Raw genomic sequence first — 57671 nt, forward strand, 5'->3', positions numbered from 1 at the left:
CTGCGAACATGCGCCGCGATCGCTGAACACCTAGAACGAACAAAATTAATACAGCAAAGATCAACACGCCCTAATAACAAAGCCCCGGACGTTTTATACGTGTCGGGGCTTTTTTATGAGTAGGATTGATTAACCCAGCAATGCCTTGGCTCTGGCAACCACGTTGTCTACTGTGAAGCCAAAGTGTTTCAGTAGCGCTCCGCCCGGGGCTGATTCGCCAAAGGTTTGCATGCCAACTACGTCGCCGTCTAATCCCACATACTTATACCAGAAGTCGGTATGTGCCGCTTCGATGGCCAGTCTGGCAACACCTGAAGGCAGTACGCTTTGCTTATACGCTTTAGATTGCGCGTCGAATTGCTCTGTACTTGGCATAGACACTACGCGTACACCCACACCCTGCTCGCCCAGAGCGGTTGCCGCATCAACGGCTAACTGAACTTCGGAACCCGTCGCAATCAACACGACATCGGCTTGGCCCACACAATCTTTCAGTACATAGCCGCCTTTTGCCACATCAGCCAATTGACTCTCACTGCGTGCCTGCGTCTTGGTACCCTGACGCGTAAAGACTAAAGCGCTTGGGCCATCTTTCTTAAGCAGTGCCTGACGCCAGGCTTCAGCCGACTCAACTGTGTCACACGGACGCCAGGTAGTCAGATTTGGCGTTAAACGTAAGTTAGCCAGTTGCTCGATAGGCTGGTGCGTTGGGCCATCTTCGCCCTGACCAATAGAGTCGTGGGTGTATACAAAAATGGATTTTGCTTTCATTAACGCTGCCATACGCACCGCGTTGCGCGCGTATTCCATGAACATCAGGAAGGTCGCGCCAAAGGGGATAAACCCGCCGTGTAAGGCAATGCCGTTCATGATGGCACTCATGCCGAATTCACGAACGCCGTAAAATACATAGTTACCAGCTGCATCGTCCTGAAGACCTTTCGCCTGTGGCCAAAGTGTCAGGTTAGACCCCGCCAAATCCGCAGAGCCACCCATGATTTCCGGTAGCTGATTGGCAAAAAAACCAATCGCATTTTGCGATGCTTTGCGAGTGGCCATGTCCTGCATATCGGCCTGACACTTTCGCACAAATGCATCGGCTTTTTCGTTGAAATCTGCTGGCAACGCCTGGTCGATTACCCGACGCTTGAAAGACTTAGCCAGTTCAGGGTACGCCGCCGCGTATTCTTTAAACAGCTTATTCCACTGCGCTTCGGCCTGACTGCCTTTTTCGTTTGCATCCCACTGAGCGTAAACGTCTTGTGGTACTTCGAATGGCGCATAGGGCCAATCCAGTTGCTTACGCACTTCTGCCACTTCAGCATCCCCCAGTGGAGAGCCATGGCAATCGTGACTACCCGATTTATTGGGCGAGCCAAAACCAATCACGGTTTTACAGCAAATCAGGGTGGGTTTATCGGTAACCGACTGAGCCACTTCAATGGCGGCTTTCAGCGCCACTTCGTCATGTCCGTCAATATCTTTAATCACATGCCAGCCATAAGCCTCAAAGCGCGCCGGGGTATTATCGGTAAACCAACCTTCAACGTGCCCGTCGATAGAAATACCGTTGTCGTCCCAAAACGCCACCAACTTGCCCAAGCCCAGCGTTCCCGCCAGCGAGCATGCCTCGTGAGAAATCCCTTCCATTAAGCAGCCATCGCCCAGGAAGCAATAGGTATAATGATCGACCAACGGAAAGCCTTCGCGGTTAAACTGCCCCGCCAGCGTTTTCTCGGCTATCGCCATGCCCACTGCATTCGCAATACCCGCGCCCAGAGGCCCTGTTGTGGTTTCTACGCCTTCGGTATAACCATATTCAGGGTGGCCCGGCGTTTTCGAATGCAACTGACGAAACTGTTTTAATTCATCTATTGGCAAGTTGTACCCACTCAAATGCAACAGTGCATATTGCAACATGGAGGCATGGCCGTTCGACAGTACAAAACGATCGCGGTTTGCCCACTTTGGATTGGCGGGATTGTGCTGATAAAACTGTTGCCACAACACAGTGGCAATATCGGCCATGCCCATGGGCGCGCCAGGGTGGCCTGATTGTGCTTTTTGAATTGCATCTACTGCCAGCATGCGGATGGCATTGGCAGAGCGTTGAAATGTAGACATACGTCACTCACCTTTAATTACTATTATAGTACAAATGATAATGTAAACTGTGTGTTAAACACAACCGCTATATGAAAAAAGCTGTAAAAAGCAGGCTATATCCCAGGAAATGTACTTTTCATACTTTTCCAGCTCTAGGTAATTCGTTATGTTAGTCAAAACGTTAGCCAACACGTCGTGCAAATTTCAGGAGTGACCTAACATGGCCGAAAGAAGACAGAGTATCAATGCAGTTGGCCTTCTGGTACGTGATTACGATGAAGCCATTGCGTTTTTCACTGAAAAGCTAAACTTTGACTTACTGGCCAATGAAGCCCACGACAGCGGTATTCGGTGGGTACTATTGCATCCGCCGGGTCTGTCCAATACCGGCATCATGCTGAACCTGGCGCACAGCCAACTGGATGAAATGGTGGTGGGAAAACAAGCTGGCGATCAGGTGTTGTTCGTCATGCAAACCGATGATTTCTGGCGGGACTATAAAAGCATGCAAAGCAAGGGCGTTACCTTTATCGAAACCCCGCGCGATGAAGCATACGGCACGGTAGCCATATTCGAAGACTTATATGGTAACAAATGGGATCTATTGCAGGTTAAAGACGAGGAGTAACCCTTTGACAATACCACCGCTTTCCAGCGTAAACGCGCTTTAAGTGCAGTAGAGATTGTTTAAATCAATCAATATCGTATATGCTTCAACTGCCTGCCCTGCTCCAGGGCAATTACAATAAGAGGATGTTGAGCATGGAAGTATTACTCGATTTTTTAGTAACTCCCCAGTTATTTTTACTGGTATTGGTGGTGATTGTACTCAAAATCTCCATCAAATTTGTACCGCAAAACCGCGCCTTCGTCATTGAGCGATTCGGTAAGTACCAATCCACCAAAGAAGCAGGTTTAAACTTTATTTTTCCCTTTATCGACCGCGTTGCCGCCGACCGTTCGTTAAAAGAACAGGCCGTAGACGTGCCTGAACAAAGTGCTATTACCAAAGACAACATTTCACTGCATGTAGATGGCGTGCTGTACTTTCGCGTACTCGACCCGTACAAGGCCACTTATGGCGTAGATGACTACGTGTTTGCCGTTACCCAACTGGCCCAAACCACCATGCGTTCCGAGCTGGGTAAAATGGAACTGGATAAAACCTTTGAAGAACGCGACCAGTTAAATACCAACATTGTTGCTTCTATTAACGAGGCCAGTGGTCCGTGGGGAATTCAGGTACTGCGTTACGAAATCAAAGACATTGTGCCACCCAATTCTGTAATGGAAGCAATGGAAGCCCAGATGAAAGCAGAGCGTGTTAAACGCGCGCAAATTCTGGAATCAGAAGGCGATCGCCAGGCAGCCATTAACCGCGCAGAAGGTGCCAAACAATCAGTGGTTCTGGCCGCTGAGGCAGATAAAGCCGAGCAGGTATTAAAAGCCGAGGGTGAGGCTCAAGCCATCCTTGCGGTTGCGGAAGCCCAGGCCGAAGCCTTGCGCAAAGTGGGTGCGGCTGCCGATACCGAAGAAGGTCAAAAAGCCATACAACTGGATTTGGCAACCAAAGCCATTGAGGCCAAACAAGCGATTGCCCGTGAATCGTCAATTGTACTGCTGCCTGATGGGTCTACCGATGCTGCCAGTATGGTTACACAAGCCATGGCAATCATTAACAAAATGAACAAAGGGTAACGGATATGGATTGGTTATCAGACAATTTGGCCTCTACGCTGGCAGTGATTGGTCTGTTACTGTTGGCCATTGAGATTGCCGTTCTGGGTTTTGCTACTTTTGTGCTGTTATTTGTTGGGATTGCAGCGCTGATCACATCCGGACTATTTTACCTGGATATTGTGCCTGCTACGTATCTGAATGCGTTTATCAGCGTAGGGATCCTTACTGCGGTGTCGGCCGCATTGTTGTATCGCCCGTTACTGCAAATGCAACAGCAGGTAGAGAAAAAGCCCGTCACCAGTGATCTCAATGGCGTTCGTTTTGTCTTAGCGGAAGCCATTGGCCCTTCAGCGGTTACTACCCACGCCTATTCCGGCATTCACTGGACGGTGAAGAGTCAGCTTCCCATTCCAGCAGGAACAGAAGTGGAAGTAGTGAATGTGGAAGTGGGCGTGTTGCATGTTGTGCCTGCGCTAAAAGCATAATAAAGCACACAAAGCGTCCAGGTTTTTTCTGGGCGCTCTGTTACAACACAATGTTGGGTTAACTTAGGCATCGGATTTTGCCCCCAACATTTCATGTAATTGCTCCATGACTCTGGCTTGGCTGGCATGTTGCTGAATAGCCATACGATTCTGCTGAATTTGTTCTTCGGTCAATGGAGTGAACGCCTTAGCTGCGGTCGCTTCAGACATGAGTTCCACATGTACACCCCAATCTCTTAACGTCCGCAAAGCAGGTGTATCGTTGGTAATTAACTTAGCACCATTCATCAGCATCATAAGAATATTACCGAAACCTTGTGGGCGCAGAGTATTGATTAACATAAAGCCACAATCCGATAGTAGCGCAATATATTGGTCGAAACTCATGTAATCAACTACAGGAACAAAGTTTTCGCCCAGTCGGGCTTGTGCATATTCACATATCATGTCTCTATAGCTGTCTTGCCCGTAACTCAATGGTGTAATGACTTTGCGGTCGTCCAAATCTTTGCCGACCAGCCAATCAATGGCTTCCATATGATTATTGGTAGCTGTAGCTGAATTGCCAAACAGAATATGTTTACCCGGAGCTGGCTTTGCCGCCATGTATCCCAAATCAAACAGTGAACCGACTGCTCCAAACCGATATCGCGTTCTTTTTCCCAACAGACCAGCTTGTTGATACACCACATGATTATGGTGAAGTAATGATACAAACTCATCGACCCGCCTAAGATAGCGATATCCGGCGTAATAAATTTTAAGATCATCCAAAACTTGCTTCATCTTATTGCTTAGCGAATCTTTGGGCTGAACCCAGGCTTTGGTTTTTTCCAAATAGGTAAACCGTGCTTTCAGCTTTGGCCAGGTTTGGTAACCTTCATAACCCCATCCATACCAGATCACTCGCATTTTTGCGGGAATATGCTTCAACCAACGCCAGCAAACAGGGGGGAGCGGATTAAAAATAATACCCTGCCAATCGCTTCGGGACGTCAACACTCTGGTGAATTCGGCCTCATTGTTAATTGGTAAGCACTTACCGAGATCAGTTCCGGCTTTTGGAAATAACAAACAGAATTGATGTCGATCGGGCGCTGCCTTTTCAAACATATCAATTAAACCCGGAGTAAACTTATCATCTGAAATAATATGTAACCACATTGCCGTATGTTTTCCAGCGCTATAGCGAAACGCTATTGAGTAAATTCTGTCCTGATGTATATCTGGCAAGCTGTTGAATGAAAAAATGCTCTAAATGCGATGCTCGCTCGGCGCTGTGTGCTGCATTGTGAGGTGTAACTAATAAGTTCGGTGTTGTCCACAACACCGAATTCTTATTGCGATAATCCTGTGGTGTTACATCCAGCGCCGCTGCCCCTAATTGTTTATTTAGTAGCGCATTGCACAATGCGTCCGTATCCAGAGTTTCTTCCCGCCCAACATTTATCACTATCGCGTGCGACGGCAAGTTTGCAAGTACCTCAGCGTTAACGCAATGGGTTGTCGTAATGTCTGCTGGCAATGCCATTATGAGCACGTCAGTTTGTGGTAACGCCGCATACCAATTTTTACCTGTGTAAACCTGCTCAAAGCCCTGAGGCTTATTACCTGAGCGATTCACGCCCGATACAGAAATTTGGTCTTTATTCAGAATGTCGGCCAGCTCCGTACCTATGGAGCCTGTACCAAGCACCAAAACCCGCTTGGGTTCGGGTAAAATCTGGATATTGGTGTTGTAATCCTGGTTTAGCTGGTTTAGAAAGGTATGGTGCAAACCGCGAATCAGACTCCACATCAGCGTATAGGTATGGCGGGCTATAGTTTTACTACCCAAGGTTGAGCGGGTTAAGGTTACACCCTTAGCTTTCAGGTCATCCAGTGGCAGCCTGTCCATACCCGCAGCAGTAGATTGTACCCAGTGCAGGTGCTTTGAAAATGGCATAACCTGCCGTAAATAGCGATGGCCAAATATGATTTCAGCACTTTTGGCCGCTTCAATTGCATGCTCTTCTGATGTTGCAACAACTACAGAATCTAACCCCAGATAATGTTCAGCTGTTTCGATATGTTGTATTGAAGGCTGATGAGTGCTGTACATCATTAACAATTTACAAGGCATTTTTTATCGCCTGTGCCGTTTGAATAAAGATATCCCGATCATTCTGAATTTCAGTTATGGAGCGAGCCAGACATGTGTCCCAATACTCTCTAACCTTATTGCATTCTTGTCTCGGGTCAAGCGTTTGAATATCCCTGTAAAATGAACGCCGCAAGAAACTAAAGCTGCAACCCAGTCGAGCCATTTCCTTTACCAACAATTTGAACGGAAGCGGATAACCATATTCCAGTAACGTTATCCCTCCAAATCCCAATTCTCTCCCTGGAAGTTGCTCGTATATCCAATCCACGGTGCCATCTATCAAAGGATCCCATATATAATTTCCAGAGCGGGAAATCATTAAGTCGTTCAGTCCAATAAACGCAGTTTTCCAAGGCAATTCTTTAAGACTGGCAATATCATCAAGTAACGATTGCGTTTCTATCATGATACAGGGCTCGGCCTTATCCCCTACAATAGAGATAAATTCCTCAACTTCTTTTGCAGAATGAGCAATGGGCAGTAAGACTTGTGTTGCGCCACCACTAACTGCTAACTCAACCTCGGAATGAGTCCCTTCGTAAAAGCCGTTGACACGCACCATTAAAGGCTTTTGAGAATATTTTCTCACAGCGTTGAGCACTTCGATGTTCAAGTTGTTGATCTGTGTGTCGTAACCACTTTGTCTGCTTTCTTTTCCTCTGGTTTCCCAGTCCAGCATGATCCCGTCTATTCCCGCTTTTTCAGCCAGCATAATTTGTGCTTCGCTGTCACAAAATAAATACATCCCTATTTGCTTTTTGTTCATCATTTTTTCCGTACGGCCTGGATCAGATAACGCGTTAGCATTACTACTTAAGTTGCATAATGCGAGAATAGCAGCACAGAATCAATAATTGAACAGTAATGAGAACTATTGCTTTTTGACGGCATGATTATTTTATTAACTTGCTTGCAAAATCCAAAAAGGATCAAACATAGCGTCTAACTATGCCGTTAATTTAGTTAAACGCTGACTTAGGTTTTTCGAACCTGTTGAGGAGAACAGAGGCATTGAGTTACGCCCACTGTTTGATAAGCGCGCGGGCCTCAAGTTCGTTAAAGTCACTATCGACTTTCAGGAACAACAGGCCCTGTTGTGCGTCATATAAGCATTCAATAACGCCGGAATGACGCTCAAGTAATTGCAGCTGAGCTGCTGCAACCTGCACACCATTGTCGAGAGTAAGGGTAACCCGCTTAAACTTGTCGGTAGTGCGCAGCCCCATCATAATAAAGGCCCATAAAATCGCCACCACGATGCCACTGATGTATGCCCCTTGGGCACCAAACTTCGTAGCAATTGAACCTGACACCACGCCACCCAGGAAGGCACCGAAGAACTGGAAGCTAGCATAAATCCCCATTGCGGTGCCCTTCTGGCCGGCAGGTGCAATACTGGAGACCAGCGCAGGGAGGTTTGCTTCAAGGTAATTAAAGCCGGTAAAAAACACTACCATAGCGGTAACCACAAACCACCAATTCAACATACCGCTGCCCAGCATGGCAAAAGCAACCAGCAGCATGGCAATGGCCGACATCAGCATACGCCTTGGCGCTTTGCCCCGGCTGCTGCGCATCATGCCACCGAGCAACACAACAGATACCAGCAGTACAGGTAAATACAAAGTCCAGTGACTGTCCAGTTGCATACCTAACGCCACCAGCGACAGTGGGATCTGCACAAATAACAGGGTAATCATCATGTGCAGAAGCATCACGCTTACGTTTAAGCGCCATAACTGCGAAGAGACAAACATAGCCCACACCTGGTCACCGCGTGGCAGGGTTTCAGCGCTAACACGCTGCGGGCTGTCTGGCACCGCCCACTTCACCATGGGCAAGCATGCTAACGCCAGCACACCGGTTACCCAGAAGATACCGGCAATGCCCCAACTATCGGCAATAATGGGGCCGATCAGCACTGCAAGATAAAACGAAAATCCAATGGCAATGCCGATAATCGCCATCACCTTGGCGCGTTGTTGTTCGCGCGCAACGTCTGTAGCCAGCGCCATAATTGCACCGGCAATGGCACCCGCGCCTTGTAGTACACGACCTGCAATCATCCAGGCCATTGTATCAGCCAGTGCCGCAACCAGACTTCCCAGAGCAAACACCGACAGACCAAGCAAAATCACCGGCTTACGCCCCCAGCGATCAGACAACATACCCATAGGGATTTGCAGCGCTGCCTGGGTGAGCCCGTACCCCCCAATGGCAATGCCTACCATCATAGGTGAATAATCAGGAAACTGCGCTGCGGCAACGGCCAGTACTGGCATTACCATAAACAACCCTAACATACGCAATACGTAAACTAGCGCCAGTGTGCAAGCGGCCCGGACTTCTAAAGCATTCAAGGCAGTGGATTCTCTGTTGCTTGGTTAAAATGGGCGCGCAGTGTAGCACATTTTACCACTGTGTACCTACCACCTGCCCTTTGTGTACACCTACTGATCTGATTTCGGCAAAGTGGCATATTCAAGAGGTCGCCGGTTATGGCATACTGTTTCTTTTGTCTCGCAATCAGGTTCGAATGGATAACATAGAAGTTCGCGGTGCCCGCACCCACAATCTGAAAAATATCGATATCACTATTCCCCGTGACAAACTGGTGGTGATCACCGGCTTGTCAGGCTCCGGGAAATCATCTCTGGCGTTCGATACCTTATACGCTGAAGGCCAGCGACGTTATGTTGAGTCGTTGTCAGCTTACGCGCGTCAGTTTTTGTCGATGATGGAAAAACCCGATGTTGATCACATCGAGGGGTTGTCTCCGGCGATATCCATTGAGCAAAAATCCACCTCGCACAACCCGCGCTCAACCGTGGGTACGATTACCGAGATCTACGATTATTTGCGTTTAATGTTTGCCCGGGTAGGCACGCCGCGCTGTCCGGAGCACGATGTAGCACTGGATGCCCAAACCATTTCTCAAATGGTCGACCGCGTACTGGAATTACCGGAAGGCACCAAGCTGATGCTGCTAGCACCAGTAGTGCAAAACCGAAAGGGCGAACACGTTAAAACCCTTCAGTCGCTGGCGGCACAAGGTTACATTAGGGCACGTATCGACGGTGAAGTGTGTGATTTGTCGGATCCACCCGAATTAGATTTGCACAAAAAACACACCATCGAGGTGGTTATCGACCGCTTTAAAGTGCGCGACGACTTGCAACTGCGTCTTGCTGAAAGCTTTGAAACGGCGTTGGCGCTGTCGGCAGGAAATGCCAAAGTAGCGTACATGGACGAACCGGATACGCCGGAAATCATCTTTTCAGCTAACTTTGCCTGTCCGCATTGTGGCTACAGCATTAGTGAACTTGAACCGCGTTTATTCTCTTTCAACAATCCGGCCGGTGCCTGTGGCACCTGTGATGGTCTGGGTACACGCCAGTTTTTCGACCCGTTCAAAGTGGTTACCAATGACGAAATCAGTTTATCTGGCGGCGCCATTCGTGGCTGGGATAAGCGCAGCTACTATTATTTTCAAATGCTGCAGGCGGTAGCTGATCATTACGGCTTTAGTCTTACGGTACCACTTAACGAATTATCCGATGAACACAGAAACATTGTGCTGTTCGGCTCTAAGGGCAAGTCGATCAATTTCCGCTATATCAACGATCGCGGCGATATTATGGAGCGCAAGCATCCATTTGAGGGGATTATCCCGAATATGGAACGCCGTTACCGTGAAACCGAATCCAATACCGTTCGCGAAGAACTCTCCAAGTTCCTGAGCCAGCAACCTTGTAACAGTTGCGGCGGCACGCGCCTGCGCACAGAAGCTCGCCACGTATTCATTGAAGGCACCAACTTACCTGCTATTGCAGATATGTCGATTGCCGGTGCTTACGACTTTTTTGAGCATCTGAATTTGTCGGGTCAACGTGCACAGATAGCTGACAAGATATTAAAAGAAATTCTCGACCGCTTGCGCTTCCTGGTAAACGTGGGTCTGAACTACCTGTCACTGTCGCGCAGTGCTGATACGCTTTCCGGTGGCGAAGCGCAGCGAATTCGTCTCGCCAGTCAGATTGGAGCGGGCCTTGTTGGGGTGATGTATGTTCTCGACGAACCCTCAATTGGATTACACCAGCGTGACAACGAACGCTTGCTGAAAACCCTCACCCACCTGCGCGACCTGGGTAATACCGTATTGGTGGTAGAGCACGACGAAGACGCCATTAAAGAAGCCGATTATATTATTGATATTGGCCCTGGCGCGGGTGTGCATGGCGGTCAAATCATTGCCCAGGGCACACTGGATGACATTCTGAATAACGAAAACTCGCTAACCGGAAAATACTTGTCTGGCCGCGAGAAAATTGAAGTACCTGCCGAGCGCAACAAAGCGAAAGACGGCCAATGGCTGGAATTAACCGGCGCAACGGGCAACAACCTGAAAGACGTGACATTGCGTATCCCGATAGGCGTGATGACCTGTATAACGGGTGTTTCAGGCTCGGGTAAATCTACCCTGATCAACGATACCTTCTATCGCATAGCACACCGTGAACTTAACAACGCCACTACCAGTGAGCCAGCACCGTATAAGTCAATTACCGGCCTGGATAAACTCGACAAAGTGGTCGATATCGATCAAAGCCCAATTGGACGCACACCGCGCTCAAACCCGGCAACTTACGCTGGCATATTCACACCCATTCGCGAAATGTTCGCCGGCACGCAGGAAGCCCGTTCACGCGGCTACAAGCCTGGCCGCTTTAGCTTCAACGTAAAAGGCGGTCGCTGTGAAGCCTGTCAGGGCGATGGGGTAATAAAAGTTGAGATGCACTTCCTGCCCGACGTATACGTGCCGTGCGATGTCTGTAAAGGCAAGCGCTACAACCGCGAAACGCTGGAAATTAAATACAAGGATAAAAATATTCATCAGGTACTGGAAATGACCGTTGAAGATGCCCGCGAGTTCTTCGACCCGATTCCAGCTATTGCCCGCAAATTGCAAACCCTGATGGATGTTGGTTTGTCTTACATTCGCTTAGGTCAGGCTGCTACCACGTTATCGGGCGGTGAAGCTCAGCGTGTAAAACTGGCCAAAGAACTGTCTAAACGCGATACCGGCCAAACCCTGTATATTCTGGATGAGCCGACTACGGGTTTGCACTTCCACGATATTAAACAGCTGTTGGGTATGCTGCACCGCCTGCGCGATCACGGCAACACTGTGGTAGTCATTGAGCACAACCTGGACGTCATTAAAACGGCCGACTATCTGGTAGATTTAGGACCGGAAGGTGGCTCAGGCGGCGGACAGATCATTGCCGAAGGCACGCCGGAAGACATTGCTGAAAGCCCGGTTTCACATACTGGCCGTTTCTTAAAACCGCTTCTTAAGCAGGTGTAATATGTTTGAAATGACAACCAATGTGCGTTTCAGCGAAACTGACGGCGCAGGACATGTAGGGAATACCGTAATGGTGGTGTGGTTTGAAGAAGGCCGTACCCCCTTGTTCAAAATGTTTACCCCCTCGCTTGAGCTGGAGAGCTGGCCACTGATACTGGCCAGTTATCAGGTAAATTTTCACGCGCAAATTTTCTATGGCGAACCCGTTACCATTAAAACCTGGGTTAAACGCATTGGAAACAGCTCTTTCGAGGCTTATCAGGAAGCCTGGCAGGGTGGTAAGCGCTGTAACTCTGGCACTACCACCATGGTGCACTACAATTACGAGACACAGAAAACCGCAGCAATCCCCGACAATATCAAAGCCGCATTAAGCGAGCACCTGCTGCCAGAAGGCCACGAGTAAGTAACATGACCACATTCATTGAAGTGATTGATAATGCGTTACCCGCCCAGTTGTGCAGCGACATTATTAATACCTTCGATGCCAGCGGGCAATTAGCACCGGGGCGCACCGGTGGAGGTGTAGACACCGACAAGAAGCGCTCAATGGATGTGTCTTTTTCACATAACCCGGAATTCCAGTCCTATCACCAGCAGGTATTTCAGGTATGTGGTAATGCCATTTTTAATTACCTGAAAAAGTACTACTTCGCCATAGTAGGGCCGCTTGGACTAACACTTCCTGATCCCAATACTGGCCAACCGGTAAAACTCACATCAGAGAACTTTGAAACCCTGGGATTACCACAATTGCCGATGTTAATTCAGCACTTGTTCCGATTGGGCGATATCAACGCCCAGCGCTATGAAAAAGGCCATGGCGGCTATCCTTACTGGCATTCAGAGGTGTTTCCACAGGCACCACACAACGAAGCCCTGCACCGCATTCTGCTATTTATGTTTTACCTGAATGACGTAGAAGAAGGCGGCAGTACCGATTTTTATTATCAAAATGTATCTATTCAGCCAAAAGCTGGCCGCATGGTGATCGCCCCAGCCTATTTTACTCACACTCACCGAGGCCAAATCCCGGTTTCAGACAACAAATATATCCTCACCTCTTGGGTGCTGTTTAATCGCGCTGAACAGTTGTATGGTTAGCGCTGAGAACCCTGCTGTTACTCTACAATCTCAGTCTTACCATCAACAGCACACCGGTATTTATATGTAGAGTTCCAGCCCATCGCTGGGCCGTTAGCCTGTTACCTCATCCACACAGAAACATCAGTTGATGTGATTGCGCTCGGTAATCAAATCAAAACATGATTTGAATAAACAAGCTAATCCCTGCACAGAAACAATGCCATCGTCCAAGACAACAATGCACCGGCTAGCGGTGCATTGACGTACAGGAATAACCAGAGCTGAATTACAGGTTGTAACCGCGCTCGTCGTGACTGGAAATATCCAGGCCCTGATGTTCTGTTTCGGTATCCACGCGCAACCCTTTGGTTAACACCGCTACCACTTTCAGCAGGATCCATGACACCACCGCGGTGTAAGCAAATACGCTTACAATGCCAATGATTTGCACAGTTACCTGATCACCAATACTGGTGTTGTCGCCACCAAAGCCATAGCCGCTGAACAGGCCTAGCTCTGGTGAACAGAATACACCGGCAAGCAGTGTACCTAAAATACCGCCCACACCATGCACCGGGAATACGTCCAGCGAATCATCGATTTTCCACTTTTGCTTAATCAATACAGTACAGTAGAAGCAAATTACGCCAGCCGTTAAACCGATCACCAGACCCGCTGCCGGACTAACAAATCCCGATGCCGGCGTAATAGTGCCCAACCCCGCAACCATACCGGTTACAATACCCAGTACAGACGGCTTACCATATTTCACCCATTCCAGTGTCATCCACGCCAGCGAACCCGCCGCTGCGCTGATGTGTGTAACCAGCATAGCCATTGACGCGTCACCGTTAGCTGCTACAGCACTCCCGCCGTTGAAGCCAAACCAACCTACCCACAGCATACCTGCACCACCAACCGTCATGGTTAGATTATGTGGAATCATGGACGAGCTGCCATAACCGTTTCGGTTACCAATAACCAGTGCGGCCACCAGCGCACCCACACCTGCCGTAATGTGCACAACCGTACCGCCAGCGAAATCCAGTAGGCCCATTTGTGCTAACCAACCGCCGCCCCACACCCAGTGACACACGGGTAAATACACCAGCACAAGCCACACAAGCGCAAAAATCAGTACGGAAGAAAACTTCATACGCTCAGCAAAGCCCCCTACCATCAGCGCAGGCGTGATAACGGCAAACGTAAGCTGGAACATAAAGAACAATGGTTCTGGAATAGTACCCGACAAACTGTCTTTAGTGACGCCGTCCAGAAACACTTTAGAGAAATCACCAATAAAGCTGTTGCCTTCAGTGAAGGCCAGGCTATATCCCGCAATTAACCAAATGAGTGATGCGCCGCATGCAATGGCAAAACACTGCATGAGCACAGACAACACGTTTTTGCTGCGTACCAGACCACCGTAGAAAAACGATAATCCTGGCAGGGTCATAAATAACACCAGTGCGGTAGAAGTAAGGATCCAGGCAGTGTCACCACTGTCGGCGGATTCCTGCGCGAATGCCGAGCACGGCAAAAGTAAAGCAACAGCTAAAAGCCAGTTACGCATATTGTTGTCCTGAATTGTAATAATGAGTTTTGGATTTATCTGCCTCTATTCAAGGCTTATTTTATTTCTGTGGGACGTTGTTGCCGAAAACTGTTCAGTGATTCGACAAATCCGGCCCGAGCCGCGCGATGTTAGAATTATTTTTTACGAAGCGTATTTTTAGCAAAAATATACCTGACACGCGTATTATTAAAAAGTCTAAATTTATGCATATTTATTCATGATTATGCTTTTTTGATTGAATACAGGCCTGACTGGCCGATATTTCCTGCCTCGCAGCGCCGTTCACAATTTTCGCAAACACACTAACAAATTAAGTAAATGGGAAATACTGGTGGCTTTTTAATCTGTGCTATTACATTGTGCCGACCCGAAAGGCGAAGGCTGGTCAATTTATGCTATCTGGGCAGACAGCATCGACGGTTGTATCGATCCTGGCCATATAGTAGGTGAAGACGGTAAACGCTATCTCTTTGTGAATGGCATCCGCAAAGTCAGATTAACCGACGATGGACTGGCTACCGTCGGTAAGCTGGAAATGGCATAAACACAGCAGGTGGCACTGAGATTATTTAGCTGCCACCAGCTTTTCTAGTAAGGCTTCAATGCGTTTTACGCTAGCGGTTAATTCCTCCAACCCGGTATCACCTGACTCGTCTTTTGTCTGGCTGGATATTGGTTTGGCGGTCATATTGTCTTTTTGCGTTAATATGGCCTCCCGGAATTCGGCAGCATCGACAATGCCAATTAGCGATACCAGCGCTCCAGGCCCTGACTGACCAGCGGTTTCGAAGCTCAGGCGCTGCAAATTGAAAGCACGCATGAGTGGCCCCTGACTCATAGCTACGTCGGTTATTTTTTCCAGTGGGATGGATTTCTCCACCTTAAACAATATACCGCGTTTGACTACCAGCTTGCGCTCGGTAAGCGTAGCCGACATTGCGCTGAGCATTTTACCGCTCACCAGCAAAAAAATGGGGATAGAAAGAATCAGTAAAGGGATACCTATTAAGGTAAGCACTGACACCAGTAACCAGCTCATCAGCCAGTACTGTTTTACCGCTGGATTAAATGAGGCGCTTAACAGCACGTTTTCCGACATCAGTCTCTCCCTGAACCTGTGGGTGTGAATGCCTGTTATCGCACGAGCCGGTGCAATATGCAACGCACAGACCCGCCTGATTAATATGCCGTTACAGTTTTGCCTTGCATGCTGTAGCCCGCCGCCGCGATATCACCTTCCCAGCGCACGGTATTGAATACACCCTCTACCCACACCGCGTCATACAGGTTTTCTACCGGCACACCTTCGTCCATTTTGACATACACGATTTGATTCGACGCAGGGGGTGGAACGTGAATACAAGCGCCAAAAAACGGTACCAGTAAAAATTCGGTAGTCAATTCGGCGGTGCCTTCCAGCGGTACAATAAATCCCGGTAATTTCACCCGCTTATTATTATATACCTCTACCACTGGCGCATTCGGCTGTACCTGCGCCATTTTATTGTTGTGATCAGTTTTTCCCGGAGCCAGTTCATTAAAGCCCGCTGGCACTAAATCTTCCCAGTACAATTCGATGGGCTCAGCCGCCGTCGCAGTACCCATGGCAAATAACAACAATAAGCCTGTATAAATCAATTTAAAAGACAACAACTTAACCATGAAAACCCCAACAATAAAAAAGGCCCGTTTTCACGAGCCTTCAAACAGATGAGCACAAAATGCTTAACGGCTTATTCGCCTGCTTCGTAACGCTTAACGCTGTTTACAATTTCAGCTTTAGCGGCGGCGGCGTCTGCCCAACCGTCAACTTTCACCCATTTGCCAGCTTCAAGATCTTTGTAGTGCTCGAAGAAGTGCTCGATTTGCTTTAATAATAGCGGTTGAACGTCAGACGTTTCAAACACTTCACGGTACAAAGTAGACAGTTTGTCGATTGGTACAGCCAGTACTTTGGCATCTTTACCTGATTCGTCGGTCATGTTCAGTACGCCGATTGGACGACACTTGATTACTGAGCCAGCCAGCAGAGGGAATGGCGTAATTACCAGCACGTCTACCGGGTCACCATCTTCAGACAGCGTGTTTGGCACATAACCATAGTTAGTTGGGTAGTGCATACAAGTCGCCATGAAACGGTCAACGAAAATTGCACCGGTTTCTTTGTCTACTTCGTATTTCACTGGATCAGCATGTGCTGGGATCTCAATGATTACGTTTACTTCATCAGGCAGTTTCTTGCCTGCAGGTACGGCATTCAAGCTCATGCTTAATTGTCCTTTAGTTAATCGAAAAAAAGTGCGACAAGTATAAGGCCAACACAACAAAAATAAAAACCCATGTGGCTATTTTCAGCCATACTCATGGGCTATTTTTACTAACCAATTAGTCGTAATAACTCAGACAGGTCTCAACTTCTTGTTTTGAGCCGAGAATAACCGGCACGCGTTGGTGAATTTCTGTGGGCATCACTTCCATGATCCGACACTCACCGGTAGACGCCAAACCGCCCGCTTGTTCCATCAGGAAGGCCATTGGGTTGGCTTCGTACAATAAACGCAGTTTACCGGGCTTAGCCGGGTTGCGCTTATCGAAGGGGTACATGAAAATACCACCACGACACAGCACGCGGTGAATATCACCTACCATCGCCGCAACCCAGCGCATGTTGTAGTCTTTGCCACGCGGACCTTCTTCACCGGCCAGCAGGTCGGTAATGTAGTTCTGCATCGGCGCTTCCCAGTGACGCTGATTAGACGCATTAATGGCAAATTCAGACGTTTCTGCCGGCACTTGAATATTGGCGTGGGTCAGCAGGAAACCACCGTGGGTTTTATCCAATGTGTATATGTGTGTGCCGCGGCCAGTGGTCATGGCCAGCATAGTTGACGGGCCGTACAATACGTAACCGGCGGCAACCATTTGCGTACCCGGCTGCAAAAACGCCGACGGGTCGTTTGGCTTCATCCACTGTGGTGCGTGGGCAATCGAGAAGATAGTCCCAATCAGACTGTTAATTTCCGTGTTAGATGAACCATCCAGCGGATCAAAGCTCACCAGGTACTTGCCGTCCGGGTGACATGGCACAACGTCATCTTCTTCTTCAGAGGAGATGGCTTTAACATAGCCTGATTCTTTTAGAATATCTTTCAGTATCTGGTTGGAAATCACATCCAGTTTCTTTTGCGTTTCACCCTGAACGTTTTCACTCAGAGTAGAACCCAGTACACCTGCCAGAGCACCCTGGCTAACCCGGAAGGAAATTTCCTTACAGCCTGCCAGCAGGGTTCTGATCAACAGAATGAGTTCAAGCGGTGCGCCGTCTTGTTGCAGTTGAGAGTTAAGTCGTTTCATGATTTGCGTAAGCCTTTTTTATGTGTAGGGTAACTTCGCATTAAACGGGAGGCATAATGCTGGCTCTCTCCGTTGCTGCCTGCCAGCAATCGAGCCTGTATAGATTGTAAACTGACTGGGCCCCGAAAGGAAATCAGATGTTTAGGCAACACCGCAGGCTTCTGTTAAAGTATCCGGATATGAAATTACTGCAGGAAGGTTAATGCACGTACATATTTTGGGGATTTGTGGCAGCTTTATGGGTGGTATTGCCGCGATTGCTAAATCATTAGGTCATACCGTAACCGGTTCAGACCGCAATGTTTACCCGCCCATGAGCACGCAGTTGGAGTCATTGGGCATTACTCTCACAGAAGGCTACGACCCGGCACAGTTTAATCCGGTTCCGGATATGGTGATCATTGGTAACGCCATGTCGCGCGGCAATCCGGCGGTAGAATATGTACTGGATCGCAATCTGCCTTATACCAGCGGGCCGCAATGGTTACTCGACAACCTGCTCACCGAGCGTTGGGTGATTGGAGTTTCTGGCACCCACGGGAAAACCACTACGTCGTCGATGGTAGCCTGGATACTCGAATACGCGGGCCTTGAGCCGGGTTTCCTGATTGGCGGTATTCCTCAAAATTTTGGCATTTCAGCCCGTGTAGGCGCGAGCCCCTTCTTTGTAATCGAAGCCGACGAATACGACAGCGCCTTCTTCGACAAACGCTCTAAGTTTGTACATTACCGTCCTCGCACGCTGGTGATGAACAATCTCGAGTTTGACCACGCCGATATATTTGCCGATTTGGCAGCGATTCAAACCCAGTTTCATCATTTGGTGCGCACCGTACCAGCGACGGGTCTGGTATTATCGCCGCAGCACGATGAAAACCTGCAAACCGTGCTGGCAAGGGGTTGCTGGAGCGAACAACAATACCTTGGCCGCCACTGGCATGCAGAACTGATTAATCAGGATGGTTCGGCATTCTCAGTATTTTATCAGCAGGATAAGGTAGGCGAAGTGCACTGGCAGTTACTTGGCCAGCACAATGTGGATAACGCGCTGATGGCCATCGCAGCCGCCCATCACGCCGGTGTTACGCTACCCGATGCCGTTGGCGCACTCAGTGAATTTGTAAATGTAAAACGCCGTATGGAAATCCGGGGCTGCGTTAAAAATATTACCGTGTACGACGACTTTGCTCATCACCCTACCGCCATCGACACCACTATTGACGGGCTGCGCCGAAAAGTAGGCAACGCGCGTATTTTTGCTGTGTTGGAACCGCGTTCAAACACCATGAAAATGGGCGTACACAAGCAACAACTCGTGGATTCATGGCAGGCTGCCGATGAAGTGTTGTTATTTGAACCTGACAATTTAGGCTGGTCATTGTCGCAGTTGGCCAAACAAAGTAGTGCGCCGTGTCACGTGTTCAGAAGTGTAGACGCCATTATTCATCAGCTCGCCACGCAATTACAATCTGGCGATCACGTGCTAATAATGAGTAATGGTGGTTTTGGTGGGATCCATCAGAAGCTATTGGATGTATTAGCCGGTAAAGCGTAAAAAAGGCCATTATGAAAAAGTCGATCACCCTTGCCATTACAGGCGCGTCTGGCGCACCTTATGCCCTGCGCCTGCTGGAACAACTGGTTGCCGCAGGCTATCAGGAAATCTTTGTATTGATTTCCTCAGCCGCGAAAGTGGTATTTGCTACTGAAGAAGATATGAAGATCCCTGCGCAACCAGACGCTGCCAGTGAATTTTTTACCCGTCGGTTTAACGCAACACCAGGCCAAATTCGCGTATGCGGTAAAGAGGAATGGTTTGCCCCGGTTGCCTCAGGGTCTGCCGCGCCGAAACAAATGGTGGTATGCCCTTGCTCAACCGGCACCCTGTCGGCAATTTCGATAGGTGCCTGTGATAATCTGATAGAACGCAGCGCCGACGTAGTGCTCAAAGAGCGTGGGCAGCTTATACTGGTACCTCGGGAAATGCCGCTGTCGACGATCCATTTGGAAAATATGCTAAAGCTGTCGAAGATGGGCGCAACCATTATGCCGGCGGCACCGGGTTTCTACCACCAACCCAAACAGATCAGTGATTTGGTTGATTTTGTGGTTGCCAGGATTCTCGATCATCTGGGCGTAGACCAATCATTGATGGCACGCTGGGGTTATCAACCCGATTCAAAATAACAAGTATCAAAGGAAGACAGAATGTTCCAACGCGCTATTTCAAAATCAGCCTCACTGGTGTGCGCAGTCTCTATAGTGATGAGTTTACCTGCATTAGGCTGGGGTCAAACCGGCCACCGTGTCACCGGAGAAATTGCCGAGCGTCATCTTACACCATCAGCAAAGCAACAGATTGAAGCGTTAATTCCCAATGAATCGCTGGCCGAAGCATCCACCTATGCCGACGATATGCGTTCTAATCCGGATGTGTTCTGGCAGAAAACAGCCGGGCCATGGCACTACGTTACTGTGCCCGCCGGAAAACACTACCACGAAGTAGGTGCGCCAGAGCAGGGCGATGCCGCTTCAGCGTTAGCGTCTTTCACCAAAACGCTTAAAGATCCAAAAGCATCAAAGGCAGACAAACAATTAGCGCTGCGTTTTATTGTGCATATTATTGGCGATTTACATCAGCCTTTACACGCAGGTAATGGTACCGACAAAGGCGGCAATGATGTAAAAGTGCGCTTTTTCTGGGAAGACTCAAACCTGCACCGCGTGTGGGATTCGCAAATGCTGGAGCAACACGATCTGTCGTTCACTGAATGGACTAACTGGCTGGATCGCAAAATCACAGAACAGGACATCAAGAACTGGTCAACAACAGATCCGGAAGTATGGATTACAGAAAGTACGGTGATTCGGGATACGATTTACCCTGAAGACGCGAATCGTATGTCCTGGGATTATCAGTATGAACATTTGCCTACTGCAAAACAGCGTTTGCAGCAGGCAGGCATTCGAATTGCCGCGTATTTAAACGCAGTATTTGCGGATTAATCGATATCCAGTGGCTCAGGCGATAAAATCACGCCTGTGCTGTCGGCATACAGGTGATCTTCCGGCAGGAAGGTCACCCCGCCAAAGTTTACTGGCACGTCTACTTCACCAATACCTTGTGTCTCAGCATTTACCGGAATGGCATTAATTGCAAAAATGCCGATATCAAAATCTTCAAGAAGATCGACCTCGCGTACACAGCCGTAGCAAACAATCCCTTCCCAGTTATTTTCAACCGCTAACTGAGCGGATTCAGAATCGAGTAACGCACGGCGCAATGAGCCGCCACCATCGATCAATAAGACTTTGCCTTCACCAGGTTCGCTCAGTACGCGGTCGATTAATTCACGGTCTTCAAAACACTTAACCGTGGTTATTTCTCCGCCAAACGAATAGCGACCGCCGTAACTAGTGAACATTGGCTCCACCACATCCACATTATCGGCGAATAAATCACATAACTCAGAAGTGTTGTAGTCCATGGTAATACCTTTATCAGAAACATGCGTGTGTTCCGCAAGCATAGCACTGGTGTGACCTTCACAGCTAGGCGTTAAATCAATAAATTGTGTGATTAATTTCGTTATTTGACATTGTCATAAAGGTTTCGCAAAAGTGTCACCCACACTTCACAGAGGCTTTTTAACCTGACACAGTCAACTAACAGGAGCCTTTGGTATGGGCCTGAAAAGCGTCACTAAATACGATACTGTCTTGTTTCACTGGCTGTATGGATTAACGCTGAATCGCGATTGTCGCGCAATCATCTGGTTATCCCGCACCGGCGATGGCTATCTGTATTTAGTCATTGGCCTGGCCCTGATGGGATTTGAGCCTCAATACGGTGAATTATTTCTGTACACTGCGTTAATGGCTTATGGCCTGGAATTACCCGTATACGTTATGTTAAAGCGCGCATTTAAACGACCCAGACCTTGCGACTTTATCAGTAACCTTACCGCACACGTCACCCCTTCTGACAAGTTTAGCCTGCCTTCCGGCCACACAGCGGCGGCCTGGTTAATGGCTGCCATGATTGCGCATTTCTATCCGCCCTTTGCGGTGTTGGCGTATTCCTGGGCCACTTTAATTGGTTTGTCCCGCATTTTACTGGGCGTACATTACCCCACCGACGTTATTGCTGGTGCATTGCTAGGCATCACGATTGCACAGCTGAGTCTGACTATTCTGGTTTAATATGAAAGTGTTATATGGCGTACAAGGCACCGGCAACGGCCACATTGCCCGCGCTCGCATTATGGCGGCAGCCATGGCTGAGCGAAATGATATCGACGTAGATTTTGTCTTTTCGGGTCGCGAACCCGCTGACTATTTTGATATGGAATGCTTTGGAAACTACCGTACTTTCAATGGCCTGACGTTTGTTACGTCTAAAGGCAAAGTCAGTCAGTGGCAAACCCTTACACAGGCGAAGCCGTTACAGCTTATTCGCGACATTAAGCAATTTGATGTGTCTGGCTACGATGTCCTGCTCAACGATTTTGAACCCATTACGGCCTGGGCGGCCAAACAACAAGGGCTCACGTCAATATCAGTGAGTCACCAGGCTGCGTTTGCTTATAAAGTACCGCGTGAAGGCGAAAGCTTCAGTGACCGGCTGATTATGCGGGCATTTGCTCCTACCGATATCCAGTTAGGCGTTCACTGGTACCATTTTGATCAACCCATAGTGCCGCCGTTTATTATTGATAAACCAGCCATGCATCCCAGTAAAGCGCATACGCTGGTTTACCTGCCATTTGAAGAACTACGGGACATCCAGCAGTTATTGGAGCCCCTCACCGAACAGCAGTTTGTGTGCTTCCACCCTAAAATCAAAGCGCCGTCTGTGCAGGGTCACATTCAATGGAATCCCCCTTCAAAGCCCAGCTTCCGACAAGCACTGCAACACTGCTCAGGCGTGATCAGTAATGGTGGCTTTGAACTCGCCAGCGAATCACTGCAACTTGGCAAAAAACTGCTGGTTAAGCCTTTGCATGGTCAGTTTGAGCAACTCTCCAATTTACGTACCTTAATTACCCTGGGCCTCTGTCAGCCACTGTATCAACTTGATACCGATACCGTGGAAGAATGGCTGGGTGAACCAGAAAACGAAGGCATTGAATTTCCTACCGATCCCACACCAATGCTCGATTGGCTGGTAGCGGGTAACTGGTCTGATACACGACAACTCTGCAATGCGCTGTGGCAACAGGTTAAATTTGGTCCAAAGACGCGTGAAAGGCTGATGTCGCTTGCATTTTAATTTCGCTCTGCGATGATATCGGCTTCTTTTTCTTTGCTCTGGGAGTTGGCGCGTGACCAAACGTGTATGTATGCTAGTGGCACTGGTAAGTATGCTGAGTGCCTGTGGATATCGGGGTGCGTTGTATTTGCCCAAAGAAGCCCCTGCTACACCCGCCAATAACGCTGCTCAAGCAACTCCCTCTTCATCCGGAGATGTTCGCTAGTGGATCACTTCAGTTATCAAAATCAAACGCTGCACGCCGAAGATGTCAGTGTAAAAGACCTTGCCAGCCAGTACGGCACGCCACTGTACATATATTCCCGCGCCACACTTGAGCGCCACTGGAAAGCATTTGATGAAGCATTAGGCGACCACCCACACCTGATTTGCTATGCCGTTAAAGCGAACTCAAACATTGGCGTATTAAGTGTGCTAGCCAAACTGGGCTCAGGTTTTGACATCGTATCGGGTGGCGAACTGGCGCGCGTAAAAGCTGCCGGTGGCGACATGAGCAAAGTGGTGTTTTCGGGCGTAGGTAAAACGCCGGAAGAAATCGAATTTGCGCTACAGGAAGGCATTCATTGTTTTAACGTGGAATCGGAGCCGGAACTCCACCGCATCAACGACGTAGCAGGCAAACTGGGCAAACAAGCCCCCATTTCCCTACGTATTAATCCTGATGTAGATGCGAAAACCCACCCGTATATCTCTACCGGTTTGAAAGCCAACAAATTCGGTATTGCCCGCGAACGCGCCATCGCTGTTTACGAGCTGGCTAACAGCCTGCCACACTTAAATGTAGTGGGTATGGACTGCCACATTGGTTCACAGCTTACCGAAACAGGCCCGTTTGTAGATGCGCTGGAACGCTTGTTATTACTCATCGACGAGCTGGCTGCTAAAGGTATTCATATCAAGCATTTAGACGTAGGTGGTGGTTTAGGCGTAACGTACCGTAACGAAACACCGCCGCATCCACGTGAATACGCTGCCGCGATTGCAGAAAAAATGAAAGGCCGTGAAGCACTCACACTCATTATGGAACCCGGCCGGGCCATCGCAGCGAATGCCGGTATTATGGTAACCAAAGTAGAGTTTGTGAAATCCGGTGTTGAAAAGAACTTTGCCATTGTAGATGCGGCCATGAACGACCTTATCCGCCCTTCATTGTACTCTGCCTGGATGAACATCATTCCGGTTGAAGAAGGTTTAGCGCGCGAAACTTACACTTACGACGTTGTAGGACCGGTGTGTGAAACCGGTGATTTTATTGGAAAAGACCGCGAGCTTGCCATCGAAAGTGGCGACTACTTAGCCGTAAGAAGTGCCGGTGCATATGGCTTCGTTATGGCCTCTAACTACAATAGCCGCTGCCGTCCCGCAGAGCTAATGGTGGAAGGAAATACCGTTCATGTTGTGCGTGAACGAGAAAATCTAAAAGATCTCTGGAAAGGAGAGCACAAACTTACGTAAACTAGGGGGAATTCTAATAATTATTGTTGCGCTGAAATGCTGGTAAATTTTTCTAAAATGCACGGGCTGGGTAATGACTTTATGGTCATTGATAACGTTACCCAGAATGTTTTCTTTTCCAAAGAGAAAATTCAGCAACTCGCCGACCGTAATTTTGGTATTGGGTTCGATCAGTTACTAATGGTTGAACCTCCCTACGATCCCGACCAGGATTTTCACTACCGTATTTTTAATGCCGATGGCTCCGAAGTCTCTCAGTGTGGCAACGGTGCCCGTTGTTTCGCCCGTTTTGTAAAATTAAAGGGGCTCATCAACCGCAATAAAATTGTGGTGAGCACCAAAGCAGGTAAGATGATCCTGTACCTCGAAAAAGACGGCCAGGTTACAGTGAATATGGGCATTCCTAACTTCACACCGGCTGAGATACCACTGAAAGCCAATAAGGAGGAAAAAACCTACCTTATTCGCGCCGACGACAACACGCATTTTTGCGGTGCGGTATCCATGGGTAATCCACATTGCGTGCTGGAAGTAGACAATGTAGATACAGCCGAAGTGGGTACGATTGGCCCAACGTTAGAACGCCACGAGCGCTTTCCTGAAGGCGTTAACGTTGGCTTTATGCAAATTGTGAATGAAGAACATATTCGCCTGCGTGTTTTTGAGCGCGGCGCGGGCGAAACACTGGCTTGTGGAAGCGGCGCATGCGCAGCAGTTGCAATAGGCCAGATTCAGGGTAAATTAGGCAAGGACGTTCGGGTTGATCTGCCCGGCGGCAGTTTACGAATTCGCTGGCAGGGTGCGGGTACCCCGTTAAAAATGACAGGCCCAGCCGAGCATGTATACGACGGAACAATAACTATATGAATGATTTAGCAGGTCAGGGCAATACCTCATTACAGTTCGATACCGAATTTCCGGAAGTCGGCGATGTAACGGCGGAGCAAGTTAGCCAGTACTTAATCGAGAATCCTGATTTCTTCATTCAACACCCCAGCATACTGGAACAATTACAGGTTCCTCATGCTCAAAAAGGCAGCGTTTCGCTGGTAGAAATTCAAAGCGAACAATTGCGTAAGAAAGTGCGTTTGCTTAATTACAAACTCACTCAGCTAATTAGCATTGCCAAGCAAAATGAAAAAATATACCGCGCCTATGCCGACTTAAACCTCCGGTTATTAACCTGTCACACCCTCGCCGATATCTTATTAGCTCTACAGGAAACCCTGCAGGAAGAACTTGGCCTGGCCACGGTTGAATTTAAATCATTTAAAGGCCCCAACGCTTTGCCAGAACTGCAACGCCGTTTATTTCTGGAAAAACGCTTTAAAGACTCACCGTATTTCTTTGGCCGCCTGAGTGAGCACGAACGCCAGTTAATGTTTGGTGGTCAGGTAGCAGAATCTGCCGCACTGATCCTGTTGGGCAATCTTCGCGACATGGGTATTCTGGCTGTTGGCAGTCGCAATGCTGATCATTTCACACCGGATATGGATACACTGCTGCTGAATCAACTTCGCGAAGTGCTCAATTACGTTTTACCTACCAAACTGCCCTACTAATGCGCAAAGAAGCCGCAGTGCCTGACCTGCAGCTTGCTCCCGATTGCGCGCACTGGTTGCAGAAATTTCTGGCATTTTTGCGCTATGAGCGCGGCCTGTCGTCTCATACACTCAGTAACTATCAGCGCCAGCTGACTCAGGTAGCACTCTCTCTGGATCTTCAGCACTGGCAGGCACTCACCCAATCGAAAGTGAAACAGGCACTGGCAAGCGCGCGAAAGCAACACTTACATCCACGCAGCATTGCACTGCGACTCTCAGCATTAAGGACGTTCAGCAACTACCTTATGCAGCAGGGTGTGTTAGATAGCAACCCGGTAGACGGCGTTTCCGCACCCAAGGCTGATAAACCCTTACCAAAGCAACTCTCGGTAGACGATATGGCGGTGTTGCTCAATGAAGATGAAGACGAAGACCTGCTGATCCGCGATCAGGCAATGTTTGAACTCATGTACGGCTGTGGTTTGCGTTTGAGTGAACTGACCTCTCTCAATGTATTCGATTTTACCCGTGATCATCAGGTACGGGTTACCGGTAAAGGCAACAAACAACGCTTACTGCCAGTGGGGCGAAAAGCCCGCGAAGCCGTTGCCAGGTGGCTTGGAGTAAGACGACAGTGGCTTACCAAAGACGGGGAATCCGCGCTGTTTATCAGCAAACGGCAAAATCGCATATCAAACCGTCAGGTAGCCAACCGGTTGAACGAAATGGCCAAGCGCCAGGCTATGGGACAAGGCGTTAACCCACACAAATTGCGCCATTCCTTCGCAACGCACGTATTAGAGTCGAGCGGCGATTTGCGGGCTGTACAGGAGTTGTTAGGGCACGCCAATTTATCCACCACTCAGGTCTATACGCATCTGGATTTCCAGCATCTGGCCAAGGTATACGATAACGCGCATCCGCGAGCGCGCAAAAAGTAGTTTTTTATTCTGGAGTTTGTAATGCAATGTTATCGTCCGATCTATCCGGTTAAAGCCTTTACGTTTGATCTTGACGACACCCTTTACGATAACGAACCCGTTATCCGTCACGCCGACGCCGAACTGAATAAAAAAATTCATCAGCGCTACCCGGCACTGCGTTCAATGACGAACGACGATTGGTTTGCTATTAAAAAAGCACTGATAAACAACAATCCAAAGCTGGCATCGGACATGGGTAAACTGCGCTGGCAAACCCTGTTTACCGCTCTGGGAAAAACGGGTCTACCGGACGACGAACGCGCCCAGGCAGCAAGTGAATTGTTTGACTTTTTCTACGCCGTACGCAGTGACTTCGAGGTTGCGCCAGGTGTTAAAGCCGTAATGCAAAAGCTCGCAAACAAGGTCCCGTTGGTGGCTATAACCAATGGCAATGTGGATACCCATAAGATAGGCCTGGCACCGTATTTCAGTTTAACCTTACACGCCAGTGTAACCCGTCCCCGCAAGCCTTATCCTGATATGTTCGAGGAAGCCATAGCATACCTTTCCCTGCCATCGCAGCAGATCATGCACGTAGGCGACAATCTGATTAAAGATATCCTGGGGGCGCATCGGGCAGGTATGCAAACCGCGTGGTTGGCCTGTAATCGTAAAATGGATTTGCGCTCGGAAAAACTGGCTGTGTTACCCGGCATTCAATTGTCGTATCTGGACGAATTATTAACGCTGGTTGAGTAATTCCCGTCTTCCCGGCATTGCGAAGCAATGTCCGGGACCTCAACAACTTCCGTCTTGCCGGAATGGCAAAGCAACGTTCGGGACCTAAACAACTCACGTCTTCCCGGAATTGCGATGCAATGTCCGGGACCTCATTAGCTGCGCCTAATCAACAGGCTGATTATCTTCCAGTACGTTCTGTTGCATGGAGTCGCACGGGCGGCTACAACAGGGTCGGCCCACCACTTTGGCAGGTACACCTACCACTGTAACGTGCGGAGGTACATCATTGAGCACAACGCTTCCGGCGCCCACTTTAGACCCTTCGCCAATCTCAATATTGCCGAGGATTTTCGCGCCGGAGCCCAGCATTACGCCCTGACGGATTTTTGGGTGACGGTCACCGCTTTCGTTACCGGTACCGCCCAGCGTTACGTTTTGCAGTATCGACACATTGTCTTCTATCACTGCCGTTTCGCCTACCACAATGCCGGTTGCATGGTCGAACATCACGCCTTTGCCAATCGTGGCAGCGGGGTGAATATCTACCGCGAAGGCCTCAGAATTGCGACTTTGCAGGAATAACGCTAGCTGATAGCGTTTGTGTTGCCATAAATAATGCGCCAGACGATGCACTTGAACCGACTGAAATCCCTTAAAGTGAATTAGCACAGTAAGGTAATCCTTTACCGCTGGATCGCGATTAAATATCGCCCGGATATCTTCAATGGCGGCATCAACAATGGCCGGTTCAAGCAAATAGGCTTCGTCAAACACTTCGCGAATCGCCAGTGCGGGCATCACATCATCGGCCATTTTATTCGATAAAATAAAGCTCAGCGACGACTCAAAATTATGGTGGGTGAGAATACAGGCATGAATAAAGCTCGCCAACAGCGGTTCCTGCTCAACAATACGTTTGGCTTCCTGCTTTAGCGTTAGCCAGAAGTCGGTTGTTGCGGTCATTGCTTGCATATTACTTTCCCAATGTTTAAAAGCGGACAAAATACCGGATAACCCCGCGAAGATAGTAACTGTTACTTAAATTTCAAGTACACCAACCCATCACAAGCGATAAACCGCGTGGTTTTCTGCTCATTTAATGGCTAACTACATTGAATACGCGTGAGCATATCATAAAGATGACTATATTTTCACCGTGTTGTAGTGATAACAATTGCCTAACCGCGTTATTCACGAAGGCATTAAGGTTTATCGCACAACGCATTAATGGCATACTCTCATCATTAACTAACCCCTGAATAAAAATACAGGCATTTTTCTCTATGGATGTCTCCGAGTTACTCGACGAATTAAACGATAAACAACGCGAAGCCGTTGCCGCGCCATTGTCTAACAGCCTGATCCTGGCGGGTGCCGGCAGTGGTAAAACCCGTGTACTGGTGCACCGTATTGCCTGGCTAATGCAAGTCGAGAACATCGCACCCTACAGTATTTTAGCGGTCACCTTCACCAACAAGGCAGCCAAAGAAATGCGCGGGCGCATTGAAAGCCTGATGGGGCGTCCGCTCAATACCATGTGGATTGGTACCTTCCACGGCTTGGCTCACCGTTTATTGCGCGCACATTATGCCGAAGCGAACCTGCCAGAGAACTTTCAGATCCTCGACTCCGATGATCAATACCGTTTGGTGCGCCGTGTTCTAAAAGCCATGAATCTGGATGAGAAGCACTGGGCACCACGGCAAATTCAGTGGTATATCAACGGCAATAAAGACGAAGGCCTGCGGCCGCAGCATATCGAAACCCATGGCGACCACACGCAGCAAAAAATGCGGGATATTTATGCCGCTTACCAGGACGCCTGCGACCGTTCAGGGTTAGTCGATTTCGCAGAGCTGTTGCTGCGTGCCCACGAATTATGGGTAAAGAACCCGGACTTACTGAGCCACTATCAGCGCCGATTCCGTGCTGTATTGGTAGACGAATTCCAGGATACCAACAATATTCAGTACGCCTGGCTGCGCCTGCTTTGCGGTCACGACAACAATATTATGATTGTAGGCGACGACGACCAGTCCATTTACGGCTGGCGCGGCGCCAATGTAAACAATATTCAGCACTTCCTTCGCGACTTTAACGATGCTGCAACTATTCGTCTGGAACAAAACTATCGCTCAACCGGTACCATTCTCAAAGCAGCCAATGCGGTTATCGAACACAACCAGGGGCGCCTGGGTAAAGAGCTATGGACAGAGGGAGACAGCGGTGAACCCATTTCCATTTATGCCGGCTTTAATGAACTGGACGAAGCGCGGTTTATTATTTCGCAAATAGCAGACTGGCATAACCAGGGTAATCAATTGCGCGAGAGTGCCATTTTATACCGCAACAATGCCCAGTCCCGGGTACTTGAGGAAGCGTTATTACATCAGGGGCTGCCATACCGGATTTACGGTGGTTTGCGATTTTTCGAACGCCAGGAAATCAAAGACGCCCTGGGTTACATGCGACTGGTGAGCCACGCCCATGACGATGCGGCATTTGAGCGGGTTGTGAATACACCAAGCCGGGGCCTGGGTGAACGCACCCTCGCCACTATTCGCGAACACGCCAGAATTCAAAATTGTTCAATGTGGCAAGCCAGTCTGCAGTTACTTCAGCAAAAAGCGCTGACTGGGCGAGCTGCCAACGCCCTGGAACAGTTTATTACTCTGATCACATCCATGGACGAAGCCTGCGCCGAACTGCCACTGGAGGAACAAGCCGCATACGCGTTCAAACAGTCGGGCTTGTACGCCATGTACCAGGCTGAAAAGGGTGAAAAGGCCCAGGCAAGACTGGAAAACTTAGAAGAACTGGTAACCGCCTGTAAGCAATTTGTAGTGCCCGAAGAAGCCGATGAGATGACACCATTAGCTGCCTTCTTGGCTCATGCCTCTTTGGAAGCAGGTGAAACTCAGGCAAGCGGCGAACAGGACGCAGTACAACTCATGACCATTCACACTGCCAAAGGGTTGGAATTTCCGCTGGTGTTTATGGCCGGAGTAGAGGAAGGCATGTTCCCCAGCCAGATGACTAACGAAGAGCCCGGTCGTATGGAAGAAGAACGCCGTCTTTGTTACGTAGGCATGACCCGGGCGATGAAAAAACTCTTCATGACCTACGCTGAAATGCGCCGCCTGTATGGCCAGGAAAAATACCACACAGCGTCGCGCTTTTTGCGCGAAATCCCGGTGGACTGTGTTGAAGAAATCCGCCTTAAAACCACTGTATCACGGCCCGTGCCCAATCGCTTCAGCCGCGCCGTGTCTCACGAAAGTTTCGAGCAAAGCGGGTTCTCGTTAGGGCAGCGCGTAAGACATCGCAAGTTTGGTGAAGGAGTTGTGCTAAACTATGAAGGGAGCGGGGATCATGCCCGGGTTCAGGTTAATTTTGACGAGTTTGGCAGTAAGTGGCTGGTGTTAAGTTTCGCGAAACTTGAACCTGCATGAGGGTTTGTCGATGCAACAAAAGGTCCTGGTTATTGAAGACAGCAGCACCAGTCTGGCGCTGCTTCGCAAACTTGTAGAACAAGCAGGGCTTAAACCGGTAGTGGCCACTACGCTGGCCGAAGCCCGGCATATATTTTTACACAGCGATCCCGAAGACTACCTGTGCGCCATCGTAGATTACCATTTGCCCGACGCCCCTCATGGCGAAGCCATTGATTACGCAATAGAAAGCTTTATTCCCACGATTGTCTCTACGGGTAGCGTTGACGCCGAGACACGCAGTGTAATCCTGGCCAAAGACGTGGTGGATTATATTCCCAAAGAAAACGCACAGGTGTTCGATTACCTGATGCGGCTACTTTCCAGACTTGAAAAAAATAAGGGCATTGGCGTGATTGTGGCGGATCCCAAACGGCAAAATCGCACTGCCATGGCCGCACTGCTGCGACGCCACAATTTTATTACGTTTGAATGCGCCAATACGTCTGAAATTGAAGATTTGCTGTCGACTTACTCAAACGTGAAATTACTGCTGATCGACAGCGAGGTAAAAGGCGAATTACCGACTCAGTTTGTGGCACATTTGCGCAAAACCCATAACAAGGAATCCCTGGCGATCCTCGGGCTGTCTGAAGACGAAAATAACCTGCTGTCGGCCCGGTTCATCAAAAGCGGTGCCAATGACTTTGTACGCAAACCCTTTTGCCACGAAGAACTGCTCTGCCGGATTATGCTAAACATTGATTTAATCGAAAAAGTGGAAACCATTCGTCGTACCGCGAACACTGATTATTTAACCGGACTTCCCAACCGTCGTCATTTTTTCTATACCGTAGAACAATGCCAGCAATCTGCAATTAAGCACCAATCCGTTGCCCTGCTCGACCTCGATCACTTTAAACGAATTAACGACACCTATGGCCATGACGCGGGTGATCTTGTGTTAAAAGCGATAGCCAAGCGCATTGCGCAAAGTTGTAGCGACCTGATTGTGTCGCGTTTTGGCGGTGAAGAATTCTGTATCTACTTACCCAATTTATCCGCACAGGAAGCCGTTAAGCGTATAGAGCAGCTACGTCAATTCATTGCCGCCAAGCCGGTAAATGCAGAAGGGCAAGTCTTGCATATTACCGCCAGCATCGGCCTGACTACGGTTTCCTCGCCCAACATTCATGACATGCTCACCCGTGCCGACCAGTTGCTCTATCAGGCTAAAACCGGAGGGCGTAATCAGGTGGTTCACGACTAACTCACGTCACTCATCAGGCACATTGTCTACCCATCCCTCTTATCGTATTGAAGCATCCCTACGTCAGCTCCTTCATTCTCTACTCTGCAATGAAGATTAAAAAACGTTCAATAATTAGCTTGCATAATACTTTACTACTCAAGTATTATGCAACCAACTTAGTAATGAGGAACTATCAATGTCATCACTGACACATCCAATGCAATTGATTTTGACCTTGGTAAAAACACACAATCAGGCGCTCAAACCACTGGAGAACACCCTGTCTGTTCATGGTCTGAGCTTTACAGAATGGCTGGTTTTGCATCGCCTGAGTCAGTCCAGTGATCACACCATCAAACGGGTATCTCTGGCAGACAGTATTGGTGTTACAGCTTCTGGGGTTACGCGTTTACTGTTGCCCATGGAAAAGGTGGGTTGGGTTGAACGCGTTGCCAATGCCAGAGATGCCCGGGTGAGTTTAGTCAGGCTTACCCATGGCGGGCTTGAAGCGTATCAGCAGGCAACCCAAAGTATTGAGTACGCTGCCGAGCGCGTAACCAATATGATGAATCAACAACAGGTAGAGCAATGCATGGGCCTGTTATCGAGCCTGCATCTGTCTGCAATCGATGCATCCCAGTTGTCGTAAGGCGGCTTAACTGGGTCAACCTAATCCAAAAACACCAAAGAAATACAAGAGAAAACACCTGAGACAACCATGGAAGATCTTACGCAGGGTTCAATCCCTAAACACTTAATTAAACTGGCTGTGCCAATGGCGATGGGCATGCTGGTACATACCCTTTACCTGATGACGGACTTGTATTTCGTAGGTCAGTTAGGCGACACATCCTTAGCCGGGGTAAGCGCTGCCGCTAATATCTCTATGTTTGTACTGGCCCTCACGCAAATGCTAAACGTTGGTACTGCCACGTTAATCTCGCATGCAGTTGGTCGCAAAGATCAGAATGACGCGAATCATCTGTTCAATCAGTCTTTGTTTATTTCCCAGTTACTGGCCATTGCCGTATTGGCAGCAGGCTATCTGCTTACCCGGCCGTACATGGACAACATGACGATGGACCCAGAAGTAAAAACAGAAGGCGCGCAGTATCTTTACTACTTTTTACCCAGTCTGGCTTTGCAATTTTGTATTGTGGCAATGACTGCAGCAATGCGTGGCACAGGGATCGTAAAGCCTGCCATGCAGGTACAAATGCTGTCTTTACTTCTGAACATACTGCTAACGCCCGTTTTGATTCACGGCTGGTTAACCGGTTACGCGATGGGCACCGCAGGTGCGGGTCTTGCCAGTTCACTCTCTGCACTATTTTCTGTATTGCTGCTATGGCGCTATTTTCAGCGAATGGAACAGTATGTATCGGTGAATAAGGTGCAACTTAAACCGCAGCTCCATACATGGAAACGGTTATGGAAAATTGGCTTCCCTGCTGGCGCTGAATTTTTTCTGATGTTCACCTACATGGCGCTGGTGTATTGGGCAATTCAAGGGTTTGGAGCAAGTGCCACAGCAGGATTCGGATTGGGATCAAGAGTGATGCAAGCGCTACTACTGCCAGCAATGGCTATCGCGTTTGCACTGCCCGCCGTCGCCGGGCAGAATTACGGGGCCCAGCAGCCTCATCGGGTAAAAGACGCCTTTCGCTACGCGCTGATAATCAGTTGCGGATTAATGGCAGGATTAACCCTGCTGTGTTTATGGCAGCCCCAGTTATTACTTGGCAGTTTTTCTGACGACGCGAGCGTCATTGCGGTTAGCACCGTGTTTCTTACCACGATTTGCTTTAACTTTATTCCATCGGGGATCATTTTCAGTTGCTCTGGCATTTTTCAGGGGGTCGGCAATACCTGGCCGAGCTTGTGGAGCTCTGCCACACGACTGGTCACCTTTGCGGTGCCGCTTATGTGGCTAACCGCTCAGCCAGACTTTTATATTGAGCAAGTCTGGTACCTCTCGGTAACCACAGTATGTGTACAATCGGCCTTGTCTTTGTTTTTAGTGAGACGTGTTTTGCGCCCGCTTCAACGTGACACAGGTTCGGTATCGACTAGCGCCAGTTGATACTAATTCGCATAGGTACTCGCTATTTTCGTACCGGCGTGTAGTGCGCCGACACAATTGTGGCGACGCCTTCATGCTCAGCTATTACCCAACTGCCGGTCATGGTAAAGCGGTTTTCTTTACCGTCCGGCATCGTCATAGCAAATACGACACGCCCGGTCACCACCGCGGTTTGCTGATAAACTCGCACATTGAGATCGCTCAGTGTCGCTGCAGGTCCTGGGCGCTTTTTTGCGGGATCGTAAAACGCCACAACCTGCTCTTTGGTGTCAATTTCACCGACGGGAGAGACTTCAAGGTAGCTATCATGCAAAATACGTTTCAGCGTATCGGCGTCAAACGCAAGTTGTGCGTCAATTTGTTGCTGCACCAGCGCTTCAGCCTGTTCCGGCTCTAGTTCAGCGGCGTGCACAAACGACGTCCAAAGCGCCGCAACAACCCATGCCAGTAAACCCCATCGTTTGGTCTTCATCATTTGGCTTCCTTTCTTCAAACAGAAATAGTAAGCCAGAAGCTAAACGCTATTACGTGGACTGTAAACTGATGAACTGTTACCAATCATGTCGCTAGCAACACGCTGAAACGAGTGAGTTTGATCTGCTATGGCGACGATTTACTCCACCACGCTGGCAATTACTTTGCGCTGTTTTTTAAAACCGCGCCAGGCATCCACGCTGAATAACAGCAACCCGGTCCACACCAGTGCAAATGTGATCAGGCGCGCAGGTTCCAACGATTCCTGATATAGCCAAACGGCAATTATAAACATTAGCGTTGGACCGATATACTGAAACAGCCCAAGGGTGGTAAACAAAATGCGTTTTGCGGCGGCATTGAACGCCAGGAGAGGCATTGTGGTTACCACACCTGCTGCAAGCAGCCAGCCATTTAACGCCCAGTCGTTGGTAAGCATATTGCTCTGCTCGCTGGCAAACATCACCCAGTACAACAATGCAAAGGGCAGTAGTACCAGCGTTTCCATAAAGAGTCCGGGCATCGGCTCTACTGGAATTTGCTTGCGAATAAGGCCATATACACTGAACGTGCAGGCCAGCGTAAGCGCAATCCAGGGCAAGGTACCATGCGCAATAATGATATTTGCCACACCAGCAATCGCCAGTAACACAGCAAATTTCTGTAATGGCCGCAGGCGCTCCTGCAAAATCAACCGCCCGAGGAATACGTTAATAATGGGGTTGATGTAATAACCTAAACTGGCTTCCAGCATGTAGTTACTGTTAATCGCCCAAATGAACAGCAGCCAGTTTGCGCCCAGCAGTACGCTGGCCCCGGATAAGCTATACATAAGTCGTTTACTGGCAAAAACAGCTCGCATTTTGCCCATCTGCCCCAATGCCAGTAACAACACACACAATAACAAGGCAGACCAGATGACCCGGTGCATCAGAATATCCGTAGGGGGCACCTCAACCAGTTGCTTAAAATAGAGCGGTGCTACCCCCCACATGGTATAGGCCGCGATGGCATACAACATACCCGATAAGGCAAACGGCTTGGCTGACACAGCAACTCCTACAGTAAAAACAGACTACCTAAACCTAAAAATGCAACAAACCCAACAATGTCTGTAACCGTTGTCAGGATCACCGAACCCGACAGCGCCGGGTCAATTTTCAATTTATCCAGCACCACTGGCAGCAACACGCCTGCCAGCGCAGCAGCCAGAATGTTCAAAAATATCGCCAGGCAAATCACTACGCCCAGCAACGGATCACTAAACCAGAAAAACGCTACAATGCCTATGACCAACGCCCAGATCACCCCGTTTACGCCCCCCACCTTCAGTTCTTTGGTCATCAGGGCTTTTAAGTTTGCTCCGGTCACCTGACCGAGGGCCAGGCCCCGCACTATAAGCGTAAGCGTTTGACTTCCGGCAATCCCGCCCATACTCGCGACAACGGGCATCAGTACCGCCAACGCGACCACCTGCTGTAGGGTGGCTTCAAACAAGCCAATAAACCACGAGGCTAAAAAAGCAGTGAGCAGGTTAATTCCCAGCCACAAGGCGCGATTACGGGCACTTTTTGCTACTGGCGCAAATAAATCCTCGTCTTCGTCCATACCGGCAGTTGCCATCACCTGACGTTCGTAATCTTCGTTTACCAGTTCACTGGCACCCAGAATATCCAGCCTGCCGAGTAACTTATTGTTGTCATCCACCACCGGCAAGGCAGCATAGCCACTGCGTTGAACCTGAAGCGAGCCTGACGTACTGTCGTCGGTTCCCTTAATAACCGGAATAAATTCTTCGGTTAACTCCACCAGCGGTAAATGTTCCGGCGCACCAAACACGCGGGTTAACTTCACTGCCGCAGAAAATTGCCCGGAGCGGTTTACCAGAAAAATAGTGTCGCAATGCATCGGCACATTGCGGCGAATACGGCGCAAACCATCTCGCACTTTGGCGTTTAACGGCATGGTCAGGCCATCGCGACGTATCCAGTGCCCCACTTGCTCGTCGGGATATTGTGTTGCGTCGCGGAAATACCCCTGCTGCTGATCATCCAGCGCCTGATACGCCAGCTCCATCAATTTGCTGGGCAATGAGTCCATCAGTTCCAGCAGGTCTTCGGCATCAATACCGGTTAGAATTTTACTCCACTGATGATCTTCGGTGGCCGAAATCAGCACTTCACGCGGATCGCTACGCATTTCAACCAACACGTCGATTTTGCGATCATCGGGCAAGGCATCCCACAACAACAATCGGTCGCCAACCGGCAAAGATTCGAGGAGTGTCGCTATTTCTATGCTTTCGGCACCCAGTAAGGATTCCGCTACCGATTCCATGTCGTCTTTCTTTTTGTCGGCAACAACTTCTTCAATCAGGGTAGGTAAGGGTTCGGCCATGGAAAACTCCGCCTTGGACAGAATATCTGGGCGCAACTATAGCACTTTTAATCAAATTCCGAATGAGAAAAACTGATCTTAAAAAGGCCTGATTATTTCCACAAAAACGCGTAAAATCGACGCCCAATGACAGCGACATCTCTATCTTCACTCCCACAGCAAAACGTACCCACGGACAATTCCGAGGCGTTAAACCGTGCCCAACAGGTTCTTGAAGATACGTTTGGTTACCGTGAATTTCGCGATGGTCAGGCGCAAGTGATTGCCCAGTTGATAAACGGGTCTGACGCGCTGGTTTTACTGCCTACCGGTGGCGGTAAATCCCTGTGTTATCAAATCCCGGCAATGGTACGCGACGGCACGGGTATTGTGGTGTCGCCCCTGATTTCGTTAATGCAGGATCAGGTAGAGCAGCTAAAAGAAGCCGGGGTAAACGCCGCTTTTATCAATTCCAGTCTTGAACCCGAGACACTGCACAGCACTACGCAAGCGTTGAAAGACGGCGAGTACGATATGGTGTACGTTTCACCTGAACGCCTGTTGCAACCGTATTTTCTGAATATGCTGTCTGAACTGCCCATTGCACTATTTGCTGTGGACGAAGCGCACTGCGTATCGCATTGGGGGCATGATTTCCGCCAGGACTATCGTGGACTAGGCTTGCTTAAACAGCGCTTTCCTACCGTCCCCTTAATTGGTTTAACCGCCACAGCCGATACCGCCACCCAACAGGATATATTGATTCAGTTGGGATTAACCGATCCGTTGGTGTATCGGGGCAGTTTCGACAGGCCCAACATCCGCTACCGCGTGGTGCCCAAATACAAAGCGTTTGATCAAATAGTTACTTACATAAAGCAGCAGGAAGGCAGTGGCATAATTTACTGTAATTCCCGCGCCAAAGTAGACGATATCAACGCCAAACTGTACCGTCAGGGCATGCGCTGTGCTGCTTACCATGCAGGGATGGATGCCGACGAGCGCGCCTTTGTTCAGCGCCAGTTTATTACCGACAAAATTGATATCGTGGTAGCGACTGTGGCGTTTGGGATGGGCATAAACAAATCCAACGTAAGGTATGTAGTGCATCACGATGTACCGCGCAGTATTGAAAGTTACTATCAGGAAACTGGCCGGGCCGGGCGGGACGGACTGCCTGCAGAAGCCATGCTGTTATTCGATGAAAAAGACAGTGCCAGGGTTAAGCAATGGATAGAACAAGGTGAAAACGCCGAGCGCAATAATATTGAACTGCAAAAGTTCAGCGCCATGGAATCCTTTTCCGAAGCCCAAACCTGTCGTCGTCAGGTATTGCTCAATTACTTTTCACAGTTTAGCGACAAAGCCTGCGGCAACTGTGATATTTGCCTGGATCCACCGCGCCCCTTCGACGGACTTGTGAATGCCCAAATGGTTTTGAGCTGCATTTTGCGCCTGGAGCAACGCGTGGCGACTCAGTATGTTATCGATGTGCTGCGTGGAAAATCGCTTAAGCGTATACAGGAGTCCGGACACGATAAACTCTCTACCTGGGGAATTGGCAAATCGCAAAGTGATCAGTACTGGCACAACATAATCAACCAGTTAATCCATCGCGGCTATGTGCGTATTGACGTAACAAACCATGCCGTATTGCGTCTTACCGAAGCCGCCAGAGCGGTGTTAAAGGGCGAAGTACCAGTAGAGCTGGCAACCCCAAGACTCGAAATCAAGCAGGACAAGCCGGCAAAAGTAGCGCTGAAAAATTATGACAAAGCCCTGTTTGCCCGCTTAAAGCACCTGCGCAAGGTACTGGCTCAGGAACACGATGTGCCGCCATTTGTTATCTTTAGTGACGCCACGCTGGCAGAAATGTCAGATGCCAAACCTGCCAATGCCAATGAACTTCTGGCGGTAAGTGGGGTTGGGCGTACCAAACTTGAACGCTACGGCGATGCCTTCTTGCAGTTGATTCGGGATTATTCAGAGCGCGATAACTAGGGCGTGTTGATCTTTGCTGCACACTTTTAACAGCGGTGCTCGCCTCACACTGCATTGCAATATGCAAAATCTCACCCAACACCTTTCACAAAAAAACACTAACCAATTGATTTAATTTACATATTTTATTTGGCACACAAATCGCTGTTATCGGGTATTGATTTTACTACCCACTAGGAAATGCGATGAAAGCAAAGCATGCCATCTACACTGCCATAACCCTGGCCCTGGTAGCCCCAACCACACCGGCAGTAGAAACGGTTAACGGCCAGTACGTCTGGCAGTTTTTAAACGGCGAAGCCTGGCCGCAAGGCTATAACCAGTCAACCGGAAAACCCGATAATGTTGTTTTTATTGACACCTACCCCACTGAATTTTTCGATCGTATCGCTAATGCCTTACCCGAAGCCGAACTCAATGAAGCGTTTATCATCGACGATGCCGGTTCTACTATTCATCTGGCAGAAGAAGGTGAGGTGTTTGTTACATTTCTGCACGAAGGCGCAGGCTATTTAAACTCATTTGGTTATTTTACCTTTGACGCCAGCAACCCGCCGGCGTCTAAAAACGAAGTAAGGGAAACCATTGTATTTCCCAACCTGTCTTATCCGCATCTGCGTCAGGGTGACAGAGTCAGTCTGGGCACATTCCCCGCTGGTACCAGTATTGGCTTTTTTCTGGCAGCGAATGGCTTTTCCAGTAGCACAGGCGTAAAAGCTGGCGCTGTACCTTATTATTACTCGCTTAAACATTTAAACCCGGAATCGACTGATAGCTTGCGTCAGCACATGGCCGCACTGTACGACCCCTATGTGGATGAAGTGGTGTTAGGCTTTGAGGATCTTCCCCGTACCTGGGGCGACAACGACTTTAATGACGCCGTGTTTTCGGTAAAAACCACGCCAAGCACTGCGCTCGATAAAAGCAATCTCATTATAATGCCCGAAGCTAACGACAGCGATGCCGACGGCATTGCCGATACCCTGGATCAGTTCCCGAATAATTACCAACGGGCGTTTAGCAGTTACTATCCGTCAAACAGCGACTACGTGTCGTTGGCCTACGAGGACAAATGGCCTCAACTGGGCGACTACGATATGAACGACCTAGTGATCCGCGAACAATTGCAAACCATTTACAACGCAAATGGCGACATTACCGGATTCAAACTCAGTGGCTTCATCGACGCACGCGGTGCTGACTTTAACAACGGCTTTGCCGTGCGTCTAATGGGTAGCGTACCATCATTGTTTAAAGAAGGGTCCATACAGGTTGGCAGCAGCTTGTATACGCTGAAAGCAGAACAAGGCCAAACCAACATGGTGGTGGTGTTGTGGGATGACACCCATGACTTCACAGCCTCCGGTGATGCTGGCTGCAAGTTCTTTAATACCGAAAAAAGCTGCCCTGAGTACGATCCTGTGCCGTTCACAGTGGATATTGCATTCACCAGCGGTATCAACTCGTTACTGCATTCGGAACTGGACTTCTTTATTTACCGGACCGCCAAGCGGGGACATGAAATTCACTTTGCTGGCTATCCGCCGACAGACAAAATGGATACCAGCTTATTTGGTAAACACGCTGACACGTCCGACCCGGCAACCGGCCGCTACTATCGCAGCGAAGCCAACCTCCCCTGGGGCCTGAAAGTCAGTGGTGCCTGGTACTACCCACAGGAATACAAAGACATCGTGTGGTGTTACCCCCAATACGAAGCCTGGGTAGAAAGTTCGGGCGAACAAGCCCAGGACTGGTTCCGCACCAGCCCCCACGACCACCTTTACTATGTACCAACACGCTAGGAGATTCAGGCCATGACAATGCAAGTGAACAAACAAACGATACAAATTGCTGCGATATGCCTAAGCCTGAGTTTACTCACAGCGTGTGGCGGCGGAGGAAGTGATAGCAGTAGTAGTACGCCACCACCCAGCGCGCCAGCACCAACCAGTGCACCAGCACCCGATTACACACCTGACGCCACGGCATTGGATTCGTCAGCGAATAAATCAACGGATTTGTATGTGGAAACAGACTTTACCTTTGACACCTACAAAGTGGTTACGCTGGATATCAGTGCAACTGATCCCAATGGCAACGCACTGGGCAATACACTGATGTTCATCTCGGTTATCGACAACGAAATTACCGAACTGGACGACGAGCAATTACAGAACAAGGAGCTACTGTCCGTCGCTAAAACCGACGCAAGTGGCAGTATGTACAGGCAAGTTGAAATTGCCAGTACGGTGACCAAATTGCTCATTGAATTAAATACGCTGGGTATCGAAAACGAAGTAATTGTTACCATTAACGCCGATAACTACGTGAGTTATCAGTTCAAGTAGTTAACTTACTTTGGAGTTAATTTGCCGAGGAAGATTTCCAGGGACGTTCAAAAATAGGCCAGAACAACACCGAAAAGTCACTCAACGCGCTCTGTTCAATCAGAGCGCCATTAGAATACGAGTCATGGGGCGAGTTGATTTTTCTGTGCATACTTTATTTATCAATGTATCCACAACCACATCATGACAAATCTGCGCCTCTAGCAAAACGGCGAATCGTTCAACAGGGGTTATCACAGGCTTTCAACTTTGGGCTGTCAGACGATAAGTCTCGAAAATATACGAATTTGATGATCCTGTTTTAAACCCGCGAATGGTTCTCTTTATAAAGCAGGGTCAATATTAAATGTATACGCCATAAATTGATCCCATAACATTTGCGCAACCGGGCCTAATAGTTCGTCTTTGTTTTTGAAAAGGTAATAGTCTAAATTTATCCGGCTGTGGATATCATTTAATTTGAGTTCAAATAATTTTCCTATATCCAAACTTTTTTGGATCTGATGCTGAGGCAGTTTCCCCCACCCCATACCACTCTCAATTAACATCTGCTTTGTTGCAAAATCATTCACATACCAGCATCGCTGCCCGTCTTGGATACCCCATTTTTTGTCTCCCGAATATTTGCCCGAATCCTGAAGGACAATTTGATATTCGTTAATTAATTCTGCACTGGATTTTAAGTTCGGATGGCGAGACAGTAATTGAGCAGAGGCAACAGTTATAAGACTACCTGAACCCAAAAAATGAGACGTGAACTGCGTATCTAACAGCTGAACTGGACCTGACGGGGACAAACATAAGGTTGCTTGTTTTTCAGAAAGCGCCCCTAGCGCACCGGTTAAACGTTCTTGTCTCAACAGAATTTGTGTATCAGGAAATTGAGTTTGAACATGCGTGAGCAGCGGAATAATTCCCCTTAAATCAAACGAAGCTTCGGTTGCCAACGTAATGCTCGGTTCATTCCCAGCGCTAAAATGTTTGGCCATGTTCTGCATAGATGCAGCTTCGTTCAATACTCTTAACGCCTGCTGATACAAAATGTGACCGTGTTGTGTGAGTTCTAAACGATAGCCAGCGCGACTGAACAAGGCTACACCCAGTCCTTCTTCCAGTTGCTTGATACTTTGGCTTATTGCGGGCTGTGTTTTGTATAAATGCTCGCTTGCACGCCCCAATGAACCCAATTCTGCGACCGTCTGAAACGCCTCTAATTGCTCAAGCTTCATAATTTCTCCTCGACATATAAACTTATAGTTTATGAGATACAAAAAAACATTCAATATTTTTTATACTATTACTCATTTACAGTAGGTTGAACGATTGTTGTCGTTCCACAAAACGAAGCGGAGAAAGACATGAGCAAACCTAAAAAGATTATGATGTTAGCTAGCCTTGGTTTAGCAAGCCTGGCATTTGCAGCAGCGGGGGCGGCTAAATTAGCCGGGGTCGAAGCGGTACATACCTCTTTTGCAACTATGGGGCTACCGGTGTGGTTTGGTTACTTTGTCGGGTTGTGTGAGTTAGCCGGCGCTATTGGCATTTGGCTCCGACGCACAAGATCATTCGCCAGCGCGGGGTTGTTTATCATTATGCTTGGCGCAATCTATTTCCATGTAGTCTACGAAGCCATACCAAACGCAATACCAGCTATTATATTAGCAGTACTTACAGCCTTTATTTTCAAGACCCCAACAGCAGAGTCCAATGGCAACGCTTAGTCAGTGTGCTGCCGTAGGGCTAATGCCGGTAGCTTACGTCCCTCATGGTGGCGGACCATTTCCACTTATGGGGGAACCGAATCATGCGGAACTGATTCGGTTTCTAAAAGCACTGCCAAGTCTTATGCCCAAGCCGAAAGCCATCGTCATGATTAGTGCGCACTGGGAAAGCAATGTGATATCTGTATCTTCGGGTTTGACCCCTCCAATGATTTATGATTATTGGGGATTTCCCGCCGAAACATACGATTATCAATATCCCGCGCCAGGTGACCCTAAGCTTGCAAAATATATAGCTAATTTAATTATTGGCGAAGGGTTGGAGTGCACGTTCGACTCACATCGAGGCTTCGATCACGGCACTTTTGTTCCCCTCATGCTGATGTACCCAAAGGCAACTATTCCGGTTGTTCAGGTATCGTTAAAGCAATCACTTGATCCCGCTGAACATATCGCTTTGGGCAAGGCGCTTGCACCTTTAAGGGCTAAGGGTGTTTTAATTATAGGCTCGGGGATGTCCCATCACTCAATTAAAGCCAGCACTAAAGAAAGCGAAGACTTTGATAACTGGCTAACCCAGACACTAGTAAAAGGAGCCCCCCAGGACGTCACTGATCAGTTGATTTATTGGGCGAAGGCCCCAGCGGCAAAAGCCTGTCACCCGAGAGAGGAACATTTAATACCATTGCATGTATGTTGGGGCGCAGTTAGCAACCAATGTTATATGGCAGAAAAAGTATTCTCTGCTCAATTAATGGGGAAATGGATTTCTGCTTTTATATGGCGATAGTGATTATTTGTCTGTTTTACATGTAAACGAATTAATTTGAGGAAATAGCAATGACATCCACAACAATTAACAAGATCTGTATTTTAGGAGCTAGCGGATTAATCGCTCAAGAAACTATCAAAGCTTTTGCTCTAGAAGGATTTTCGCTCAGGCTATTTTCGCGCAATATCGCCGCCTCAAACTATCCTATGCACGAAACCCTTAGAGGCGATGTATTTAACGATAGTGACTTGGCTGCTGCAATTGATGGCTGCGACGCGATACATATCACTTTGTCGCAGCTAGATGAGTATTCCGCTGTTCAACGAATTGTTAGAACAGCGAAAGATAATGGCAATATCAAGCTAATAAGCTTTGTCAGTGGTGCCACTGTCTGTTACGAAAACAGCAAATTGTTACCCTTTATTGCTGCTAAATATCGCTCAGAGCAACACCTTAAACAAAGCGACATCCCTTATTTAATATTGCGACCAACGTGGTTTATGGAATCTTTATCAATTATGGTTCAGAACGGTAAGGCCAATGTAATGGGTAAGCAGCCCAATAAACTACGGTGGCTTGCAGCCAAAGATTTCGGTAGCTTATTAGCACACGCCTATAAAAAACCTGAAACCTACAATCAGGAGTTCAATATTTATGGCCCAGAAGCATTAACGATTAACGAAGCTTTATCGGAATACGTGAAAGTTAAACACCCCCAGATTCCCAAGATTAATAATGCGCCGTTTGGAATGTTAAAAGTCATCGCATTTTTGACTCAAAATCAAAAGTTAAAGGCGTTTATTCCCATTTTTGAGTATTTCGAAAAGGCCAGGGAGGTGGGCGACTCTTTTACTTCGGATATCTTGATTGGGAAACCAGTTACAACCTTAAAGATGTGGCTGAACTAGAGACTATTTTTGAGCTGTGTTCAAGAAACAATCGACATAGCGACAAGGTGACATGCTTTTCCAAAGTCGCTATACCGAAAGAGATGGTATGCCTCGAATCGCAGTAAAAGATATTCCGCCGGAAGTGTTACTCCATGCTCTAATAGCAAGAAAGTGCATTTACTAAAGTTATAAGCAAGATCACCGTTCTAGATTGCTAAATGTATAAATGTTGAATCGCATCAATGAAATAAATTCATACCGGGAGCTTGCTACTTAGCAAACCAACGTAGCCAATCGTAGCTACCGGTATATCTCGACGAAAAAATAAAGAAAAGACAATACTACTTACGCATAAGCGTATTTACCGCCTTTTTCCAAACCGCGCTGATAGGCTTCCCGGGCATGGATTTTTTGTACAAAGGCATCGATATGCGGATATAACCCTTTCCCTACCCGCCCCTGCATAGCCTCCAACGGAAAGCTCATCTGAAAGTCGGCGCCGCTCAGGGCGTCTCCTGCAAACCACTCATTATTTGCCAAGTGAGCGTTTACATACTGCAAGCTCTGCTCCAGGTTGGGCCCGTAGTAAGCAGCAATAATTCCATCCACCAATTTATTCACGATAGGTTTAATAAAAATGGGGCCTGCCTTTTCACGGGCTTTACCCAACACCAGGCGCGCCACCAGCGGCGGCATCAAGCTACCTTCAGCAAAATGCAGCCAAAAGCGGTATTGAATTAATGCCTCTGGTGATGACGGTTTTAATTGCGGCGCGTAGGTTTCGGTAAGGTATTCAATGATGGCACCAGACTCAGCCAGCACTAATGTTCCGTCGGTCAATACGGGAGAACGCCCGAGCGCGTGAACCTGCTTAAGTTCGGCAGGGGCAAGATTGGTTTTTGCATCACGCTGATAATGCTTAACGGTATAAGCGACGCCCATTTCTTCCAGAAGCCAAAGAATGCGCTGCGAGCGACTGTTGTTCAAGTGATGTAACACGATATCCTGTGGGGTTTTCATTATGGCTCCTGGTGACTAAACCTGTTGTATACGAATTCTATCGGCATACAGATCATCACATTGTTTGGTTACGAAAATGACGCGCTCAATGGTACGATACGTCCATAATGCGTTTTTGGATTTTCTATGCAGTTAAGTCATCACTATGCCAGTGAACTGACCGATACAGTCAGTTTGGTCAGGCCACAACCACTTAGCGATATATCGCTTCGTATGACCAATCACGCACTGGTACAGCAGTATCAGTTGCCTGATGCATGGTTTAGCCACCAGGGCATTATAGAGCAGCTTTTTAATGAGCAGGGCATGCTGGCCCAACACGCCGTGGCACAAAAATACGGCGGTCATCAGTTCGGTCAGTGGAATCCTTACCTTGGCGATGGCCGCGGTCTGTTACTCGGTGAAGTTACCGACCCCAATGGCAATCAAATGGATCTGCATTTAAAAGGGGCCGGACAAACCCCTTACTCACGCCATGCTGATGGAAGGGCGGTACTGCGCTCCACCTTGCGTGAATACATTGGCTCTGAAGCGCTGCATCATTTGGGCATTCCGTCCTCCCGGTCGCTTTGTTTGTTCAGCAGTAGCGAGCGGGTATACCGCGAATTGCCCGAGCCCGGTGCCATGATGATAAGAATGGCGCCCAGCCATTTGCGCTTCGGCCATTTCGAATATTACTTTCACAGTAAAGCGTTCGATACGCTCGACAAGCTCATGGATTTTACCTTAACCCGGCACTTTCCGGATTGCGCAGCGCACGCAGAGCCGCATAAGGCACTGCTGAAAGCGATTACGCTGCGCACGGCGCGCATGGTTGCGTTGTGGCAGGTACACGGCTTTGTTCACGGCGTAATGAATACCGATAACATGTCGATTCACGGCATTACGTTTGACTATGGTCCCTATGCTTTTATGGAGCAGTTTAAGTCTGACGCTGTGTTTAACCACTCTGATCACGAAGGTCGTTATGCCTTCGACCGTCAGCCTGGTATTGCGCTGTGGAACTTAAATGCGTTGGCCTATGCGTTTTCCCGCTATATCAGCGTTGACGACATTAAAGCTTGTTTAACCCAGTTTGAGCCTGCATTTTTAGCGGTGTACCGGGAAACCATGCTAGCCCGCATTGGTCTGGATAACGACAAAGAACACGAACCTTGTCTGAACATGTGGCTGGCGATGTTAGGGCAAAACCCAATCGACTATACGCAAAGCTTCCGCTGGCTGGCAGAGGCCGATCCTACGCAATCTGTGTCTTCGCTGCGCGACCATTTTATCGATCGCAACAGCTTTGACGGATGGTGGCAGGATTACCGTCAACGCCGTCTGTCTGCAGCCCATACCCCGGACTCGCTACTTGCCAGCAATCCGCTGGTTGTAGCGCGAACGCAATCGTTGCAGCGCGCTATTGAAGCGGCGGAACAAGGCGATTACTCGGTGGCAGAACAACTACTACTGGCACTGAATACGCCGTATCAGGCTACCGACGCCAGCGCACCATTTGAACAGCCTGGTAACAGCGATGACACAGTGAGTTTATCATGCAGCAGTTAACGCAATCCGAACTGTATAGCGCCCTGCGCATGTCACCTGATGGGTTGCTAATGATTGATCTTCCGTTGCCCACCACACCACTGGCCTTTACCCGCCTTTGCGACAAACTGGGTACCTTATTGTGCAAATCGCATACCGAATTAGAATGGGGCGCAGACCGTGCGCAGGCGCGATATTCCCTGCACGACATGGATTTGTTATTACAGGCTGAATGGTTGTGTGAAGCCATGTGGTTAACGCCATCGGGCTACGCGCATGGCTACCCAAGTGCACACGATGCGCTTAGCGCGCTACTTTCCCGCGTGGCTTCCGGGTGAAAAAATGCTATATTGTATCAATTGTGGGCTTGCAAACCCTGTCTCGACCCCCATATAGCACTATCAGTTTTAACCGGCATTGAGTTTCATGACCAGTAAATCCTCACAGTATCGCTTTGTTAGCGCGGCCAAACTCCCTACCCGAAAAGGTGAGTTTACCATTCATGGTTTTGTTAAAGACGGTGACACCGAGCACGTTGCGTTGTCTTATGGCTCATGGCAACCCGACGACGTAGTACCTATTCGCATTCACTCCGAATGCTTAACCGGCGACGCTTTGTTTTCTACCCGTTGTGACTGTGGCTTTCAGTTAGAACGCGCCATGGAAAACATCGTTGAACGCGGCTTTGGCGTCTTATTGTACTTACGTCAGGAAGGCAGGGGCATTGGCCTGATCAACAAGATCCGCGCCTATCACCTGCAAGACAACGGCATGGATACCGTTGAAGCTAACGAACATTTGGGCTTTGACGCCGACATGCGCACCTACGATATGTGTAAGGTGATGTTAGATACCCTGAAAGTAAAAAACGTAGAGTTGATGACCAACAACCCACGTAAAATCGCTGCATTAAAAGCACTGGGTATCAATGTAGTGGCGCGTAAGCCAATTGATCACGGCGTTACCCAGGACAACAAGCACTACATCCGCACTAAAACTGAAAAGCTCGGTCACGCTTTCGATCCACACGTTTTGGGCGACTAACCAGCCATACCTGAACCAACGGGTTGTAATTGGTTCAGGTAAAGTTAATTTACACTTGCGTATAACGATATACAGACCAACTACACAGCGCCAAGGCGCGAGGAGTCTGTATGCACAAACGCATCCTGTCATTACTATTTATTTCACTGCTGGGCGGCGGCCAGGTTCACGCGATGACTGCCCCGGAAACCGTTGATTTGGTTCAGCAACAACGTGTATCTGAAGCCGAGTTAGACGCCCTATTGGCGCCCATTGCACTGTACCCTGATTCAGTGGTCACGCACATTCTGATTGCCAGCACCTACCCGTTGCAGGTGATTGACGCCCAACGCTGGCAACAAGCCAATTCGCAACTGAGCGATGAAACCCTTAGCGCCCTGCTGGAAGAAAAAAGCTGGGATCCAAGCATAAAAGCACTGATGCCATTCCCGGATATTTTGTCGCGTATGAGTAATGACCTGAACTGGCTGGAAACCCTGGGCGATGCGGTCCTTACCGATGAAGACTGGGTGTTAGACCGGGTACAGGCGCTGCGTTTGCAAGCCTGGCAGCAAGGCAACCTGGAAACCAACGACTATCAGCAAGTAAGCTATGAAGACCGGGTGATTGTAATTGAACCCCGTCAGCCCCGCGTAGTGTACGTACCTTATTACGACCCGTTGATTACCTATGGTCACTGGCATCACCCCATTGCGCCGGTTATTTGGCCAGGCTACGCCAATGTGCATCTGCACCATGGGTTTTATTGGGGTAGTCGGGTAACCATTGGGGCGGGTTTTTACTTTGGCCACATCTTTTGGCCCGAGCGTCACATTGTGATAAGCCACAGAACGGTTCATCATTACCCCAGCGTGTCCTATCGCCAGCGTTATAATGTTCGCGAATATCACAGGTGGGAGCACAATGGCGCAAACCGCCATGCTCGATACTCACACCGGGTGGCAGAGCGCAATCCAGCTATAGTGAAAGAGCACAAAACAGTACGTTACCAACAGCTACCCACGGCACATGCTCAACGCGATAACGCTGTCCATCAGCAACGGATTGAGAAAAAGTTAAATCAGCAACCTCATGTCATGCCACACAGGCGCGAGCAGGAAAAACGTTACACTCAGGGCAACAAACCGGAACGTCATGGACAGGCAACCGACAGGCAACGTGAACATGCCCAGCGTGCACAACGTAATGAGGCTGGATCAGAACGCTCTGCACAGGCTGCGCAAGTAAAGCCCACTGTTCAGCCCGACAGGCAACATTACAAACAGGAAAAACACGAGAATAAAACGAATCGCGAAACAGCTATGCAACGACAACCCACTCAGCAACGCCAATCGCATTCAAATAACCAGGCAAGATCGCACCAGCGCGACATGGCGTCCCACCAGGACAAACAACGCACAAAACAACACTAAGCACATCTCAACAAAGCACCAACTGCATCGAGGCATACCAAGGTATGCCTCGATTATTATTAGTAACCTGCTATTTATCTTCCGCGTATCGTAAGTAAGCGTCTACAAACTTTTGCGGCGAGGTATCGTCCAGATTAAAGTAGAGCGAAGGTTCAATCAGTTCCAGTTCAATAATGCACCACTTGCCCTGATGCTGCAGCAAGTCCACTCTGGCATACAAATACCCGGTTGGCATGGCACTCAATGCCTGCTCAGCACTCGCAATCACCGCCTGTTCAGGCGTGATCACTGCAAGTGTGCCACCGTGTTCTTCCTGTACCCTGAAGTCGCCTTGTTTGGGCGTTTTTAGAATCGCATGGCTCAATTCACCGGCAAAATAAAACAGCGACACTTCACCTTGCTCTACAACACTCGTTACGAATGGCTGAACCATAGCTGGACGCTTTGAAAACACCTGTGCCAGTTGCGCTTGCCTGAGATCCAGATCAGCGCGGCTAAGGCGGAATGTATCGTCTGCATTTGCACTGATACAAGGCTTTATAACAATCTCATCACAGCCAAACGCTTCGAAGGCATTAACGAGTGTCTCATGGTGATAGTCATCCAGCCACAAGGTAGGCAGTACGGCGACATCGGCACTGGCTAATTCGCGTAAATAACGTTTATCTACATTCCACTGCATCAGCGATAGCGGATTCATCAACCGTGTTTGTGAGTCGATTTGTTCAAGACACGCCATAAAGGCTTGCGGCGCTTGCTGATAATCCCAGGGGCTGCGAACGATCACCGCCTCATAACCGCTGTAGTCTTGTTCTGAGTTGCGCCAGGAGACCGTTTCGACCTGATATCCAACCTGACCGAAAGGGGTAATGAGCAAGTCATCATAAACAAAGAAATCGTCGAGGCTGTCCATCGACAAAAAGGCAATTTTCTTCATAGGGCTAAATTTCAATTAACAGGCCGTTTGGCGTAATCTCAACGCGCTTGGGTTGGCGAATTCCCCAGGCAGACAAATCGAGCTGGTCAAAGTCCAGCAGCAATATCAGCGGGAAACGCTTGCCTTCCATGCGCTTTACACTGCTCAACAACGATTCCGGTACCAGGTTGGGATTATCTTCCCAATACAATTTTTCCAAAACCGGTTCTTTGATTTGTACCTGAGATGACTCTGCGTCATAAAAAAGTTGCCCCGACAGCGTGGCATTGGCTCTTAATTGCAGTGTGCCGCGCTCTGCCAGTACGGTTACGTTTACACTGATTTCATCGTTCGACCGGCCCAGCTCAATCCGCGGGTTAGAGAAAGTGAATATAGTGTCTTCGTAAATACGGGTTTGCGGAAATACCGCAGACACCATTGAATTCAGCTGAGTTTCAGACAGAGTTAAGGTAAACGCATTAGCCTGATTCACTCCGGCTGCGGCCCACAACCACAATATTACAACGCCAGCAAAGATGTACTTCATAAACAAATAGACACCAGTAAATTTGCCGCATACTAACATAATTTTGTATAAAAGAATTGCCCCGCTTTAGGGTGCGCCTTTATTATGTGACGCAAATTCTAACAACGGTTTTACCCATGCAAACTTTTGAACAAGTTAAAAACTTTCTGTCTACGGAGTTATTTACCCTGTTCGACGTTACGTTTACGGCAGGCGACTTAATTATTGTCCCCCTGCTTTACGTAGTGGGCATCTGGGCTATCGGTAAACTGGCCCACCTTGCCACCTACAGGTTAAGAAAAACAGGGGCGAGCCCCGACACCATTCATTTATTTAAGCGGTTATTTTACATACTGGCCATGGCCATTCTGGTGATCACGTCACTGGATTTAATGAATGTACCGTTAACCGCCTTTGCATTTTTATCAGGCGCGGTAGCAATTGGTGTAGGCTTTGGTGCCCAGAACATTATTAACAACTTTATCTCCGGCTGGATATTAATGTGGGAGCGGCCTATTCGCATTGGCGACGTACTGGAAGTCGATAACGCCAGGGGTGTGGTTGAAGCCATTAACACCCGCTCCACCCGCATTCGTCGAGTGGATGGGGTACACATGCTGATCCCTAACAGCAAGCTGTTGGAAAACACCGTAATCAACTGGACCCTCATCGACTTACTTACCCGCACTACGGTTAAAGTAGGTGTGGCTTATGGCTCAGACTGTCGCCTGGTTGCGAAATTAATTGAGCAGGCGGTACTTGAACAAACTGAGATTCTACCCGAACCAAAACCCATCGTTATTTTTGATGATTTTGGTGACAACGCGTTAATTTTTGAGGTGTATTTTTGGATAAATGCCACTGCAGAACGGGATTTACGCAAAATCCGCAGCGATATTCGCTTCACAATTGATGCCTTGTTTAATCAACACAATATCGTGATTGCCTATCCTCAGCGCGATGTCCATTTGGACGGCACGCTACAGTTAGTAAAAGCCCCCGAGGATAAAGCATGACCAACACAGAGCCAGCCTTTTTGTGGGCTTATGATATAAGCAAAACGGGCCAGATTAACGCAATCAGTGAAGCAGAATTACACGCGCCAATTGCAGAAAGCAGCTACCGCTGGGTGCACCTTCAATCTGATGAACCCGATACTGAACAGGTATTAAGTGCACTTGCACTGCCCTCATCGGTAGCCGACAGCCTGATGACGCTGAAAACCCGCCCCAGAGTAATTCCGCTTAAAGAAGGCGCACTCATATTTTTGCGCGGCATTAACGTTAATCAGGGGGCAGACGCCGATGACATGGTTTCACTGCGTCTGTGGCTTACGCCAAACCTGATCGTGACGGCGCGGCGTCACAATCGCAGAGTGATGAGTGTGCAAGATACCCGGGCCATGTTAGAAAGTGGCGAAGCACCGGCTGGTACGGCGGAACTCCTGATTGCACTCCTCACCCGTTTGGCCGACCGCATTCACGACAAACTTGAAGAGATCGATGAGCAACTTGGACAGTATGAGATTGCGGATTCACTGAACAAGCAGGACCGTCAGCAACTTGCTATGTTGCGTCGTCAAACGGCTAACATTCGTCGTCACCTGGCTCCCCAGCGCGATGCGCTGGACACCCTGATTCGGCTACCCAACCTTATCCACGACACTTTACTGTTTGAGTTGCGCGACCAGGCCGACCGGATGACACGTTATGTGGAAGACTTAGACCTCGCCCGTGAACGCTCAATTGTATTACAGGACGAATTACGCAACCAAATTGCCGACCAACAGGGCATTCGCATGTACTTGCTGTCGATGATCACGGCGATCTTCCTGCCGTTATCATTTTTAACTGGCGTATTTGGTATGAACGTAGCGGGATTGCCCGGCACAGAAACACCTGATGCGTTTAACACCTTAATGATGTCAATGGGCGGCATTGCCGTGGTAATGCTGATAGCCATGCTCTGGAAACGCTGGCTGTAGTTGTAATTTCACCATCATACTGGGGCCTGCCGCGCCCCACGTATTAAACTTTTAGCCAATCGACTGATCTTTTCTTTTATTTAATAATTACTTATCTGCTTTATTACCTTCGTGTTCAGTTAGAAAGTTTCTTTAACCATTGATAGCAATCAAACCAAATTTTTGGAATGTGAACTATCCTTTACAAATTAACTGGCGCGTTATAAATGCTGTCCTACACTTAGCGTGTAAAAGGCAAATTGGAGTGAGTTGTATGTTCGCATGGGTGAAAGAAGGCCATCAAATATTCCGGGTTATTTTGATTGTTCAGTGGGTTATTGCTGTAATAATTGGATTAATCACTGGCGAACTGATGATTGCATTTTGGCTGGGTATTCCTATTATCGCACTGCCACTCTTTTTGAGTTACAGCAATCCGGAATCAGAAATGAGCGGTCACGCCGTGGGGATTGGTGTGCAGTTAATGACCGCACTTCACATCCATCAGGCATTCGGACTCATTGAGATCCATTTTGAAATATTTGTGCTGCTGGCCATGCTCGCCTATTTCCGCAACTGGCGAATTATTGCAACGTCAACTGCTACAGTAGCCGTTCATCATATAGCCTTTTTCTTTATGCAGTCGGGTGGCGCGGGCGTATTCATTTTTGAAGCAAACCACATTAGCTTCTCGATTTTACTGCTGCATGCCGCCTTTGCGCTGGCAGAAGGCTTAACGTTAATGTACATGACCAAGCGCAGCCACGAAGATGGTGTGGGTGGCGCCTTACTTGAATCTGCGATTGCAGAGATTATTCGTGACAAAAACAGCCTGAACCTTGCGGTGAAAATCGACAAATCCGTACCGGTTATGCGAACTTTCGATGAATTATTGGGTGCAATACGGCAGCTGGTAAGGGATGCATCCAAGCTGGCTGATGATGTTGCGGACACCAGTGTGTTTATGCAGAATGCGACGCGTGAACTGAGTCATCACGCTCAGCAAAGTCAGCATGAAATTGGCAGTATTTCCGCGGCGTCTGAAGAAATTGCAGTCACCATGCAGGACACGTCAGAGCGCACCAATGCCGCGAACGACATTACCCAGGAAGCAAAATCCAATACATCAGAATCACGCGCTTCTGTAGAGGGCACCAAAAAGACAATCAGTTCGTTACGCGACAGACTAAACAGTGCAGCCAAAACCAATCAGGAACTCAACGAGCGCTGCGCCAACATTTCCGATGCCATGCGGTCGATCACCGCAGTAGCCGACCAAACCAACCTGCTGGCACTGAATGCGGCTATTGAATCTGCCCGCGCTGGAGAGCACGGCAGAGGCTTTGCGGTGGTGGCAGACGAAGTTCGCACCCTGGCAATCCGCTCGAAAGAAAGTGCCGATGAAATCACCACCATCACTGAGCAACTGGTTTCCAGTACCGCCTCGTCGGTAACGCAAATGAAGCTGTGTATTGAATTGGTTGATGAAGCCGTAGGTGCATCAGATCGCGCAGCCAGCCATATGCAGGGCATTGAGGCGAAAATCCAGGAAGCATCCAACAACATGATGGAAGTTGCTACCTCGGCGGTTGAACAGGAAACGGCCTCATCGTCAATTGCTTCCAGCACGGCCAAAATTTACGAGCTGGCATCACATGAAGCGCGCACCGCCGCTGAGCTTGAGCAAAAATCCAAGGCACTGGCAAGCTTGTGCCAAAACCTGCAATCCATGGTTAGACGCTTCGTAGTGTAATGAACAGCCGGATTGTAGTTATTCTGATTGGACTATGGGCAACCTCAATAATGGTTGCCCTGTTAATGGCTAACGGGAATCAACTAAAAGACTTCGACCCGGACCTCACCCTGGCGCAGGCTGCCAGCAAACAACATTTTGATGAGTCCTTTGCAGATATCCTGCAGGACGCAGGTATCGGACACGGTACTGTTGTGCATTTCACTGCCAATACCCGCTGTTTTTGCAACCAACTGAGCGAATCACATCAACTGGAAATATCAAACTCACTTGCCAATAGTGGCTATGGTTTTAGTACAGTTTCAATTAGCGAACACCCTGCCATTGGCAATGTAATAAACCATTTTCCGGCTCTGGCTGTTATCGATAAACTCGGAAAGTTACGTTATCTTGGCCCTTATGCAACGGGGTTGGGCTGTTTTACCGGTAACAATCTGGTGGCTGATATTGCCCGTATCGCCACCTCGGAACAATACCTCGGCGCAACGGTGAACACCGAAGCCCGCGGCTGTTTTTGTGCGGCGTAAACACTATTCTGCTGCGTAGAGAAATCACATTAAATAAACGTATCTGCCTGTAACATCGACATTTTATTCACTAAATAATCTACCAACACCCGTACTTTTGCCGGTAATTGACGGCCATGTGCAAATACCGCATGTATGGGTAACCCCGCCGGTTCCAGCGGATATTGTGATAGTAATGCTACCAGTTGATTGTTCACTAATGCGTCTTTTACTGCCCACTCCGGCACCATAACTACGCCAACAGAATCTATCGCAAGTGCTCGCAATAACGACACGCTATTGGCCTGAACGTTACCCTCTACATTTACGGATAGGATATTATTGCCCTCTTTGAACGTCCAAATTCGTCGGCCAGCTCTTACTTTAAACGACAAGCAATTGTGCTCTTCCAACGCTGTGGGATGATGAATACTCCCGTTCCTGGCCAGGTATTCCGGGCTTGCACATACTACCGATTGTCCTTCACCCAGTTTTCTGGCATTCAAGCTGGAATCTTCCAAATGCCCCAATCGAATAGCCAGATCCATTTCACCCGCAACGAGATCCACCAGATCGCTACTCATATGAATTTGGACAGAAATATCAGGGTACAATCTCAGGAACTCCGCCAATAAGGGTGCCAAACAAACCGTCGCAAAATCGGCTTCCGCTGAGAGCTTAACAACGCCGGATGGACGTTTCGAAAGCTGACTGAGCATGTGTTTTGTTGTGTCTATTTCCGATAACACTTTCTCTGCATGCCGAAAATATAGCTGTCCGCCTTCAGTAAGTCGCTGAGTTCGGGTGGTTCGCTGGAACAGCAAAATACCTAACTCTGCTTCAAGCTGCGACATCTGCCTTGAAACGCCTGATGGCGTGCTTCCCAGCGTTCGGGCTGCAGCAGAAAAGCTACCGTCTCTCACCACCCGCACAAACACTTGCATGGCCGAAAATTCATTTATCTTTGACATTTCCTCACAAATCCTTTGACCGAATACCTATTTTTCCCATTCTGCGCACAAATCATAATGCAATCAACCAAACACATTACCCGTTCTTTGTGTTTGCATTTTTCAACAAACAAGGAAACATCACATGACTAAAGTTGTTTTAATCACAGGTACATCAACTGGCTTTGGGCGCGATACCGCCAACACACTGGCTAAGGAAGGCTTTGCTGTTTTTGCTGCAATGCGCGACATTACCGGTAAAAATAAGCAGCATGCTGACTCACTGCGAAATAGTGGTATTCAGGTAGTAGAACTGGATGTAACCAATGTGCATTCGGTTAATCAAGCGGTTGATGAAGTACTTCGTCAGGCTGGGCGTATTGATGTACTTATCAATAATGCGGGGGTGGCCTATGCAGGCGTGTCCGAAGCGTTTACAGATGAACAGGTTCAGCAACTTTTCGACGTTAATGTAATTGGCGTTCACCGGGTCTCGCGCGCAGTTTTACCCATTATGAGAGTCAGGGGAACAGGCTTGATTATTAACATCGGCTCCATACTGGGCCGTGTTACCTTCCCCTTTTTCGGACTTTATGGCGCTACCAAATTCGCCCTGGAAGCCATAACAGATAGCCTTCGATACGAACTGTCACCGCTTGGTATCGACGTAGCTTTGATACAACCAAGCGCTTATCCCACGCAAATGTACGCAAGTGTAAGCCAGCCAAATGACAGCGCACGAGCAAATGACTATGGCCAGGTAGGTGAGATTCCCTCGTCGATGTTTGCCAGCTTTATGGCAATGTTTGCATCAGATAATGCGCCTGACCCACATGATGTTGCAGAATCCATTCTGCAACTGGTTCAAACGCCACATGGTCAACGACCTGATCGAACCGTGGTAGGTGAAGGATTCGGAGCCAACCAGGTAAACGATGCTGTATCCTCGATTCAGTCGGCAACCATT

At 48.6% G+C, this 57671-nt stretch carries 57 protein-coding genes (1 of these 57 running past the window's edge); 37 read left to right on the top strand and 20 right to left on the bottom strand.

Annotation, left to right across the window (positions count from 1 at the left end; translation table 11 throughout):
* Positions 1-129 precede the first annotated feature (129 nt).
* Positions 130-2124 (bottom strand): transketolase, encoded by a 1995-nt coding sequence (gene tkt, locus FJ444_RS18970; RefSeq protein WP_140961102.1) that lies wholly within the window; start codon positions 2122-2124, stop codon positions 130-132.
* A gap of 202 nt (positions 2125-2326) precedes the next feature.
* On the opposite strand from tkt, the gene FJ444_RS18975 reads away from it, so the two are divergent.
* The 3 genes from FJ444_RS18975 to FJ444_RS18985 all read left to right on the top strand — a co-directional run bounded on the left by FJ444_RS18975 (position 2327) and on the right by FJ444_RS18985 (position 4271).
* Positions 2327-2734, top strand: a complete 408-nt coding sequence (locus tag FJ444_RS18975; protein ID WP_140961104.1) for a VOC family protein — start codon at positions 2327-2329, stop codon at positions 2732-2734.
* A 134-nt stretch (positions 2735-2868) separates the two neighbouring features.
* Positions 2869-3804 carry an SPFH domain-containing protein gene (locus FJ444_RS18980; RefSeq protein WP_140961106.1) on the top strand — a complete coding sequence of 312 codons (936 nt, stop codon included), beginning with the start codon at positions 2869-2871 and terminating at the stop codon, positions 3802-3804.
* A 5-nt stretch (positions 3805-3809) separates the two neighbouring features.
* A complete protein-coding gene (locus FJ444_RS18985; protein ID WP_140961108.1) occupies positions 3810-4271 on the top strand; it encodes an NfeD family protein in 462 nt (153 codons plus the stop codon).
* A 63-nt stretch (positions 4272-4334) separates the two neighbouring features.
* Here the strand turns inward: FJ444_RS18985 and FJ444_RS18990 are convergent, their stop codons facing one another.
* From FJ444_RS18990 to FJ444_RS19005, 4 genes are all read right to left on the bottom strand, one after another.
* A complete protein-coding gene (locus FJ444_RS18990) occupies positions 4335-5435 on the bottom strand; it encodes a TDP-N-acetylfucosamine:lipid II N-acetylfucosaminyltransferase (protein ID WP_140961110.1) in 1101 nt (366 codons plus the stop codon).
* Positions 5436-5454: 19 nt separating this feature from the next.
* Positions 5455-6375, bottom strand: coding sequence for an NAD(P)-dependent oxidoreductase (locus tag FJ444_RS18995; RefSeq protein WP_181405236.1), 921 nt, complete (start codon positions 6373-6375; stop codon positions 5455-5457).
* 7 nt (positions 6376-6382) lie between these two features.
* The gene (locus FJ444_RS19000) at positions 6383-7183 is read right to left on the bottom strand and encodes an aldolase/citrate lyase family protein (RefSeq protein ID WP_140961114.1); all 801 of its coding nucleotides are present in this window, start codon (positions 7181-7183) and stop codon (positions 6383-6385) included.
* 247 nt (positions 7184-7430) lie between these two features.
* Positions 7431-8774, bottom strand: coding sequence for an MFS transporter (locus FJ444_RS19005; RefSeq protein WP_140961116.1), 1344 nt, complete (start codon positions 8772-8774; stop codon positions 7431-7433).
* 176 nt (positions 8775-8950) lie between these two features.
* Here FJ444_RS19005 and uvrA point away from each other — a divergent pair, with 176 nt between their 5' ends.
* Genes uvrA through FJ444_RS19020 form a run of 3 tightly spaced genes read left to right on the top strand, consistent with a single transcriptional unit; the run spans position 8951 to position 12886 of the window.
* Positions 8951-11782 carry an excinuclease ABC subunit UvrA gene (gene uvrA, locus FJ444_RS19010; protein WP_140961118.1) on the top strand — a complete coding sequence of 944 codons (2832 nt, stop codon included), beginning with the start codon at positions 8951-8953 and terminating at the stop codon, positions 11780-11782.
* Position 11783: 1 nt separating this feature from the next.
* Complete coding sequence (locus tag FJ444_RS19015; protein ID WP_140961120.1) at positions 11784-12188, top strand: thioesterase family protein; 405 nt, start codon at positions 11784-11786, stop codon at positions 12186-12188.
* A 5-nt stretch (positions 12189-12193) separates the two neighbouring features.
* A complete protein-coding gene (locus FJ444_RS19020) occupies positions 12194-12886 on the top strand; it encodes a 2OG-Fe(II) oxygenase (RefSeq protein WP_140961122.1) in 693 nt (230 codons plus the stop codon).
* A gap of 268 nt (positions 12887-13154) precedes the next feature.
* Here FJ444_RS19020 and FJ444_RS19025 read toward each other — a convergent pair whose 3' ends face one another.
* Positions 13155-14441 (bottom strand): ammonium transporter, encoded by a 1287-nt coding sequence (locus tag FJ444_RS19025; RefSeq protein WP_140961124.1) that lies wholly within the window; start codon positions 14439-14441, stop codon positions 13155-13157.
* 349 nt (positions 14442-14790) lie between these two features.
* On the opposite strand from FJ444_RS19025, the gene FJ444_RS19030 reads away from it, so the two are divergent.
* A complete protein-coding gene (locus tag FJ444_RS19030; RefSeq protein ID WP_219993924.1) occupies positions 14791-14988 on the top strand; it encodes a hypothetical protein in 198 nt (65 codons plus the stop codon).
* 21 nt (positions 14989-15009) lie between these two features.
* Here the strand turns inward: FJ444_RS19030 and FJ444_RS19035 are convergent, their stop codons facing one another.
* The 4 genes from FJ444_RS19035 to FJ444_RS19050 all read right to left on the bottom strand — a co-directional run bounded on the left by FJ444_RS19035 (position 15010) and on the right by FJ444_RS19050 (position 17798).
* Positions 15010-15543 carry a PH domain-containing protein gene (locus tag FJ444_RS19035; RefSeq protein ID WP_140961126.1) on the bottom strand — a complete coding sequence of 178 codons (534 nt, stop codon included), beginning with the start codon at positions 15541-15543 and terminating at the stop codon, positions 15010-15012.
* Between the two features lie 80 nt (positions 15544-15623).
* Complete coding sequence (locus FJ444_RS19040; RefSeq protein ID WP_140961128.1) at positions 15624-16106, bottom strand: DUF3299 domain-containing protein; 483 nt, start codon at positions 16104-16106, stop codon at positions 15624-15626.
* Between the two features lie 71 nt (positions 16107-16177).
* Positions 16178-16711, bottom strand: coding sequence for an inorganic diphosphatase (gene ppa / locus FJ444_RS19045; protein ID WP_140961130.1), 534 nt, complete (start codon positions 16709-16711; stop codon positions 16178-16180).
* A 118-nt stretch (positions 16712-16829) separates the two neighbouring features.
* The gene (locus FJ444_RS19050; RefSeq protein ID WP_140961131.1) at positions 16830-17798 is read right to left on the bottom strand and encodes a class 1 fructose-bisphosphatase; all 969 of its coding nucleotides are present in this window, start codon (positions 17796-17798) and stop codon (positions 16830-16832) included.
* 202 nt (positions 17799-18000) lie between these two features.
* Here FJ444_RS19050 and mpl point away from each other — a divergent pair, with 202 nt between their 5' ends.
* The 3 genes from mpl to FJ444_RS19065 are packed head-to-tail and all read left to right on the top strand — an operon-like array spanning position 18001 to position 20804.
* Positions 18001-19353: a UDP-N-acetylmuramate:L-alanyl-gamma-D-glutamyl-meso-diaminopimelate ligase gene (mpl, locus tag FJ444_RS19055; RefSeq protein WP_140961132.1), complete on the top strand. Its 1353-nt coding sequence runs from the start codon at positions 18001-18003 to the stop codon at positions 19351-19353.
* A gap of 11 nt (positions 19354-19364) precedes the next feature.
* On the top strand, positions 19365-19985 hold the full coding sequence (locus FJ444_RS19060) for a flavin prenyltransferase UbiX (RefSeq protein ID WP_140961133.1): 621 nt from the start codon (positions 19365-19367) through the stop codon (positions 19983-19985).
* 21 nt (positions 19986-20006) lie between these two features.
* Positions 20007-20804, top strand: coding sequence for a S1/P1 nuclease (locus FJ444_RS19065; RefSeq protein WP_140961134.1), 798 nt, complete (start codon positions 20007-20009; stop codon positions 20802-20804).
* Here the strand turns inward: FJ444_RS19065 and rraA are convergent.
* Entirely contained in the window at positions 20801-21286 is a 486-nt protein-coding gene (rraA, locus tag FJ444_RS19070; RefSeq protein ID WP_140961135.1) for a ribonuclease E activity regulator RraA, read from the bottom strand. The genes FJ444_RS19065 and rraA overlap by 4 nt on opposite strands.
* A gap of 196 nt (positions 21287-21482) precedes the next feature.
* Here rraA and FJ444_RS19075 point away from each other — a divergent pair, with 196 nt between their 5' ends.
* Genes FJ444_RS19075 through FJ444_RS19110 form a run of 8 tightly spaced genes read left to right on the top strand, consistent with a single transcriptional unit; the run spans position 21483 to position 27751 of the window.
* A complete protein-coding gene (locus FJ444_RS19075; protein ID WP_181405237.1) occupies positions 21483-22001 on the top strand; it encodes a phosphatase PAP2 family protein in 519 nt (172 codons plus the stop codon).
* 1 nt (position 22002) lies between these two features.
* The gene (locus tag FJ444_RS19080; RefSeq protein WP_140961136.1) at positions 22003-23070 is read left to right on the top strand and encodes an MJ1255/VC2487 family glycosyltransferase; all 1068 of its coding nucleotides are present in this window, start codon (positions 22003-22005) and stop codon (positions 23068-23070) included.
* 52 nt (positions 23071-23122) lie between these two features.
* A complete protein-coding gene (locus tag FJ444_RS19085; protein WP_219993925.1) occupies positions 23123-23275 on the top strand; it encodes a lipoprotein in 153 nt (50 codons plus the stop codon).
* On the top strand, positions 23275-24525 hold the full coding sequence (lysA, locus tag FJ444_RS19090; RefSeq protein ID WP_140961137.1) for a diaminopimelate decarboxylase: 1251 nt from the start codon (positions 23275-23277) through the stop codon (positions 24523-24525). Before FJ444_RS19085 ends, lysA begins: the two co-directional genes overlap by 1 nt.
* Positions 24526-24561: 36 nt before the next feature.
* Positions 24562-25392, top strand: coding sequence for a diaminopimelate epimerase (dapF, locus tag FJ444_RS19095; protein WP_140961138.1), 831 nt, complete (start codon positions 24562-24564; stop codon positions 25390-25392).
* Positions 25389-26087: a DUF484 family protein gene (locus tag FJ444_RS19100; protein ID WP_140961139.1), complete on the top strand. Its 699-nt coding sequence runs from the start codon at positions 25389-25391 to the stop codon at positions 26085-26087. Before dapF ends, FJ444_RS19100 begins: the two co-directional genes overlap by 4 nt.
* Complete coding sequence (gene xerC, locus FJ444_RS19105) at positions 26087-27010, top strand: tyrosine recombinase XerC (protein ID WP_140961140.1); 924 nt, start codon at positions 26087-26089, stop codon at positions 27008-27010. Before FJ444_RS19100 ends, xerC begins: the two co-directional genes overlap by 1 nt.
* A gap of 21 nt (positions 27011-27031) precedes the next feature.
* Positions 27032-27751: an HAD-IA family hydrolase gene (locus FJ444_RS19110; RefSeq protein WP_140961141.1), complete on the top strand. Its 720-nt coding sequence runs from the start codon at positions 27032-27034 to the stop codon at positions 27749-27751.
* A 144-nt stretch (positions 27752-27895) separates the two neighbouring features.
* Here the strand turns inward: FJ444_RS19110 and cysE are convergent, their stop codons facing one another.
* Positions 27896-28705 (bottom strand): serine O-acetyltransferase, encoded by an 810-nt coding sequence (gene cysE, locus FJ444_RS19115; RefSeq protein ID WP_140961142.1) that lies wholly within the window; start codon positions 28703-28705, stop codon positions 27896-27898.
* Between the two features lie 311 nt (positions 28706-29016).
* Between cysE and uvrD the strand changes: the two genes are divergently transcribed.
* The 4 genes from uvrD to FJ444_RS19135 all read left to right on the top strand — a co-directional run bounded on the left by uvrD (position 29017) and on the right by FJ444_RS19135 (position 34499).
* Complete coding sequence (uvrD, locus tag FJ444_RS19120) at positions 29017-31185, top strand: DNA helicase II (RefSeq protein WP_140961143.1); 2169 nt, start codon at positions 29017-29019, stop codon at positions 31183-31185.
* Between the two features lie 10 nt (positions 31186-31195).
* Positions 31196-32434, top strand: a complete 1239-nt coding sequence (locus FJ444_RS19125) for a diguanylate cyclase (protein WP_140961144.1) — start codon at positions 31196-31198, stop codon at positions 32432-32434.
* A gap of 178 nt (positions 32435-32612) precedes the next feature.
* Entirely contained in the window at positions 32613-33065 is a 453-nt protein-coding gene (locus FJ444_RS19130) for a MarR family winged helix-turn-helix transcriptional regulator (RefSeq protein WP_140961146.1), read from the top strand.
* Positions 33066-33134: 69 nt separating this feature from the next.
* Positions 33135-34499: an MATE family efflux transporter gene (locus tag FJ444_RS19135; protein ID WP_140961147.1), complete on the top strand. Its 1365-nt coding sequence runs from the start codon at positions 33135-33137 to the stop codon at positions 34497-34499.
* Positions 34500-34521: 22 nt separating this feature from the next.
* Here FJ444_RS19135 and FJ444_RS19140 read toward each other — a convergent pair whose 3' ends face one another.
* The 3 genes from FJ444_RS19140 to FJ444_RS19150 form a co-directional block, all read right to left on the bottom strand.
* On the bottom strand, positions 34522-34974 hold the full coding sequence (locus tag FJ444_RS19140; RefSeq protein WP_140961149.1) for a nuclear transport factor 2 family protein: 453 nt from the start codon (positions 34972-34974) through the stop codon (positions 34522-34524).
* A gap of 138 nt (positions 34975-35112) precedes the next feature.
* On the bottom strand, positions 35113-35994 hold the full coding sequence (gene rarD / locus FJ444_RS19145; RefSeq protein ID WP_140961274.1) for an EamA family transporter RarD: 882 nt from the start codon (positions 35992-35994) through the stop codon (positions 35113-35115).
* Between the two features lie 38 nt (positions 35995-36032).
* Positions 36033-37370: a magnesium transporter gene (locus FJ444_RS19150; protein ID WP_140961150.1), complete on the bottom strand. Its 1338-nt coding sequence runs from the start codon at positions 37368-37370 to the stop codon at positions 36033-36035.
* 126 nt (positions 37371-37496) lie between these two features.
* Here FJ444_RS19150 and recQ point away from each other — a divergent pair, with 126 nt between their 5' ends.
* The 3 genes from recQ (at position 37497) to FJ444_RS19165 (ending at position 41701) form a co-directional block, all read left to right on the top strand.
* Entirely contained in the window at positions 37497-39350 is a 1854-nt protein-coding gene (gene recQ, locus FJ444_RS19155; RefSeq protein ID WP_140961152.1) for a DNA helicase RecQ, read from the top strand.
* 185 nt (positions 39351-39535) lie between these two features.
* On the top strand, positions 39536-41155 hold the full coding sequence (locus tag FJ444_RS19160; RefSeq protein WP_140961154.1) for an LruC domain-containing protein: 1620 nt from the start codon (positions 39536-39538) through the stop codon (positions 41153-41155).
* A 12-nt stretch (positions 41156-41167) separates the two neighbouring features.
* Positions 41168-41701: a hypothetical protein gene (locus FJ444_RS19165; RefSeq protein ID WP_140961155.1), complete on the top strand. Its 534-nt coding sequence runs from the start codon at positions 41168-41170 to the stop codon at positions 41699-41701.
* Between the two features lie 323 nt (positions 41702-42024).
* On the opposite strand, the gene FJ444_RS19170 is transcribed toward FJ444_RS19165, so the two are convergent.
* Entirely contained in the window at positions 42025-42930 is a 906-nt protein-coding gene (locus FJ444_RS19170; RefSeq protein WP_140961157.1) for a LysR family transcriptional regulator, read from the bottom strand.
* Between the two features lie 129 nt (positions 42931-43059).
* On the opposite strand from FJ444_RS19170, the gene FJ444_RS19175 reads away from it, so the two are divergent.
* Genes FJ444_RS19175 through FJ444_RS19185 form a run of 3 tightly spaced genes read left to right on the top strand, consistent with a single transcriptional unit; the run spans position 43060 to position 45102 of the window.
* Positions 43060-43422, top strand: coding sequence for a DoxX family protein (locus tag FJ444_RS19175; RefSeq protein ID WP_140961159.1), 363 nt, complete (start codon positions 43060-43062; stop codon positions 43420-43422).
* Positions 43409-44212 (top strand): class III extradiol ring-cleavage dioxygenase, encoded by an 804-nt coding sequence (locus FJ444_RS19180; RefSeq protein ID WP_140961161.1) that lies wholly within the window; start codon positions 43409-43411, stop codon positions 44210-44212. The genes FJ444_RS19175 and FJ444_RS19180 overlap by 14 nt, the downstream gene beginning before the upstream one ends.
* Positions 44213-44262: 50 nt before the next feature.
* Complete coding sequence (locus FJ444_RS19185; protein WP_140961163.1) at positions 44263-45102, top strand: SDR family oxidoreductase; 840 nt, start codon at positions 44263-44265, stop codon at positions 45100-45102.
* A 327-nt stretch (positions 45103-45429) separates the two neighbouring features.
* Here FJ444_RS19185 and FJ444_RS19190 read toward each other — a convergent pair whose 3' ends face one another.
* Positions 45430-46104 carry a glutathione S-transferase gene (locus tag FJ444_RS19190; RefSeq protein WP_140961165.1) on the bottom strand — a complete coding sequence of 225 codons (675 nt, stop codon included), beginning with the start codon at positions 46102-46104 and terminating at the stop codon, positions 45430-45432.
* A gap of 126 nt (positions 46105-46230) precedes the next feature.
* Here FJ444_RS19190 and FJ444_RS19195 point away from each other — a divergent pair, with 126 nt between their 5' ends.
* The 4 genes from FJ444_RS19195 to FJ444_RS19210 all read left to right on the top strand — a co-directional run bounded on the left by FJ444_RS19195 (position 46231) and on the right by FJ444_RS19210 (position 50090).
* Positions 46231-47655 (top strand): YdiU family protein, encoded by a 1425-nt coding sequence (locus FJ444_RS19195; protein WP_140961167.1) that lies wholly within the window; start codon positions 46231-46233, stop codon positions 47653-47655.
* Entirely contained in the window at positions 47643-47972 is a 330-nt protein-coding gene (locus FJ444_RS19200) for a DUF3630 family protein (RefSeq protein ID WP_140961169.1), read from the top strand. The genes FJ444_RS19195 and FJ444_RS19200 overlap by 13 nt, the downstream gene beginning before the upstream one ends.
* A gap of 88 nt (positions 47973-48060) precedes the next feature.
* Complete coding sequence (gene ribA, locus FJ444_RS19205) at positions 48061-48678, top strand: GTP cyclohydrolase II (RefSeq protein WP_140961171.1); 618 nt, start codon at positions 48061-48063, stop codon at positions 48676-48678.
* A 110-nt stretch (positions 48679-48788) separates the two neighbouring features.
* A complete protein-coding gene (locus tag FJ444_RS19210) occupies positions 48789-50090 on the top strand; it encodes a DUF3300 domain-containing protein (protein WP_140961173.1) in 1302 nt (433 codons plus the stop codon).
* A 70-nt stretch (positions 50091-50160) separates the two neighbouring features.
* On the opposite strand, the gene FJ444_RS19215 is transcribed toward FJ444_RS19210, so the two are convergent.
* Together FJ444_RS19215 and FJ444_RS19220 are read right to left on the bottom strand one after the other, a co-directional pair.
* The gene (locus FJ444_RS19215) at positions 50161-51027 is read right to left on the bottom strand and encodes a RimK family alpha-L-glutamate ligase (RefSeq protein WP_140961175.1); all 867 of its coding nucleotides are present in this window, start codon (positions 51025-51027) and stop codon (positions 50161-50163) included.
* 4 nt (positions 51028-51031) lie between these two features.
* Entirely contained in the window at positions 51032-51553 is a 522-nt protein-coding gene (locus FJ444_RS19220) for a DUF1439 domain-containing protein (protein ID WP_181405238.1), read from the bottom strand.
* Positions 51554-51669: 116 nt separating this feature from the next.
* Here FJ444_RS19220 and FJ444_RS19225 point away from each other — a divergent pair, with 116 nt between their 5' ends.
* The 4 genes from FJ444_RS19225 to FJ444_RS19240 all read left to right on the top strand — a co-directional run bounded on the left by FJ444_RS19225 (position 51670) and on the right by FJ444_RS19240 (position 55775).
* Positions 51670-52548, top strand: a complete 879-nt coding sequence (locus tag FJ444_RS19225; RefSeq protein WP_140961178.1) for a mechanosensitive ion channel family protein — start codon at positions 51670-51672, stop codon at positions 52546-52548.
* Entirely contained in the window at positions 52545-53516 is a 972-nt protein-coding gene (locus FJ444_RS19230; protein WP_140961180.1) for a zinc transporter ZntB, read from the top strand. The genes FJ444_RS19225 and FJ444_RS19230 overlap by 4 nt, the downstream gene beginning before the upstream one ends.
* A 253-nt stretch (positions 53517-53769) precedes the next feature.
* Positions 53770-55248, top strand: coding sequence for a methyl-accepting chemotaxis protein (locus FJ444_RS19235; protein WP_140961182.1), 1479 nt, complete (start codon positions 53770-53772; stop codon positions 55246-55248).
* A complete protein-coding gene (locus tag FJ444_RS19240) occupies positions 55248-55775 on the top strand; it encodes a DUF6436 domain-containing protein (RefSeq protein ID WP_140961184.1) in 528 nt (175 codons plus the stop codon). Before FJ444_RS19235 ends, FJ444_RS19240 begins: the two co-directional genes overlap by 1 nt.
* 29 nt (positions 55776-55804) lie before the next feature.
* Here the strand turns inward: FJ444_RS19240 and FJ444_RS19245 are convergent, their stop codons facing one another.
* The gene (locus tag FJ444_RS19245; protein WP_140961186.1) at positions 55805-56725 is read right to left on the bottom strand and encodes a LysR family transcriptional regulator; all 921 of its coding nucleotides are present in this window, start codon (positions 56723-56725) and stop codon (positions 55805-55807) included.
* Positions 56726-56849: 124 nt separating this feature from the next.
* Between FJ444_RS19245 and FJ444_RS19250 the strand changes: the two genes are divergently transcribed.
* Positions 56850-57671, top strand: the 5' portion of a protein-coding gene (locus FJ444_RS19250) for an SDR family oxidoreductase (protein WP_140961188.1). 54 nt of this gene lie beyond the right edge of the window; the window shows 822 of its 876 coding nt (coding positions 1-822); the start codon lies at positions 56850-56852; its stop codon lies off the right edge, out of view.

Source organism: Aestuariibacter sp. GS-14 (assembly GCF_006494365.1).
GTDB classification, from domain to species: domain Bacteria; phylum Pseudomonadota; class Gammaproteobacteria; order Enterobacterales; family Alteromonadaceae; genus Alteromonas; species Alteromonas mangrovi.

Bases quoted from the DNA above. Each gene is read 5' to 3' on its own strand.
- FJ444_RS19025 (WP_140961124.1), bottom strand. From the start codon at position 14,441: ATGCGTAACTGGCTTTTAGCTGTTGCTTTACTTTTGCCGTGCTCGGCA.
- FJ444_RS19160 (WP_140961154.1), top strand. From the start codon at position 39,536: ATGAAAGCAAAGCATGCCATCTACACTGCCATAACCCTGGCCCTGGTA.
- FJ444_RS19050 (WP_140961131.1), bottom strand. From the start codon at position 17,798: ATGAAACGACTTAACTCTCAACTGCAACAAGACGGCGCACCGCTTGAA.
- FJ444_RS19165 (WP_140961155.1), top strand. From the start codon at position 41,168: ATGACAATGCAAGTGAACAAACAAACGATACAAATTGCTGCGATATGC.
- FJ444_RS18980 (WP_140961106.1), top strand. From the start codon at position 2,869: ATGGAAGTATTACTCGATTTTTTAGTAACTCCCCAGTTATTTTTACTG.
- recQ (WP_140961152.1), top strand. From the start codon at position 37,497: ATGACAGCGACATCTCTATCTTCACTCCCACAGCAAAACGTACCCACG.
- rarD (WP_140961274.1), bottom strand. From the start codon at position 35,994: ATGTTGTATGCCATCGCGGCCTATACCATGTGGGGGGTAGCACCGCTC.
- FJ444_RS18990 (WP_140961110.1), bottom strand. From the start codon at position 5,435: ATGTGGTTACATATTATTTCAGATGATAAGTTTACTCCGGGTTTAATT.
- FJ444_RS19185 (WP_140961163.1), top strand. From the start codon at position 44,263: ATGACATCCACAACAATTAACAAGATCTGTATTTTAGGAGCTAGCGGA.
- xerC (WP_140961140.1), top strand. From the start codon at position 26,087: ATGCGCAAAGAAGCCGCAGTGCCTGACCTGCAGCTTGCTCCCGATTGC.
- FJ444_RS18985 (WP_140961108.1), top strand. From the start codon at position 3,810: ATGGATTGGTTATCAGACAATTTGGCCTCTACGCTGGCAGTGATTGGT.
- FJ444_RS19180 (WP_140961161.1), top strand. From the start codon at position 43,409: ATGGCAACGCTTAGTCAGTGTGCTGCCGTAGGGCTAATGCCGGTAGCT.
- tkt (WP_140961102.1), bottom strand. From the start codon at position 2,124: ATGTCTACATTTCAACGCTCTGCCAATGCCATCCGCATGCTGGCAGTA.
- FJ444_RS19150 (WP_140961150.1), bottom strand. From the start codon at position 37,370: ATGGCCGAACCCTTACCTACCCTGATTGAAGAAGTTGTTGCCGACAAA.
- mpl (WP_140961132.1), top strand. From the start codon at position 18,001: ATGCACGTACATATTTTGGGGATTTGTGGCAGCTTTATGGGTGGTATT.
- FJ444_RS19245 (WP_140961186.1), bottom strand. From the start codon at position 56,725: ATGTCAAAGATAAATGAATTTTCGGCCATGCAAGTGTTTGTGCGGGTG.
- FJ444_RS19020 (WP_140961122.1), top strand. From the start codon at position 12,194: ATGACCACATTCATTGAAGTGATTGATAATGCGTTACCCGCCCAGTTG.
- FJ444_RS19100 (WP_140961139.1), top strand. From the start codon at position 25,389: ATGAATGATTTAGCAGGTCAGGGCAATACCTCATTACAGTTCGATACC.
- uvrA (WP_140961118.1), top strand. From the start codon at position 8,951: ATGGATAACATAGAAGTTCGCGGTGCCCGCACCCACAATCTGAAAAAT.
- FJ444_RS19195 (WP_140961167.1), top strand. From the start codon at position 46,231: ATGCAGTTAAGTCATCACTATGCCAGTGAACTGACCGATACAGTCAGT.
- uvrD (WP_140961143.1), top strand. From the start codon at position 29,017: ATGGATGTCTCCGAGTTACTCGACGAATTAAACGATAAACAACGCGAA.
- FJ444_RS19015 (WP_140961120.1), top strand. From the start codon at position 11,784: ATGTTTGAAATGACAACCAATGTGCGTTTCAGCGAAACTGACGGCGCA.
- FJ444_RS18975 (WP_140961104.1), top strand. From the start codon at position 2,327: ATGGCCGAAAGAAGACAGAGTATCAATGCAGTTGGCCTTCTGGTACGT.
- FJ444_RS19000 (WP_140961114.1), bottom strand. From the start codon at position 7,183: ATGATGAACAAAAAGCAAATAGGGATGTATTTATTTTGTGACAGCGAA.
- FJ444_RS19170 (WP_140961157.1), bottom strand. From the start codon at position 42,930: ATGAAGCTTGAGCAATTAGAGGCGTTTCAGACGGTCGCAGAATTGGGT.
- FJ444_RS18995 (WP_181405236.1), bottom strand. From the start codon at position 6,375: ATGATGTACAGCACTCATCAGCCTTCAATACAACATATCGAAACAGCT.
- FJ444_RS19060 (WP_140961133.1), top strand. From the start codon at position 19,365: ATGAAAAAGTCGATCACCCTTGCCATTACAGGCGCGTCTGGCGCACCT.
- FJ444_RS19135 (WP_140961147.1), top strand. From the start codon at position 33,135: ATGGAAGATCTTACGCAGGGTTCAATCCCTAAACACTTAATTAAACTG.
- FJ444_RS19210 (WP_140961173.1), top strand. From the start codon at position 48,789: ATGCACAAACGCATCCTGTCATTACTATTTATTTCACTGCTGGGCGGC.
- FJ444_RS19225 (WP_140961178.1), top strand. From the start codon at position 51,670: ATGCAAACTTTTGAACAAGTTAAAAACTTTCTGTCTACGGAGTTATTT.
- FJ444_RS19175 (WP_140961159.1), top strand. From the start codon at position 43,060: ATGAGCAAACCTAAAAAGATTATGATGTTAGCTAGCCTTGGTTTAGCA.
- FJ444_RS19080 (WP_140961136.1), top strand. From the start codon at position 22,003: ATGAAAGTGTTATATGGCGTACAAGGCACCGGCAACGGCCACATTGCC.
- FJ444_RS19215 (WP_140961175.1), bottom strand. From the start codon at position 51,027: ATGAAGAAAATTGCCTTTTTGTCGATGGACAGCCTCGACGATTTCTTT.
- rraA (WP_140961135.1), bottom strand. From the start codon at position 21,286: ATGGACTACAACACTTCTGAGTTATGTGATTTATTCGCCGATAATGTG.
- FJ444_RS19190 (WP_140961165.1), bottom strand. From the start codon at position 46,104: ATGAAAACCCCACAGGATATCGTGTTACATCACTTGAACAACAGTCGC.
- FJ444_RS19035 (WP_140961126.1), bottom strand. From the start codon at position 15,543: ATGTCGGAAAACGTGCTGTTAAGCGCCTCATTTAATCCAGCGGTAAAA.
- dapF (WP_140961138.1), top strand. From the start codon at position 24,562: ATGCTGGTAAATTTTTCTAAAATGCACGGGCTGGGTAATGACTTTATG.
- FJ444_RS19140 (WP_140961149.1), bottom strand. From the start codon at position 34,974: ATGATGAAGACCAAACGATGGGGTTTACTGGCATGGGTTGTTGCGGCG.
- FJ444_RS19200 (WP_140961169.1), top strand. From the start codon at position 47,643: ATGCAGCAGTTAACGCAATCCGAACTGTATAGCGCCCTGCGCATGTCA.
- ribA (WP_140961171.1), top strand. From the start codon at position 48,061: ATGACCAGTAAATCCTCACAGTATCGCTTTGTTAGCGCGGCCAAACTC.
- FJ444_RS19235 (WP_140961182.1), top strand. From the start codon at position 53,770: ATGTTCGCATGGGTGAAAGAAGGCCATCAAATATTCCGGGTTATTTTG.
- FJ444_RS19130 (WP_140961146.1), top strand. From the start codon at position 32,613: ATGTCATCACTGACACATCCAATGCAATTGATTTTGACCTTGGTAAAA.
- FJ444_RS19240 (WP_140961184.1), top strand. From the start codon at position 55,248: ATGAACAGCCGGATTGTAGTTATTCTGATTGGACTATGGGCAACCTCA.
- FJ444_RS19110 (WP_140961141.1), top strand. From the start codon at position 27,032: ATGCAATGTTATCGTCCGATCTATCCGGTTAAAGCCTTTACGTTTGAT.
- ppa (WP_140961130.1), bottom strand. From the start codon at position 16,711: ATGAGCTTGAATGCCGTACCTGCAGGCAAGAAACTGCCTGATGAAGTA.
- FJ444_RS19065 (WP_140961134.1), top strand. From the start codon at position 20,007: ATGTTCCAACGCGCTATTTCAAAATCAGCCTCACTGGTGTGCGCAGTC.
- FJ444_RS19220 (WP_181405238.1), bottom strand. From the start codon at position 51,553: ATGAAGTACATCTTTGCTGGCGTTGTAATATTGTGGTTGTGGGCCGCA.
- FJ444_RS19125 (WP_140961144.1), top strand. From the start codon at position 31,196: ATGCAACAAAAGGTCCTGGTTATTGAAGACAGCAGCACCAGTCTGGCG.
- FJ444_RS19040 (WP_140961128.1), bottom strand. From the start codon at position 16,106: ATGGTTAAGTTGTTGTCTTTTAAATTGATTTATACAGGCTTATTGTTG.
- FJ444_RS19230 (WP_140961180.1), top strand. From the start codon at position 52,545: ATGACCAACACAGAGCCAGCCTTTTTGTGGGCTTATGATATAAGCAAA.
- cysE (WP_140961142.1), bottom strand. From the start codon at position 28,705: ATGCAAGCAATGACCGCAACAACCGACTTCTGGCTAACGCTAAAGCAG.
- FJ444_RS19075 (WP_181405237.1), top strand. From the start codon at position 21,483: ATGGGCCTGAAAAGCGTCACTAAATACGATACTGTCTTGTTTCACTGG.